Source organism: Bacillus sp. JZ39 (genome assembly GCF_053903145.1).
The window spans coordinates 2,225,587-2,281,458 of sequence record NZ_CP096389.1 but is presented as its reverse complement, the minus strand read 5'-3'; the positions used below and the strand labels follow the sequence as shown (position 1 = coordinate 2,281,458).

General features: G+C 43.4%; 68 protein-coding genes, 1 pseudogene and 2 riboswitches (2 of these 71 cut by a window edge). Of the genes and pseudogenes, 59 read left to right on the top strand and 10 right to left on the bottom strand.

From position 1 onward, the window contains the following. The 3 genes in view from M1D65_RS11615 to M1D65_RS11605 are tightly spaced (at most 12 nt apart) and all read left to right on the top strand, a layout consistent with a single transcriptional unit that may run on beyond the window. On the top strand, positions 1–451 hold the final stretch of the coding sequence (locus M1D65_RS11615; protein ID WP_032726079.1) for a GNAT family N-acetyltransferase. It extends 581 nt beyond the left edge of the window; only the last 451 of its 1,032 coding nucleotides appear in the window; its start codon lies off the left edge, out of view; its stop codon occupies positions 449–451. Continuing rightward, positions 448–771: an iron-sulfur cluster biosynthesis family protein gene (locus M1D65_RS11610; RefSeq protein WP_003226552.1), complete on the top strand. Its 324-nt coding sequence runs from the start codon at positions 448–450 to the stop codon at positions 769–771. The genes M1D65_RS11615 and M1D65_RS11610 overlap by 4 nt, the downstream gene beginning before the upstream one ends. Before the next feature lie 12 nt (positions 772–783). Beyond that, positions 784–1,023 carry a YqkC family protein gene (locus M1D65_RS11605; RefSeq protein WP_003230411.1) on the top strand — a complete coding sequence of 80 codons (240 nt, stop codon included), beginning with the start codon at positions 784–786 and terminating at the stop codon, positions 1,021–1,023. A gap of 39 nt (positions 1,024–1,062) precedes the next feature. Here M1D65_RS11605 and M1D65_RS11600 read toward each other — a convergent pair whose 3' ends face one another. After that, on the bottom strand, positions 1,063–1,980 hold the full coding sequence (locus tag M1D65_RS11600; protein ID WP_064671142.1) for an alpha/beta hydrolase: 918 nt from the start codon (positions 1,978–1,980) through the stop codon (positions 1,063–1,065). Between the two features lie 160 nt (positions 1,981–2,140). Between M1D65_RS11600 and M1D65_RS11595 the strand changes: the two genes are divergently transcribed. Further along, on the top strand, positions 2,141–2,365 hold the full coding sequence (locus M1D65_RS11595) for a YqkE family protein (RefSeq protein ID WP_003230416.1): 225 nt from the start codon (positions 2,141–2,143) through the stop codon (positions 2,363–2,365). Positions 2,366–2,396: 31 nt separating this feature from the next. Here M1D65_RS11595 and M1D65_RS11590 read toward each other — a convergent pair whose 3' ends face one another. After that, positions 2,397–3,317 carry an aldo/keto reductase gene (locus M1D65_RS11590; protein ID WP_021479963.1) on the bottom strand — a complete coding sequence of 307 codons (921 nt, stop codon included), beginning with the start codon at positions 3,315–3,317 and terminating at the stop codon, positions 2,397–2,399. Between the two features lie 62 nt (positions 3,318–3,379). Beyond that, the gene (gene mciZ, locus M1D65_RS11585; protein WP_003230420.1) at positions 3,380–3,502 is read right to left on the bottom strand and encodes a Z-ring formation inhibitor MciZ; all 123 of its coding nucleotides are present in this window, start codon (positions 3,500–3,502) and stop codon (positions 3,380–3,382) included. A gap of 74 nt (positions 3,503–3,576) precedes the next feature. On the opposite strand from mciZ, the gene nudF reads away from it, so the two are divergent. Next, entirely contained in the window at positions 3,577–4,134 is a 558-nt protein-coding gene (gene nudF, locus M1D65_RS11580; protein ID WP_004398600.1) for an ADP-ribose pyrophosphatase, read from the top strand. Then, positions 4,131–5,294 carry a TIGR00375 family protein gene (locus tag M1D65_RS11575; RefSeq protein WP_032726075.1) on the top strand — a complete coding sequence of 388 codons (1,164 nt, stop codon included), beginning with the start codon at positions 4,131–4,133 and terminating at the stop codon, positions 5,292–5,294. The genes nudF and M1D65_RS11575 overlap by 4 nt, the downstream gene beginning before the upstream one ends. Before the next feature lie 8 nt (positions 5,295–5,302). Here M1D65_RS11575 and ansR read toward each other — a convergent pair whose 3' ends face one another. Then, entirely contained in the window at positions 5,303–5,653 is a 351-nt protein-coding gene (ansR, locus tag M1D65_RS11570) for an HTH-type transcriptional regulator AnsR (RefSeq protein ID WP_004399024.1), read from the bottom strand. 181 nt (positions 5,654–5,834) lie between these two features. On the opposite strand from ansR, the gene ansA reads away from it, so the two are divergent. The 23 genes from ansA (at position 5,835) to lysA (ending at position 25,695) form a co-directional block, all read left to right on the top strand. Beyond that, complete coding sequence (gene ansA, locus M1D65_RS11565; protein ID WP_004399032.1) at positions 5,835–6,824, top strand: asparaginase; 990 nt, start codon at positions 5,835–5,837, stop codon at positions 6,822–6,824. Between the two features lie 44 nt (positions 6,825–6,868). After that, positions 6,869–8,296, top strand: coding sequence for an aspartate ammonia-lyase (gene aspA, locus M1D65_RS11560; protein ID WP_014477246.1), 1,428 nt, complete (start codon positions 6,869–6,871; stop codon positions 8,294–8,296). Positions 8,297–8,436: 140 nt separating this feature from the next. Next, positions 8,437–9,843: a malate-H+/Na+-lactate antiporter MleN gene (gene mleN, locus M1D65_RS11555; protein ID WP_014480178.1), complete on the top strand. Its 1,407-nt coding sequence runs from the start codon at positions 8,437–8,439 to the stop codon at positions 9,841–9,843. A 17-nt stretch (positions 9,844–9,860) separates the two neighbouring features. Beyond that, positions 9,861–11,180 carry an NAD-dependent malic enzyme gene (locus tag M1D65_RS11550; protein WP_276352844.1) on the top strand — a complete coding sequence of 440 codons (1,320 nt, stop codon included), beginning with the start codon at positions 9,861–9,863 and terminating at the stop codon, positions 11,178–11,180. A 96-nt stretch (positions 11,181–11,276) separates the two neighbouring features. Next, positions 11,277–11,492, top strand: coding sequence for a hypothetical protein (locus tag M1D65_RS11545; protein WP_064671054.1), 216 nt, complete (start codon positions 11,277–11,279; stop codon positions 11,490–11,492). 100 nt (positions 11,493–11,592) lie between these two features. Continuing rightward, positions 11,593–12,237 carry a stage II sporulation protein M gene (spoIIM, locus tag M1D65_RS11540; protein ID WP_004398593.1) on the top strand — a complete coding sequence of 215 codons (645 nt, stop codon included), beginning with the start codon at positions 11,593–11,595 and terminating at the stop codon, positions 12,235–12,237. A gap of 112 nt (positions 12,238–12,349) precedes the next feature. Next, positions 12,350–12,799 carry a ferric iron uptake transcriptional regulator gene (gene fur, locus M1D65_RS11535; RefSeq protein ID WP_003223972.1) on the top strand — a complete coding sequence of 150 codons (450 nt, stop codon included), beginning with the start codon at positions 12,350–12,352 and terminating at the stop codon, positions 12,797–12,799. 124 nt (positions 12,800–12,923) lie between these two features. After that, positions 12,924–13,151: a YqzK family protein gene (locus tag M1D65_RS11530; protein WP_003230440.1), complete on the top strand. Its 228-nt coding sequence runs from the start codon at positions 12,924–12,926 to the stop codon at positions 13,149–13,151. A gap of 7 nt (positions 13,152–13,158) precedes the next feature. Further along, positions 13,159–14,049 carry a site-specific tyrosine recombinase XerD gene (gene xerD, locus M1D65_RS11525; RefSeq protein WP_456270580.1) on the top strand — a complete coding sequence of 297 codons (891 nt, stop codon included), beginning with the start codon at positions 13,159–13,161 and terminating at the stop codon, positions 14,047–14,049. Between the two features lie 160 nt (positions 14,050–14,209). Further along, complete coding sequence (deoB, locus tag M1D65_RS11520; protein ID WP_015251776.1) at positions 14,210–15,394, top strand: phosphopentomutase; 1,185 nt, start codon at positions 14,210–14,212, stop codon at positions 15,392–15,394. Between the two features lie 12 nt (positions 15,395–15,406). Continuing rightward, complete coding sequence (locus M1D65_RS11515; RefSeq protein WP_003230447.1) at positions 15,407–16,222, top strand: purine nucleoside phosphorylase I, inosine and guanosine-specific; 816 nt, start codon at positions 15,407–15,409, stop codon at positions 16,220–16,222. A gap of 154 nt (positions 16,223–16,376) precedes the next feature. Then, entirely contained in the window at positions 16,377–17,546 is a 1,170-nt protein-coding gene (gene dacF / locus M1D65_RS11510; protein ID WP_031315198.1) for a D-alanyl-D-alanine carboxypeptidase DacF, read from the top strand. Between the two features lie 95 nt (positions 17,547–17,641). Continuing rightward, on the top strand, positions 17,642–17,995 hold the full coding sequence (gene spoIIAA / locus M1D65_RS11505; protein WP_003223957.1) for an anti-sigma F factor antagonist: 354 nt from the start codon (positions 17,642–17,644) through the stop codon (positions 17,993–17,995). Continuing rightward, the gene (gene spoIIAB, locus M1D65_RS11500; protein ID WP_456270579.1) at positions 17,992–18,432 is read left to right on the top strand and encodes an anti-sigma F factor; all 441 of its coding nucleotides are present in this window, start codon (positions 17,992–17,994) and stop codon (positions 18,430–18,432) included. The genes spoIIAA and spoIIAB overlap by 4 nt, the downstream gene beginning before the upstream one ends. Positions 18,433–18,443: 11 nt before the next feature. After that, a complete protein-coding gene (gene sigF / locus M1D65_RS11495; protein ID WP_003230458.1) occupies positions 18,444–19,211 on the top strand; it encodes an RNA polymerase sporulation sigma factor SigF in 768 nt (255 codons plus the stop codon). A 126-nt stretch (positions 19,212–19,337) separates the two neighbouring features. After that, complete coding sequence (gene spoVAA / locus M1D65_RS11490; protein ID WP_015714205.1) at positions 19,338–19,958, top strand: stage V sporulation protein SpoVAA; 621 nt, start codon at positions 19,338–19,340, stop codon at positions 19,956–19,958. Beyond that, positions 19,948–20,373 (top strand): stage V sporulation protein SpoVAB, encoded by a 426-nt coding sequence (gene spoVAB / locus M1D65_RS11485; protein ID WP_003230463.1) that lies wholly within the window; start codon positions 19,948–19,950, stop codon positions 20,371–20,373. Before spoVAA ends, spoVAB begins: the two co-directional genes overlap by 11 nt. A gap of 12 nt (positions 20,374–20,385) precedes the next feature. Further along, entirely contained in the window at positions 20,386–20,838 is a 453-nt protein-coding gene (gene spoVAC / locus M1D65_RS11480) for a stage V sporulation protein AC (RefSeq protein ID WP_003223947.1), read from the top strand. 12 nt (positions 20,839–20,850) lie between these two features. After that, the gene (gene spoVAD, locus M1D65_RS11475; RefSeq protein ID WP_003230465.1) at positions 20,851–21,867 is read left to right on the top strand and encodes a stage V sporulation protein AD; all 1,017 of its coding nucleotides are present in this window, start codon (positions 20,851–20,853) and stop codon (positions 21,865–21,867) included. Position 21,868: 1 nt separating this feature from the next. Beyond that, positions 21,869–22,219, top strand: coding sequence for a stage V sporulation protein AE (spoVAE, locus tag M1D65_RS11470; protein WP_003230467.1), 351 nt, complete (start codon positions 21,869–21,871; stop codon positions 22,217–22,219). 7 nt (positions 22,220–22,226) lie between these two features. After that, a complete protein-coding gene (gene spoVAEA / locus M1D65_RS11465) occupies positions 22,227–22,838 on the top strand; it encodes a stage V sporulation protein SpoVABEA (protein WP_003230469.1) in 612 nt (203 codons plus the stop codon). Beyond that, complete coding sequence (gene spoVAF / locus M1D65_RS11460; RefSeq protein WP_003230471.1) at positions 22,789–24,270, top strand: spore germination protein SpoVAF; 1,482 nt, start codon at positions 22,789–22,791, stop codon at positions 24,268–24,270. Before spoVAEA ends, spoVAF begins: the two co-directional genes overlap by 50 nt. A 105-nt stretch (positions 24,271–24,375) precedes the next feature. Continuing rightward, positions 24,376–25,695, top strand: a complete 1,320-nt coding sequence (gene lysA, locus M1D65_RS11455) for a diaminopimelate decarboxylase (RefSeq protein WP_128740930.1) — start codon at positions 24,376–24,378, stop codon at positions 25,693–25,695. 29 nt (positions 25,696–25,724) lie between these two features. Here the strand turns inward: lysA and M1D65_RS11450 are convergent, their stop codons facing one another. Further along, positions 25,725–26,597 (bottom strand): DUF1002 domain-containing protein, encoded by an 873-nt coding sequence (locus tag M1D65_RS11450; protein WP_456270578.1) that lies wholly within the window; start codon positions 26,595–26,597, stop codon positions 25,725–25,727. Between the two features lie 256 nt (positions 26,598–26,853). Between M1D65_RS11450 and M1D65_RS11445 the strand changes: the two genes are divergently transcribed. Next, positions 26,854–27,285: a peptidylprolyl isomerase gene (locus M1D65_RS11445; RefSeq protein WP_003223931.1), complete on the top strand. Its 432-nt coding sequence runs from the start codon at positions 26,854–26,856 to the stop codon at positions 27,283–27,285. 135 nt (positions 27,286–27,420) lie between these two features. Here M1D65_RS11445 and M1D65_RS11440 read toward each other — a convergent pair whose 3' ends face one another. After that, entirely contained in the window at positions 27,421–27,633 is a 213-nt protein-coding gene (locus M1D65_RS11440) for a spore germination protein (RefSeq protein ID WP_003230479.1), read from the bottom strand. Positions 27,634–27,802: 169 nt separating this feature from the next. Between M1D65_RS11440 and M1D65_RS11435 the strand changes: the two genes are divergently transcribed. Then, a complete protein-coding gene (locus M1D65_RS11435) occupies positions 27,803–28,009 on the top strand; it encodes a zinc ribbon domain-containing protein (protein WP_032726068.1) in 207 nt (68 codons plus the stop codon). Here M1D65_RS11435 and M1D65_RS11430 read toward each other — a convergent pair. Then, positions 27,952–28,186: pseudogene (locus M1D65_RS11430) on the bottom strand (hypothetical protein). The gene M1D65_RS11435 and the pseudogene M1D65_RS11430 overlap by 58 nt on opposite strands. A gap of 266 nt (positions 28,187–28,452) precedes the next feature. Here M1D65_RS11430 and sipS point away from each other — a divergent pair. From sipS to ribT, 7 genes are all read left to right on the top strand, one after another. Beyond that, on the top strand, positions 28,453–29,004 hold the full coding sequence (sipS, locus tag M1D65_RS11425) for a signal peptidase I sipS (RefSeq protein ID WP_032726067.1): 552 nt from the start codon (positions 28,453–28,455) through the stop codon (positions 29,002–29,004). Positions 29,005–29,238: 234 nt separating this feature from the next. Then, on the top strand, positions 29,239–29,583 hold the full coding sequence (locus tag M1D65_RS11420; protein ID WP_003230488.1) for a hypothetical protein: 345 nt from the start codon (positions 29,239–29,241) through the stop codon (positions 29,581–29,583). 120 nt (positions 29,584–29,703) lie between these two features. Then, a riboswitch (FMN riboswitch) is annotated at positions 29,704–29,848 on the top strand. Between the two features lie 129 nt (positions 29,849–29,977). Then, entirely contained in the window at positions 29,978–31,063 is a 1,086-nt protein-coding gene (ribD, locus tag M1D65_RS11415; RefSeq protein WP_032726066.1) for a bifunctional diaminohydroxyphosphoribosylaminopyrimidine deaminase/5-amino-6-(5-phosphoribosylamino)uracil reductase RibD, read from the top strand. A gap of 10 nt (positions 31,064–31,073) precedes the next feature. Continuing rightward, positions 31,074–31,721, top strand: coding sequence for a riboflavin synthase subunit alpha (gene ribE, locus M1D65_RS11410; protein WP_014480161.1), 648 nt, complete (start codon positions 31,074–31,076; stop codon positions 31,719–31,721). A gap of 14 nt (positions 31,722–31,735) precedes the next feature. After that, entirely contained in the window at positions 31,736–32,932 is a 1,197-nt protein-coding gene (locus M1D65_RS11405; RefSeq protein ID WP_032726065.1) for a bifunctional 3,4-dihydroxy-2-butanone-4-phosphate synthase/GTP cyclohydrolase II, read from the top strand. A 32-nt stretch (positions 32,933–32,964) separates the two neighbouring features. Then, complete coding sequence (gene ribH / locus M1D65_RS11400; RefSeq protein ID WP_064671058.1) at positions 32,965–33,429, top strand: 6,7-dimethyl-8-ribityllumazine synthase; 465 nt, start codon at positions 32,965–32,967, stop codon at positions 33,427–33,429. Between the two features lie 112 nt (positions 33,430–33,541). After that, a complete protein-coding gene (gene ribT, locus M1D65_RS11395; RefSeq protein WP_003223910.1) occupies positions 33,542–33,916 on the top strand; it encodes a GNAT family N-acetyltransferase RibT in 375 nt (124 codons plus the stop codon). Positions 33,917–33,929: 13 nt separating this feature from the next. Here the strand turns inward: ribT and M1D65_RS11390 are convergent, their stop codons facing one another. After that, positions 33,930–34,454, bottom strand: a complete 525-nt coding sequence (locus tag M1D65_RS11390; protein WP_032726064.1) for a DUF309 domain-containing protein — start codon at positions 34,452–34,454, stop codon at positions 33,930–33,932. Between the two features lie 280 nt (positions 34,455–34,734). On the opposite strand from M1D65_RS11390, the gene scpA reads away from it, so the two are divergent. The 15 genes from scpA (at position 34,735) to aroD (ending at position 48,613) form a co-directional block, all read left to right on the top strand. Continuing rightward, positions 34,735–35,490: a segregation/condensation protein A gene (scpA, locus tag M1D65_RS11385; RefSeq protein ID WP_064671143.1), complete on the top strand. Its 756-nt coding sequence runs from the start codon at positions 34,735–34,737 to the stop codon at positions 35,488–35,490. Then, positions 35,480–36,073 carry an SMC-Scp complex subunit ScpB gene (gene scpB / locus M1D65_RS11380; RefSeq protein ID WP_003223904.1) on the top strand — a complete coding sequence of 198 codons (594 nt, stop codon included), beginning with the start codon at positions 35,480–35,482 and terminating at the stop codon, positions 36,071–36,073. Before scpA ends, scpB begins: the two co-directional genes overlap by 11 nt. A 54-nt stretch (positions 36,074–36,127) precedes the next feature. Next, a complete protein-coding gene (locus M1D65_RS11375; RefSeq protein ID WP_014477219.1) occupies positions 36,128–36,667 on the top strand; it encodes a YpuI family protein in 540 nt (179 codons plus the stop codon). A 122-nt stretch (positions 36,668–36,789) separates the two neighbouring features. Next, positions 36,790–37,938: a D-alanyl-D-alanine carboxypeptidase DacB gene (gene dacB, locus M1D65_RS11370; protein ID WP_014477218.1), complete on the top strand. Its 1,149-nt coding sequence runs from the start codon at positions 36,790–36,792 to the stop codon at positions 37,936–37,938. Continuing rightward, entirely contained in the window at positions 37,926–38,516 is a 591-nt protein-coding gene (gene spmA / locus M1D65_RS11365) for a spore maturation protein SpmA (protein WP_004398980.1), read from the top strand. Before dacB ends, spmA begins: the two co-directional genes overlap by 13 nt. Positions 38,517–38,520: 4 nt before the next feature. Continuing rightward, a complete protein-coding gene (gene spmB / locus M1D65_RS11360) occupies positions 38,521–39,057 on the top strand; it encodes a spore maturation protein SpmB (protein ID WP_003230509.1) in 537 nt (178 codons plus the stop codon). 91 nt (positions 39,058–39,148) lie between these two features. Further along, entirely contained in the window at positions 39,149–39,883 is a 735-nt protein-coding gene (gene rluB / locus M1D65_RS11355) for a 23S rRNA pseudouridine(2605) synthase RluB (protein WP_004398815.1), read from the top strand. 94 nt (positions 39,884–39,977) lie between these two features. After that, entirely contained in the window at positions 39,978–40,517 is a 540-nt protein-coding gene (gene resA, locus M1D65_RS11350; protein WP_003230513.1) for a thiol-disulfide oxidoreductase ResA, read from the top strand. Then, positions 40,514–42,142 carry a cytochrome c biogenesis protein ResB gene (resB, locus tag M1D65_RS11345; protein WP_032726063.1) on the top strand — a complete coding sequence of 543 codons (1,629 nt, stop codon included), beginning with the start codon at positions 40,514–40,516 and terminating at the stop codon, positions 42,140–42,142. Before resA ends, resB begins: the two co-directional genes overlap by 4 nt. A 19-nt stretch (positions 42,143–42,161) precedes the next feature. Then, the gene (resC, locus tag M1D65_RS11340; RefSeq protein WP_032726062.1) at positions 42,162–43,337 is read left to right on the top strand and encodes a cytochrome c biogenesis protein ResC; all 1,176 of its coding nucleotides are present in this window, start codon (positions 42,162–42,164) and stop codon (positions 43,335–43,337) included. 80 nt (positions 43,338–43,417) lie between these two features. Next, a complete protein-coding gene (resD, locus tag M1D65_RS11335; protein ID WP_032726061.1) occupies positions 43,418–44,140 on the top strand; it encodes a DNA-binding response regulator ResD in 723 nt (240 codons plus the stop codon). Beyond that, the gene (resE, locus tag M1D65_RS11330; protein WP_014477214.1) at positions 44,137–45,906 is read left to right on the top strand and encodes a sensor histidine kinase ResE; all 1,770 of its coding nucleotides are present in this window, start codon (positions 44,137–44,139) and stop codon (positions 45,904–45,906) included. The genes resD and resE overlap by 4 nt, the downstream gene beginning before the upstream one ends. Before the next feature lie 203 nt (positions 45,907–46,109). Further along, positions 46,110–46,694: an RNA polymerase sigma factor SigX gene (gene sigX, locus M1D65_RS11325; protein WP_003230521.1), complete on the top strand. Its 585-nt coding sequence runs from the start codon at positions 46,110–46,112 to the stop codon at positions 46,692–46,694. Further along, positions 46,630–47,733, top strand: a complete 1,104-nt coding sequence (rsiX, locus tag M1D65_RS11320) for an anti-sigma-X factor RsiX (RefSeq protein WP_124072983.1) — start codon at positions 46,630–46,632, stop codon at positions 47,731–47,733. The genes sigX and rsiX overlap by 65 nt, the downstream gene beginning before the upstream one ends. 112 nt (positions 47,734–47,845) lie before the next feature. Next, positions 47,846–48,613 (top strand): type I 3-dehydroquinate dehydratase, encoded by a 768-nt coding sequence (aroD, locus tag M1D65_RS11315; protein WP_064671060.1) that lies wholly within the window; start codon positions 47,846–47,848, stop codon positions 48,611–48,613. A 41-nt stretch (positions 48,614–48,654) separates the two neighbouring features. Here aroD and serA read toward each other — a convergent pair whose 3' ends face one another. After that, positions 48,655–50,232 (bottom strand): phosphoglycerate dehydrogenase, encoded by a 1,578-nt coding sequence (gene serA, locus M1D65_RS11310; RefSeq protein ID WP_004398713.1) that lies wholly within the window; start codon positions 50,230–50,232, stop codon positions 48,655–48,657. 208 nt (positions 50,233–50,440) lie between these two features. Next, positions 50,441–50,575: riboswitch (FMN riboswitch) on the top strand. A 153-nt stretch (positions 50,576–50,728) separates the two neighbouring features. Here serA and fmnP point away from each other — a divergent pair. Next, the gene (gene fmnP / locus M1D65_RS11305) at positions 50,729–51,301 is read left to right on the top strand and encodes a riboflavin transporter FmnP (RefSeq protein WP_004399159.1); all 573 of its coding nucleotides are present in this window, start codon (positions 50,729–50,731) and stop codon (positions 51,299–51,301) included. 39 nt (positions 51,302–51,340) lie between these two features. On the opposite strand, the gene M1D65_RS11300 is transcribed toward fmnP, so the two are convergent. Beyond that, entirely contained in the window at positions 51,341–51,589 is a 249-nt protein-coding gene (locus M1D65_RS11300) for a ferredoxin (RefSeq protein ID WP_003225461.1), read from the bottom strand. A 265-nt stretch (positions 51,590–51,854) separates the two neighbouring features. Between M1D65_RS11300 and M1D65_RS11295 the strand changes: the two genes are divergently transcribed. From M1D65_RS11295 to M1D65_RS11275, 5 genes are all read left to right on the top strand, one after another. After that, positions 51,855–52,913, top strand: a complete 1,059-nt coding sequence (locus M1D65_RS11295; protein WP_124073061.1) for a helix-turn-helix domain-containing protein — start codon at positions 51,855–51,857, stop codon at positions 52,911–52,913. Then, positions 52,906–54,396 (top strand): RecQ family ATP-dependent DNA helicase, encoded by a 1,491-nt coding sequence (locus M1D65_RS11290; protein WP_446014881.1) that lies wholly within the window; start codon positions 52,906–52,908, stop codon positions 54,394–54,396. Before M1D65_RS11295 ends, M1D65_RS11290 begins: the two co-directional genes overlap by 8 nt. Before the next feature lie 26 nt (positions 54,397–54,422). After that, positions 54,423–55,025, top strand: coding sequence for a CPBP family intramembrane glutamic endopeptidase (locus M1D65_RS11285; RefSeq protein WP_167553949.1), 603 nt, complete (start codon positions 54,423–54,425; stop codon positions 55,023–55,025). Further along, entirely contained in the window at positions 54,976–55,722 is a 747-nt protein-coding gene (locus tag M1D65_RS11280; RefSeq protein WP_124072986.1) for a LysM peptidoglycan-binding domain-containing protein, read from the top strand. Before M1D65_RS11285 ends, M1D65_RS11280 begins: the two co-directional genes overlap by 50 nt. Before the next feature lie 62 nt (positions 55,723–55,784). Then, positions 55,785–55,872 carry the start of a YpbF family protein gene (locus M1D65_RS11275; RefSeq protein ID WP_003230531.1) on the top strand. The gene runs 356 nt beyond the window's last position, so 88 of the gene's 444 nt are visible here — the first part of the coding sequence; the start codon lies at positions 55,785–55,787; its stop codon lies beyond the right edge, outside the window.

The following is a 55,872-nucleotide window of genomic DNA, read 5'->3' as shown; positions in this document are numbered from 1 at the left end:
GAACATGGCAGCGAAGCCAATCATTGATATGTTAATTGAAGTCAGAAGCATTGAAGCCGTGAGCCAATTTGATGAACAAATGAAGGCTAACGGCTATATACCAAAAGGTGAGAACGGCATAGCGGGCAGGCGTTATTTCCAAAAGGGCGGAAATAAACGCACTCATCATGTCCATATGTACGAACAGGGAAACCCTGCTATTGAAAGGCATCTGTTATTCAGAGATTATCTCAGAGCTCATCCAAACATAGCGAAGGAATACGCCGTTCTCAAAAAACGGCTGGCGGCCCAGCATCCTGACAGCATCAATCAGTACATACAAGGGAAAGATGAGTGGATCAAGACTGCAGAAGAAAATGCGAAGCGGTGGAAAAAAGGCAGAAACAATGCGAATGGCAGTGTTGTATGCTACAATAGCGAAAATGATGAAAACGGGGGTTTCACCTTATGAACATACATGTGACAGATGCAGCAAAACAGGCACTGCAGCAGGCGTTTGACGCCAACCCGGGGAAAAAAGCCCAGCTTCGTTACGATGCAGAAGGATGCGGCTGCGCGGTAAGCGGTGTCCCGACAATCTGGCTGGCAGAAGAATTAACGGGACAGTGCGAGCAGCTGGAAACGAACGGCATTCCGCTGTATATCCAATCGTCACAAAAAGTGTTTTTTGACGATCAAATGACGATCGATTACAATGAAAAAGCCAAAACATTGGCGCTGAAAAGCCCGGCTGAAATGCTCAGCCCCAGAATGAGCATATTAGTAAAGTAGGAGACGCGAAACGTGGAACAAAAGCTGAAGGCAATGAAGAACACAGCACAAAATAAAACGTGGGTATCCTTCCTGAATCAAAACCATCCCTATACCTTGCTTCACTGGTCAATTGGAGGAGCAGAGTCCATCAAGAAAGATGTCTGGCTATTGCAGGATGAAATGACCTTCGAGACGCAGGAGTTTACAACGATAGATCTTGCGATTGAATGGATCAGAGAAAATATGGATGGCATTACCGACGTTCTGTAACATAAAAAAGCGAAAGAGCCGAAGAGGCCTTTCGCTTTTTTATTCTGTTGAATCATTCATGTTGTCTAAAAACTCCTGCACTGTTTTTCGGTACGTATCCCGATTTTTGGTATATGACATGGCGTGTTCACCGTTCTCGGCAATGTACAGCGCTTTCGGCCCGCGTTTCTTTTCATAAAGCCGCTCGGTTGAAGAAACAGGAATGTAGTCATCATCCTTACTGTGAATAAAGAGGACCGGCTTTTCGATTTTATCAATGACAGCAAGCGGAGATACTTCACGTGCGCGATAGCCGCCTCTCAGCTTCAAAAAGAAGTCGGCGATAGGAAGCAGGGGCCAAGACGGGAGCCTGTATTCCGCTCTCAGCCGGTAGGCAAGCTGTTCATCAAAACATGCGAACGGACAATCGGCAATATAAAAATCAGCGCCATCGCTGCAGTGTGCACCAGCATAAAGCAGGGCGGTCGCAGCTCCCATCGACTCACCGTGAATTCCGATCAATCCGCGATGATTTGTTTTGTTTTTGAGCCAGCTGACAACCTTATTGAGATCATCCTTTTCGTAAAACCCGTAGCTGGTCGTCTTTCCGCCGCTTTGGCCATGCCGGCGATGGTCATAAATGAGCACATTCCAGCCGAGACCAAGAAATAAATGCATATACTTAAGAGAATTCAGCACATTCATGGTTACCCCGTGGCAGATGATGATGGTATTTGGTGTGTCATGCGGTGCGACATGGTATCCTTTTATGTCGTACCCGTAAGCGGATGGTAACACAAAAGCGGTTTTCTCCATTTGTTCAAATGATTCAAACACATCATGTCCGTCGTCTGTCTCTCTTTTGATAATGTCTTCATCCGTTTTTTTCTTGATGTATAGAATCATATTCGAAAAAACAATTCCGATTGCGATGACAGCTGTTACGAGAGCACCAATGGCCAAAAAGATTTTCTTCAACAAGTCACAGCACCTTTCAACTAAATATAGGTAATTCGTGTTTAAAATCATTATACCTAAACACTGCTTCGCTGAGAAAGTAATCAGAAGAGAGTCTGCTTGTTCAGTGTATATGCTCCGTGATAAACTGTCTTCAAAACAAAACATGGGGGAAGTCTGAATGAAAAAACAAAAATCCGCTGACAAACACCAGCTAAAAGACGGCCTTCAATCCGATATCAAAGCAAAGCTTATGGAGATGAAGAGCCAATTGAAGGAAGAGGATGAAAAGAGGCAGGAAAGAGAAAAAGCAGAACAGATCAGAAAGAAAAAAGAGATCGAAAAAAATAAGAGCTTTGAAGAACTCCTAAATGAAAGCCAAATGGATTGGCATCAATATAAATAAACCAGCACCCGTACGGGTGCTGGTTTTTCTGCTATGAGCGATGAGCTTTGTAAATGTCTTGTTTCGCATGAGATTGGAGCGCTTTGATTTCCTCTTCGGTTAAACGCCGTGCATTTGCTGCCTGAATATTTTCCCGTAACTGCTCAATCTTACTGGCGCCTGTAATCACTGAAGCGACAGCCGGCTGTGCTAGCAGATACTGCAGCGACTTTTCTGTCATGGAAAGATCGGGAGCCACTTCCTCCATTGCCTTGCGGGCGTTTGTCAGTTCCTCGAATGAATAGGACAAGTACCCGTTTTGTTTCATGCTGTCTGAAGCTTGATCAAGCGGTTTTTCAGTTAAGAGCCCTTTGGCAACAGGACCTCTGGCGACTACGCTGATTTGATGTTCCTCTAAAAGCGGGAGCCATTCCTCAGGGCGTCTGTCAAACAGGCTGAATTGCATCATAATGCTGACGATGTTTGATTTTTTTACATATTCTTTAATCACATTCGGGCGGATGGAAGAAATGCCGTAGTAGCGGATGACACCTTCTTGTTTTAATTCCTCAAACGCTTCGATCGTTTCATCAATGTTGTCCTCTATCGTGCCGCCGTGAAGCTGATAAAGGTCGATATAATCTGTTTTCAGACGTGTAAGGCTCTTTTTTACCGCCTCTTTTATGTAAGCTTTTGAAGGGTCCCAATACCAGCCCTCGCTTCCGTCATCCCAACGGTTTCCCGCTTTTGTTGCCAGTATAATATCCTGGCGTCTGTTTTGGATCGCATCACCGACAATTTCTTCATTGCGGCCTCGGTCATACAAATCTGCTGTGTCCAAATAGTTGATGCCAAGCTCGATCGCTTCATCCAGAATGGACAATGCTTTGTTTTTTTCAGTTCCAAGAGACATACAGCCGAGTCCGACTTCACTAATGTCTAAATCAGATGTACCCAATTTGCGCTTTTTCATGTGCACACTCCTTTTTTAGGCTTTGTATTGACCGTAATATAAAGGAGCTAAAGTTTCAACTTTTATGGCTTTGAGATCCAATCTTTCACATATTGAAATGTGCGTCCATACTCTTTTAACTTCGCCCGAATTTCCCATGCTTTTCCGACTAAGACAACACCTTTTGGCATGCGGTGCACTTTCACGAAGAAGCCCCCTTTTGCTCTAGTATGATAAAATGTATGGGGCATCATATAGAGACAGAACGGGAGATGAAGAAATGAAATCATTAGAAGAAAAAACAATTGCCAAAGAACAGATCTTTTCGGGTAAAGTCATTGATCTTTATGTCGAGGATGTAGAGCTGCCAAACGGCAAAGCCAGTAAACGTGAAATTGTGAAACACCCTGGAGCTGTAGCGGTACTAGCCGTCACAGATGAAGGGAAAATCATCATGGTCAAACAATTCCGTAAGCCGCTTGAGCGGACGATTGTTGAAATTCCGGCCGGTAAGCTTGAAAAAGGTGAGGAGCCGGAGTATACGGCACTTCGGGAACTTGAAGAGGAAACCGGTTATACAGCAAAAAAACTGACAAAAATAACTGCGTTTTATACATCACCCGGATTTGCAGATGAAATTGTTCACGTTTTTCTTGCTGAGGAGCTTTCTGTGCTTGAAGAAAAACGGGAGCTTGATGAGGACGAGTTTGTTGAAGTGATGGAGGTGACGCTTGAAGATGCGCTAAAGCTGGTTGAATCGCGTGAAGTATATGATGCTAAAACAGCCTACGCGATTCAGTATCTTCAACTGAAAGAAGCGCTCCAAGCACAAAAATGAAAAAGATTTACGCGGATTTGCACATTCATATCGGCCGGACCTTTACAGGAAGGGCTGTCAAAATAACAGGCGCCAAAACATTAACGCTGGACAGAATTTTGGTTGAAGCCAGTGAACATAAAGGAATTGAACTCCTCGGCATTATCGACTGTCATTCTCCGGAAGTCATTCTAGAGCTTGAGGAAGGCATTTCATATGGAAAATATCGCGAGCTTGACGGGGGAGGAATCCGTTATCGCAGCACGACTCTTTTATTGGGGAGCGAGCTGGAGATTTATGATGAAGCTTGTAGCGGACCGATCCATGTGCTCGTATTTATGCCGACGCTGTCTGATATGAAACAGTTTTCAAACTGGCTGTCAGCCCGGCTGAAAAATATTCATTTAAGCTCGCAGCGGATTTATGAAACGGGCTTAAACCTGCAAAAAAAAGTGCAGGATATGGGCGGCTTGTTTATCCCCGCCCATATCTTTACGCCGCATAAAAGCTTATATGGAAAAGGGGTTAAATCAAGCTTAACTGAGGTTTTTGATCCATCTATGATAGACGCGGTGGAGCTTGGATTAAGCTGTGATACAGACATGGCATCACAGGTATCTGAATTGAATCCGTATCCTTTTTTAACAAATTCTGATGCGCATTCGTTGGGGAAAATCGGCAGAGAATATAATGAACTATATGTGCAGTCAGCTGATTTTACTGAATTTGCTCTTGCATTAAAGGGACAAGATGACAGGAAAATTATCGCAAATTATGGCTTGGACCCGTTATTGGGGAAATATTATCAGACGGCTTGCGAAGCGTGCGGAGAGCCTGCTGTAAGCGGGGAAACAGCGTGCGCGAATTGCGGAAATGCCAGATTTACCAAGGGAGTCAGCGAAAGATTGCGTGAATTGAGTGATCAGCTTGAAGTTCGCGTCCCGCGTCCGCGATATGTACATCAGATCCCGCTGCAATTTGTTCCGGGTGTAGGCCCGAAAACGCTGGACAAACTAAAAAAAGCCTTCGGAACAGAAATGGCTGTTCTTCATGAGGCTGCAGAAGAAGATTTGGCTCGCGTTGTCCCGCCGAAAACCGCGGCGCTTATCGTAAAAGCGAGATCCGGAAAACTGGAATTGAAAGCCGGAGGAGGAGGAACCTACGGTAAAATTAAACCGTGAGCTAAAGATTAACTCAGTTCCTCCTGTACTTTTCTTTTTGTGCGTATAAAGGTAATCAGCTGGATGATTTCATCTTCACTCAGCGGCTGGCCATCAACAGAAATGGTAAAGTCAAGGCTGCTCCACGTGGCCAATTCTATGGCCTGAGGAGCAGTCTGCTTTTGTTTCTCGCGGCCTAAAAGTTCATCGCAGGTTGTGTCAAAGAGGTCAGCCAGCATGGCAAGCGCTTCAAGTGAAGGCCGTCGGTAGCCTGACTCGTAGCCGGCATATGTGCTTTTTGCGATACCGAGAAGGTCAGCTGTATATTGAAGCGACCAATTTTTCTTTTTTCTCAATTCAGTTAAACGATCTAGATTCATGAACTTCCGCTCCTTTTTCACCTTGAGCTGATTATATCATATAGGTATTAGGAAGTGTACGCGAATTGAATAATAATGTCTTGCGTATTTTATTTTCCGTGTCTATAATTGCATTAAAAGTATGCGAAAAGCGAATACCTTCTCGCAACCCATCTTTAGATACAGTGAAGAGGTGCATGGTATGAAAAAATTATTGATGTTGACAACTGGGGGAACGATTGCTTCAGTTGAAGGGGAAAATGGGCTGGCTCCCGGAGTCAAGGCTGATGAATTATTAAGTTACGTATCAAAACTTGATAACGATTACACAATGGAAACTCAGTCGCTTATGAATATAGACAGCACCAATATGCAGCCTGAATACTGGGTGGAAATAGCGGAAGCCGTTAAGGAAAATTATGATGCCTATGACGGGTTTGTTATTACTCACGGTACAGATACAATGGCCTATACATCTGCAGCACTTTCGTATATGCTGCAGCATGCCAAAAAGCCGATTGTCATCACCGGCTCGCAGATTCCGATCACGTTCCAAAAAACCGATGCCAAAAAAAATATTACTGATGCCATTCGATTTGCCTGTGAAGGCGTGGGCGGCGTTTATGTTGTATTTGACGGCAGAGTCATTCAGGGAACGCGTGCGATCAAATTAAGAACGAAAAGCTACGACGCATTTGAAAGCATCAATTACCCATATATCGCTTTTATCAATGAAGACGGGATAGAATACAACAAACAAGTAACGGAACCTGAGAACGACACCTTCACAGTTGACACTTCACTATGCACAGATGTATGTCTGCTGAAGCTGCATCCAGGCTTAAAGCCTGAAATGTTTGATGCCCTGAAAAGCATGTACAAAGGAATTGTCATTGAGAGTTATGGCAGCGGAGGGGTGCCGTTTGAAGGCAGGGACATTTTGTCAAAAGTGAATGAGCTGATCGAAAGCGGCATTGTCGTCGTCATTACGACTCAATGTCTTGAAGAAGGCGAAGACATGAGCATTTACGAGGTTGGCCGCAGAGTCAACCAAGACTTAATTATCCGATCAAGAAATATGAACACAGAAGCAATTGTGCCAAAATTGATGTGGGCGCTAGGTCAGTCTTCGGATCTTCCTGTCGTCAAGAGAATTATGGAAACGCCGATAGCTGATGACGTTGTCCTGTAAAATGTAAAAACGATAACCAGCAAAGAGAAAGAAGGTTAAAGATTATGTTAAACGGCCAAAAAGAATATCGCGTGGAAAAAGACTTCCTTGGGGAAAAACAAATTGAGGCAGATGTTTATTACGGAATTCAGACGCTCCGTGCTTCTGAAAATTTCCCGATCACAGGATACAAAATCCATGAGGAAATGATTAACGCACTGGCGATTGTGAAAAAAGCTGCGGCTCTTGCCAACATGGACGTGAAACGGCTGTATGAAGGAATTGGCCAAGCTATCGTACAAGCCGCTGACGAGATTCTGGAAGGCAAGTGGCACGATCAGTTTATCGTCGATCCGATTCAGGGCGGTGCCGGAACTTCTATGAACATGAACGCGAATGAGGTTATCGGAAACCGGGCGCTTGAAATCATGGGACATAAAAAGGGAGATTATATCCATTTAAGTCCAAACACACATGTGAACATGTCACAGTCTACGAACGATGTGTTCCCGACTGCTATTCATATTTCCACATTGAAGCTTTTAGAAAAACTGCTGAAAACAATGGAAGATATGCATAGTGTGTTTAAGCAAAAAGCACAGGAGTTTGACTCTGTTATTAAAATGGGCCGGACACACCTTCAAGATGCGGTTCCGATCCGTCTTGGCCAGGAATTCGAAGCTTACAGCCGTGTTCTCGAGCGTGATATCAAACGAATCAAGCAATCGCGCCAGCACCTATATGAAGTCAACATGGGCGCAACTGCTGTTGGTACAGGGTTGAACGCTGATCCTGAATATATCAAACAGGTAGTAAAGCACCTTGCTGATATTAGCGGGCTTCCTCTTGTCGGCGCTGACCATCTTGTTGATGCAACACAAAATACAGATGCCTATACAGAGGTATCAGCTTCATTAAAAGTCTGCATGATGAACATGTCGAAGATCGCAAACGACCTGCGCTTAATGGCGTCGGGCCCGCGCGCCGGACTTGCGGAAATTTCTCTGCCTGCACGTCAGCCGGGTTCATCTATTATGCCGGGGAAAGTCAATCCGGTTATGGCGGAGCTGATCAACCAAATTGCGTTCCAGGTGATCGGAAACGACAATACAATCTGCCTTGCTTCAGAAGCCGGCCAGCTTGAGTTGAACGTCATGGAGCCCGTGCTTGTCTTTAATTTGCTTCAATCCATCAGCATCATGAACAACGGCTTCCGTTCGTTCACTGACAACTGCTTAAAGGGCATTGAAGCCAACGAAAAGCGGTTGAAGCAATACGTAGAAAAAAGCGCAGGCGTGATCACAGCTGTCAATCCGCATCTTGGATATGAAGCGGCTGCCAGAATTGCCCGGGAAGCGATTATGACAGGCCAATCAGTCCGTGACCTTTGCCTGCAGCATGATGTGCTGACTGAAGAAGAATTGGATATTATTTTAAACCCATATGAGATGACCAAACCAGGTATCGCAGGGAAAGAACTATTAGAAAAATAAAATTTGTATAAAATACAGCTTATTCATCTCTGAATAGTCGGATGAATAAGCTGTTTACAACATAGGGATGAGGAAGTATAGTATACGTGTTGCACTATATATTGAAAGCGTTTTAGCTTTTACATGAAGGGGGACTTCTTTTGAAGGATGTAAGATTGCCAACACTATTTGAAATTATTATTGTACTAGGAGTATTTTTAGCACTTGTTCTATCGTTTACAGTCTTTCTCGACTTGCCGATACAGCTGGCGCTTTTTGTTTCATGGTTTATTGCAATGCTTTTAGGTATAAGACTCGGTTATTCTTATAAAGATTTACAAAATGCGATTGTACATGGGATATCAAATGGCCTTGAAGCCGTACTGATTCTCGTTTCAGTTGGGGCGCTCATCGGAACATGGATTGCCGGAGGCGTTGTGCCGACTTTGATTTATTACGGACTGGAATTTATTCACCCAAGTATCTTTTTACTGGCAACGTTAATTATTTGTTCCATTATGTCTGTGGCAACAGGAACGTCATGGGGAACAGTCGGAACTGCCGGCATTGCCATGATCGCAATTGGAGAGGGTTTAGGCATTCCGCTTCCTCTAGTAGCGGGAGCTATTCTTTCAGGTGCTTATTTCGGGGACAAGCTGTCTCCGCTGTCTGACAGTACAGTTCTAGCTTCTTCACTATCAAAAGTCGATGTATTGGCTCACGTGAGAGCAATGCTTTATTTATCAATACCTGCTTATGTCATTACAGCTATACTCTTTACAGTTGTTGGATTTATGTACGGCGGGAAAAATATTGATCTTGATAAAGTTGAATTCTTAAAATCATCTTTGCAAAACACGTTTGACATTCATATTTGGATGCTGATCCCGGCAGTTGTCGTCATAGTCTTATTGGCGATGAAAAAGCCATCTATGCCGGTTATCGTAATTGGTGCTTTACTCGGTGCAATCTGGGCTGTCGTTTTCCAAGGGATGGATATTGCCCATGCGATTGCAACTGCGTACAACGGCTTCTCTATTAAAACTGATGTTGAATTTTTGAACGGCTTGTTAAACCGCGGTGGAATTGTCGGTATGCTTGATTCTCTCGTCGTCATCATCTTTGGCCTTGGTTTTGGCGGTCTGCTTGAGAAACTCGGCGTGTTAAAAGTCATTGTTTCAACGTTTGAAAAGAAATTAACTTCAGCCGGCAATGTCACATTGTCTACACTGATCGTAGCGTTTTTAGCAAACATCTTCGGCTGTGCGATGTATGTATCTCTTATTTTGACTCCGAAAATTATGGAAGACAGCTATGATCGCTTACATCTGGACAGAAGAGTGTTATCACGTAACTCAGAGGTCGGGGGAACATTGACTTCGGGGATGGTTCCTTGGTCTGATAATGGGATTTACATGGCTGGTATTTTAGGTGTTTCTACCTTCTCTTATCTGCCGTTTATGTGGCTCAGTTTTGTAGCAATAGGTCTTGCAATTATCTATGGTTATACAGGAAAATTTATATGGTATACGAAAAACAATACAGTTAAAGCCGAAAAACTAGGCTAATAGGGGAGGATCACTGAATGATAGCGAAACACATGATTCGGACACTGATGATCGAAACGCCTTCGGTTCCCGGAAATCTTGGAAGGGTGGCTACGGCCATCGGCCTTCTGGGCGGGGATATTGGTGAAGTGGAGACGGTAAAAGTCGGACCCAATTACACAATGCGGAATATTACCGTTCAAGTGGAGAATGAAGAACAGCTTCAGGAAGTGATCGCGGCTGTACAGGCCCTCGGAGAAGGGATCAGGCTTCACACCGTATCTGATGAAGTCCTGTCCGCACATGAAGGCGGAAAAATCCAAATGAAAAGCAAAATGCCGATCCGTTCACTGGCAGAGCTGGGACGTGTCTACACACCAGGTGTTGCGGACGTGTGCCGACTGATCGAAAAAGAACCTGAAAAAGCTTCTATTTATACAACGATCAGCAATTCTGTTGCAATTGTAACGGATGGAACCGCAATTTTAGGCCTTGGGAATATCGGCTCTGTGGCTGGCATGCCTGTCATGGAAGGAAAGGCTGCTTTGTTTGATCAGCTGGCGGGTATTAGCGGCATTCCGATACTGCTTGATACGAGTGATCCTGAAGAAATCATCAAAACAGTAAAACATATTTCTCTGGGCTTTAGCGGCATCCTTCTTGAGGATATCGGTTCGCCGCATTGTTTTGAAATCGAGGATCGCCTAAAAGAGGAGCTGAACATCCCTGTTATGCACGATGACCAGCATGGTACAGCTGTAGTGACGCTGGCAGCTGCCATTTCGGCATGCAGGAGTGCGGGGGTTGACCTGAAGGAAGCGAAAGTGGGGCAAATCGGCCTTGGTGCAGCAGGCGTGGCCATCTGCCGGATGTTCATGGCTTATGGTGTGAATGCTGTGTACGGAACAGATAAATCAGAGTCAGCAATGAACCGTCTCGAACAATACGGCGGACAGGCAGTTTCCAGTATTGAGGAGCTTATGGAAACATGTGATATTGTCATTGCAACAACGGGCGTTCCGGGTTTAATAAAACCGACATTTGTACGTTCTGGTCAAGTGATTTTGGCTTTATCGAATCCGAAGCCGGAAATTGAGCCGGAGGCCGCACTGCAGGCTGGCGCCGCATATGCAGCTGACGGGCGTTCTGTTAATAATGTACTCGGTTTTCCGGGGATTTTTAGAGGAGCGCTTAACGCAAAAAGCACGGAGATTAATCATGATATGCTTGTCGCAGCAGCAGAGGCCATCGCAGCTTGCACTAAACAAGGTGATGTTGTCCCTCAGCCGCTTGATTCAAAAGTCCATCATGCTGTAGCGGCAGCTGTCGAGCATGCAGCTCTTACAGCAGTGAAATAAATGTAGCTAAACAGCACCTGTCATAGCAGGTGCTGTTTTTTTCTTATCATTGTTCAATTTTGTTATCATTACTATGAAAAAAAAGGGAGTGATCACATGGCAAAAAGCCAAGCGAAAAAGAAGCGGGAGCATCGATTGAGAAACGGCGGACGTGACGTCTTATTATCAAGAGGCAGCACACCATCTTTCAGCACACATGAAAGAATGACAAAAAGCAAAAAAGAGTTTTTGAATAAACGGAAGCATAAGAATCCTTATGATCATACAGCAGTTGATGATAAGGATTTTTTTGTGCCCCAAAAAGCCGCCTAGCATTCGTCTCTATCGTTTCTTTTTGAAAAAGGGCATGTTTTTCCGTTTCTTTCATACAATCTATTAAATCAAATCACTAGAACGGGCGGGAGGAAACGGTATGCGAAAAATCTCTTATAAGGACATGTTTCTCAGGCATGTCAAAGATCATCTCTCTCTTTATATATTTGTGTCAGTGCTGTTTTTCATGGGTGTCATCTTTGGCGCGATTATTGTCAACAGTATGACCATCAGCCAGAAAGAAGATTTATACTACTACTTAAGTCAATTTTTTGGACAGCTTTCGGATGGAAAACAGGCAAGTTCAGCTGATATGTTTGGGCAAAGTATCTTTCATAATGCAAAGTATTTAGGCCTGATGTGGATACTGGGAATTTCCGTCATTGGAATGCCGATTATTTTCATCATGATCTTTCTGAAAGGGATCGTCGTCGGCTTTACTGTCGGGTTCCTAGTCAATCAGATGGGAGTAAGCGGGTTTTTCCTATCTTTTGTCTCCGTTTTGCCGCAAAATGTGCTGCTGATTCCGGCTTATCTCATTATGGGCACATGTGCAATTGCGTTTTCTTTAAAGTTAATCAGACAGCTGTTCGTGAAACGAAGCCTGCATGACGCGCCGATTCAATGGTTCGGGCGGTATGCCTTTGTGCTGCTGGTCATTCTGTTTTTAGCGCTGATCTCATCTCTCTTTGAAGCATACTTATCTCCTGTTTTAATGGAAAAGCTTACATCTAGACTTTTTTAAAATTATTATTAAAAGAAAACCGTTTTATTTATCAGTTTATAATAATTATAGTTGGAACTCTGCGCGTATTTTGTTATAATGAGTCATGGAATGCGGCGTAGGAGGGAAAGACATGGAAAACCGTATTGATCGAATTAAGAAACAACTGCACTCATCCAGCTATAAACTTACGCCACAGCGTGAAGCGACAGTAAGAGTGCTGCTTGAAAACGAAGAAGACCATTTAAGCGCAGAAGATGTATACCTCCTCGTAAAAGAGAAATCTCCTGAGATCGGTCTCGCTACAGTATACCGTACGCTTGAATTATTAACTGAATTAAAAGTCGTAGATAAAATTAACTTTGGAGACGGTGTGTCCCGTTACGACCTTCGGAAAGAGGGCGCAGCTCACTTTCATCACCACTTGGTGTGCATGGAGTGCGGAGCCGTTGATGAAATTGAAGAAGATTTGCTTGAAGACGTGGAAGAAATCATTGAACGTGATTGGAAATTTAAGATTAAAGATCATAGATTGACGTTTCACGGCATTTGCCACCGCTGTAACGGAAAAGAAACTGAATAGACGGTGCCGAGCGCGAACCTTTTCTCATGGGGAAAGGGTTTTTTGCTGTTTCTATGTATAAAACCTTTCTGATTTGGCATATGGTTTATATAACTGGAACCATAGGGAAAGGATCGATTAGGACATGGGAAGATTCCTGAAAACAGCTGTCGATGCATTGAAAGTTTTCATCCTGTTTACCGGTTTTACCGCTTTGTTCTATTATGCTATGATATGGGTGAATCAAGAGTATGAAAACTATCATCGGTATGATAAACCGGAAGGCTCCGCTGTAAAAGTTGTTGAAATGGATCAGGATGAAAAAGGCGGATGGTTCGACCGGTTGATCTTTTTTTACCAAAACGGGGAGTAGATCAAGAGTGAAAGATCAAATAAAGGATTTCATCCACTACGTCATGGTAGAGAGAGGGCTCTCTCAAAATACGATCGTATCCTATGAACGTGACTTGAAAAGCTATTCTCTCTACTTAACAGAAACCCTTCATGTTACAGATTGGAATCACGTTACCCGCATACATATTATCCAATACTTAAAGCATTTGAAGGACTCGGGGAAATCCGGCAAGACATCGGCGCGGCATTTAGCATCCATTCGCTCTTTTCATCAATTTCTGCTCAGGGAAAAAGTAACGGATAAGGACCCTTCCGTTCATATCGAAACACAAAAGACGGAACGGGCGCTTCCGAAGGTGCTCGCACTCAATGAAGTCGAGCGATTATTGGACACGCCTAAGCTGACGAGCCCTTTCGGATATCGGGATAAAGCAATGCTGGAGCTGCTTTATGCGACAGGCATACGAGTCAGTGAAATGACTGAGTTGAAAACGACAGATGTTCATTTATCTATGGGGTTTGTCCGATGCTTCGGCAAAGGAAGAAAAGAACGGATTGTGCCAATTGGTGAAGCCGCCGCTTCCGCCATTGAGGAATATATGACAAAAGCCAGGGGAAAACTGTTAAAAAATAATGTATCTGACGCCCTCTTTTTAAATCATCACGGCAAACAGATCAGCCGCCAGGGATTTTGGAAGAACCTGAAAAAAATCGCGTTGGAAGCCGGCATTAAGAAAGAGCTGACTCCGCATACGCTCAGGCATTCCTTTGCGACGCATCTGCTTGAGAACGGGGCAGATTTAAGAGCGGTGCAGGAAATGCTCGGTCATGCGGATATATCCACGACGCAAATTTATACGCATGTGACGAATACAAGGCTGAAGGATGTGTACAAGCAGTTTCATCCGCGAGCATAGCCGCAGGTGGCTGCGGCTTTTTTGTTTAGAGCGACAGAAAATATTGAAGTTTCTCATTATTTCCAAATGCATTGTCAACGGGAATGAAAACGGTTTATACTTGAGTTGTCAGACCTCTTAGCGATACAATAGACGTATAGAAAAAAAGGAGGCTTTCAAGATGCCTGCATACAAATATAATCGTGTGTTTTTAATTGTGATGGACTCAGTCGGAATCGGCGAAGCGCCGGATGCCGCTGACTTTAATGATGAAGGCGCTCATACGCTCGGTCATATTGCCGAGCATATGAACGGATTACATATGCCGAATATGGCAAAGCTCGGCCTTGGTCTTATCGAAGATATCAAAGGTGTAGAAAAAACAGAACATCCGCTTGCCTACTATGGAAAAATGCAAGAAGCGTCAAACGGAAAAGATACGATGACCGGCCATTGGGAGATTATGGGTTTATACATTGATAAACCATTTAAAGTGTTCCCGGAAGGCTTTCCTGATGAATTGCTTCAAGAGCTGGAAAAGAGATCTGGCCGCAAAATTATTGGAAACAAGCCGGCTTCCGGCACAGCGATTTTGGATGAGCTTGGTCAGGAGCACATGGAGACAGGGGCTTTAATTGTTTACACGTCTGCTGACTCTGTTCTGCAAATTGCCGCTCACGAAGAGGTTGTGCCGCTTGAGGAGCTGTATCGCATTTGCGAAACGGCGAGAGAGCTGACGCTTGATCCGAAATATATGGTTGGCCGCATTATTGCACGGCCGTTCGTCGGAGAGCCGGGTCAATTCAAACGGACGCCAAACCGCCATGACTATGCCCTTAAACCGTTTGATCGCACTGTCATGAATGAATTGAAAGACAGCGGCTTAGATGTGATTTCAATCGGTAAAATCTCTGATATTTACGACGGAGAAGGCATTACTTCTTCACGCAGAACGGTTTCTAATATGGACGGAATGGACAAGGTGATCGATACGCTGGGAGAAGACTTTACGGGTCTGAGCTTTGCGAACCTTGTTGATTTTGACGCGTTATTCGGACACCGCCGTGACCCTGAAGGCTACGGACGCGCGCTTGAAGAATTTGATGCGCGGCTTCCGGAAGTGTTTGAAAAAATGAGAGAAGACGATCTGTTAATTATTACAGCCGACCACGGCAATGATCCGATTCATCATGGGACTGACCATACACGCGAGTATGTGCCGATTCTCGCTTACAGCAAAAAACATAAGAAAGCGCAAATGCTGCCGCTTGCAGATACATTTGCCGATATTGGCGCAACGATCGCTGATAATTTCCAAACAAATAAACCGAAATACGGGAAAAGCTTTTTATCTTTATTACAATAGGGGGACTGTTTCTTGAAGGACAGAATTGAACGCGCAGCCGCTTTTATTAAACAAAACCTGCCGGAATCTCCGAAGATCGGCCTTATTTTAGGCTCAGGTCTTGGCATTTTGGCGGACGAAATCGAAAATCCGGTCAAGCTGAAATATGAAGATATACCTGAATTCCCGGTATCTACTGTTGAAGGGCATGCCGGACAGCTTGTGCTTGGCACTCTTGAAGGAGTTTCCGTCATTGCAATGCAGGGCCGCTTTCATTTTTATGAAGGCTACTCAATGGAGAAAGTCACATTCCCTGTACGCGTGATGAAAGCGCTCGGTGTGGAAGCGTTGATCGTGACAAATGCCGCAGGCGGTGTCAACACTGAATTCCGTGCGGGAGACTTAATGATTATTACCGATCATATCAACTTTATGGGAACAAACCCGTTAATCGGGCCAAACGAAGCAGATTTCGGCGCCAGATTTCCAGATATGTCTTCAGCCTATGACAAAGATCTGTCCAGCCTGGCTGAAAAGATTGCGAAAGACCTTAATATCCCAATTCAAAAAGGCGTGTACACTGCTGTGACAGGACCTTCTTACGAAACACCGGCAGAAGTCCGTTTCTTAAGAACGATGGGCTCTGATGCAGTCGGCATGTCTACTGTTCCGGAAGTCATTGTGGCGAATCATGCGGGAATGCGGGTTCTTGGCATTTCCTGCATCTCTAACGCGGCAGCCGGAATTCTGGATCAGCCTTTAAGTCACGATGAAGTTATGGAAGTGACCGAAAAAGTAAAAGCTGGATTCTTAAAGCTTGTTAAAGCGATCGTCGCTCAGTACGAATAAATATGAATCAATGCAGGACCAAAAGACAGCTGTGTCTGATATCACACAGCTGTCTTTTTTTATGCCCAAAATTCGAAACATTTTCCATCAGTGGCGTATAAAACCATCCCGGTTGGAAAAAATAAAAAGGATTATGAAATGGAGGGCTTTTGAGATGAAACGTCTTTTATCCACTTTGTTGATTGGTATAATGCTGCTTACATTTGCACCGTCTGCATTTGCAAAACAAGACGGAAAACGTACATCGGAGCTTGCTCATGAAGCGAAGTCTGCGGTGCTGATAGAACGTGACACGGGAAAAGTGCTTTACAACAAGAACAGCAATGAGAGACTGGCGCCTGCAAGCATGACGAAAATTATGACGATGCTTTTGATTATGGAAGCTTTAGATAAAGGCAAAATCAAAATGAGTGATAAGGTCCGTACAAGCGAACATGCGGCGTCAATGGGCGGCTCACAGATATTCCTTGAGCCCGGCGAAGAAATGACTGTCAAAGAAATGCTGAAAGGCATCGCAATCGCTTCGGGGAATGACGCTTCCGTTGCCATGGCTGAATTTATTTCCGGCTCTGAAGAAGAATTTGTGAAGAAAATGAATAAAAAAGCAAAAGAGCTGGGATTGAAAAATACATCCTTTAAAAACCCAACAGGACTGACCGAGGAAGGACACTACAGCTCTGCTTATGACATGGCAATCATGGCTAAGGAATTATTGAAATACGAATCAATTACGAAGTTTACCGGCACGTATGAAGATTATCTGCGTGAAAATACAGATAAAAAGTTTTGGCTTGTAAATACAAATCGCCTTATCAAATTTTATCCTGGTGTAGACGGCGTAAAAACAGGCTATACAGGCGAAGCGAAATATTGTCTGACTGCTTCGGCTAAAAAAGGAAACATGCGGGCCATAGCGGTTGTATTCGGAGCGAGCACGCCTAAAGAAAGAAACGCGCAAGTGACAAAAATGCTTGACTTCGCCTTTAGCCAGTATGAAACGCATCCTTTATATAAACGAAATGAAACAGTAGCAAAAGTAAAGGTCAAAAAAGGGAAACAAAAATTTATCGAACTCACTACATCTGAGCCGATTTCAATATTGACGAAAAAAGGCGAGGATATGAACGATGTGAAAAAAGAAATCAAGATGAAGGACAATATTAGTGCTCCGATTCAAAAAGGCCAAGAGCTTGGCACTCTTGTTCTGAAAAAGGATGGAGAAGTACTCGCTGAAAGTCCTGTTGCTGCAAAAGAAGATATGAAGAAAGCCGGGTTTATCACATTCTTGAAGCGGACGATGGGAGACTGGACAAAATTTAAGTAATTATGCCGAATGACCACTAGTTTTGTCACGGTGAAGGAATTCATTCCGTCGAAATCGAAACACTCATTATCCGATCATATCAAGGAGGAATGAGCATGAGCCTTGGAATTGACATGCATGTCAAAGAATCTGTGCTTTGTATTCGATTAACAGGCGAACTCGATCACCATACGGCTGAAACCCTGAAGCAAAAAGTGACTCAATCATTGGAGAAGGATGATATTCGCCATATCGTGCTGAACTTGGAGGACCTCTCCTTTATGGACAGCTCGGGGCTTGGCGTTATTTTAGGAAGATACAAGCAAATTAAGCAAATTGGCGGGGAAATGGTCGTATGCGCTATCTCTCCTGCGGTGAAGCGATTGTTTGATATGTCGGGTCTGTTTAAAATTATCCGATTTGAACAATCTGAACAGCAGGCGCTCCTGACACTGGGGGTGGCATCATGAAAAATGAAATGCACATTGAGTTTTCTGCCCTCAGTCAGAATGAATCGTTCGCCCGTGTGACAGTTGCTTCATTTATAGCTCAGCTGGACCCGACAATGGATGAACTGACTGAAATCAAAACAGTCGTGTCAGAGGCTGTCACAAATGCAATTATCCATGGATATGAAAAGAACTGTGAAGGGAAAGTTTACATTTCAGTAACGCTGGAAGATCATGTCGTATATATGACCATTCGTGATGAAGGCTTAGGCATTACAGATCTTGAAGAAGCCCGTCAGCCTCTATTTACGACTAAGCCTGAGCTTGAGCGCTCTGGAATGGGCTTTACCATTATGGAAAATTTCATGGATGATGTCAGTGTCGATTCATCGCCTGAAATGGGAACAACGATTCGCTTAACAAAGCACTTATCAAAAAGCAAAGCGCTTTGTAATTAAGGAGATTTGTTATGGATGTGGAGGTTAAGAAAAACGGCAAAAACGCTCAGCTGAAGGATCATGAAGTAAAGGAATTAATCAAACAAAGCCAAAATGGCGACCAGCAGGCAAGAGACCTCCTCATAGAAAAAAACATGCGTCTTGTTTGGTCTGTCGTACAGCGGTTTTTAAACAGAGGATATGAGCCTGACGATCTCTTCCAGATCGGCTGCATCGGGCTGTTAAAATCTGTTGACAAATTTGATTTAACCTATGATGTGCGTTTTTCAACGTATGCAGTGCCGATGATTATCGGAGAAATCCAACGATTTATCCGTGATGACGGAACCGTAAAGGTATCACGGTCATTAAAAGAGCTTGGAAACAAAATCCGGCGCGCAAAGGATGAGCTTTCGAAAACACTGGGCAGAGTGCCGACGGTGCAGGAGATCGCTGACCATTTGGAGATTGAAGCTGAGGATGTTGTACTGGCCCAAGAGGCGGTAAGGGCTCCATCTTCGATTCACGAAACCGTTTATGAAAATGACGGAGATCCGATTACCCTGCTTGATCAAATCGCTGACAACTCAGAAGAAAAATGGTTTGACAAAATTGCGCTGAAAGAAGCAATCAGCGATTTGGAGGAAAGGGAAAAACTAATCGTCTATCTCAGATATTATAAAGACCAGACACAGTCCGAGGTGGCTGAGCGGCTCGGGATCTCTCAGGTGCAGGTTTCCAGGCTTGAAAAGAAAATATTAAAACAGATCAAGGTTCAAATGGATCATACGGATGGCTAGTCTGCAGTGCAGGCTAGCTTTTTTGTGTGCAAAAGCGTGGTAATTTATGGTCTTTTCGAGCGGATGAATGAGAACAAAATCGAACCACATACTACATATATAACCACCGAAAGATGGTGATCAATGATGGAACGACGAATATTTATCCGGCTTCGCCACCGGGTGCTGGCACATCCAGGGGATATTATTACCGTTGGAGATGCCGCGCAAATAGAAGGGCAGCTTCAGCTGAAAAAGAAACTTTCGGCTATGCCGCTTTATCAGGTGAGCGAAAAAGATAAAAATATCGTAATTCTGGATATCATACAAGTCCTCAGAGCCATTCATTTACAAGATCCGACACTTGATGTTCAAACCGTAGGCGGAGCAGAAACCATTGTTGAAATTCAGTATCGAAAGCGAAATTTATCAACGGTTCTATTTATCGGTGTCTGGCTGCTTCTGTTTATTGGATCGTGTCTTGCCATCATGAACTTTCATGAGGATGTAAGCATGAGAGATGTTCATATCGCACTATATGAAATCATAACCGGAGAGAGGAATGACTATCCATATTTGCTTCAAATCCCATACAGCATCGGTTTGGGACTGGGGATGATCGTGTTTTTTAACCACATATTTAAAAAGCGCCTAAATGAAGAGCCCAGCCCGCTGGAGGTTGAGATGTTTAACTATCAGCTTGATCTCGATCAATATGTGGCCATGCATGAGAATCAAGAAACCATAAAGGATCTGCATGATCGTTAGTGTATTGTTCATTATTTTTGTAGGGCTCGGCGGAGGCATAACGGTGGGGGCGGGTTTCGTTGCTTTTTTAACCGTAATGGGAATCATTCCGCGGCTGATGCAGCTCACCAAAACAATGAGATTTGTTCAGGCTTATGAAGCGGCTGTCATTCTTGGCGCGGTTTGCGGGGGATGGGAGACGCTTCATATGAATCATCTTTATCTAACAAAATGGATAGCTGTGCCGGTCGGGCTTCTGGCAGGTTTGTTCGTCGGGATGCTAGCGGCTGCTCTTACAGAAGTTTTAAATGTCCTGCCGATTTTGGCGAAACGAATCGGGCTCAGAAGTAAAATCATTATTTTATTAATGGCCATCGTGATTGGGAAAATCGCGGGATCTTTATTTCACTGGCTGTACTTTATTGACCATTCATAAGGAGGTTTCAAGATGACAAACATAAAAGAAAATTACAAATCAAAAGTGAAAACATATCAGCCTAAGCCGCCTTACGTCTGGAACTGTGTAAAAGCCTTTTTAGTGGGCGGACTGATTTGTGCAATCGGGCAAGGTCTGCAAAATTTTTATATCCATTTTTTTGATTTCAATGAAAAAACTGCGGGGAATCCAACAGCTGCAACGCTGATATTAATTTCTGCCCTGCTTACAGGGTTTGGCATCTATGACAGAATCGGACAATTCGCAGGCGCAGGTTCAGCCGTACCTGTCACAGGTTTTGCCAACAGTATGGCAAGCGCGGCTCTTGAATATAAAAGCGAAGGATTAGTGCTTGGAGTAGCGACAAATATGTTTAAACTGGCAGGAAATGTTATTGTTTTCGGAGTTGTAGCTGCATACATCGTTGGAATGATTCGGTTTGCTTTTGAGAAACTGATGTCATAGGAGGAGAAGAAAATGAAATTAACAGGAAAGCAAACCTGGGTATTTGAACATCCCATATTTGTCAACTCAGCGGGAACGGCAGCAGGACCAAAGGAAAAAGACGGACCGCTCGGCTCTTTATTTGATAAAACCTATGACGAAATGCATTGTAATCAAAAAAGCTGGGAAATGGCGGAACGGCAGCTGATGGAAGACGCTGTTAATGTTGCACTTCAAAAAAACAATCTGACAAAAGATGATATTGACCTATTGCTGGCAGGCGACTTGCTGAACCAAAACGTGACGGCTAACTATGTGGCAAGACACTTGAAAATCCCATTTCTTTGTATGTTTGGCGCCTGTTCAACATCAATGGAAACAGTGGCTGTCGCATCAGCCTTAGTTGATGGCGGGTTTGCCAAAAGGGCACTCGCTGCCACTAGCAGTCACAATGCAACTGCGGAAAGACAGTTTCGCTATCCGACAGAATACGGAGGCCAAAAACCGGACACTGCTACCTCCACTGTAACCGGAAGCGGTGCAGTTGTCATCAGTCAGACACCGGGTGATATCCAAATCACAAGTGCGACTGTCGGAAAGGTTTCTGATTTAGGAATTACAGACCCTTTTGATATGGGATCGGCTATGGCTCCGGCTGCAGCTGATACGATTAAGCAGCACTTTAAAGATCTCAACCGGACAGCGGATGATTATGATCTAATCCTGACAGGTGACCTGTCAGGCGTCGGTTCTCCAATCGTAAAAGACATCTTAAAAGAAGATGGATATCCAGTCGGCACAAAGCATGATGATTGCGGGCTTCTGATTTACACTCCGGATCAGCAGGTCTTTGCCGGGGGGAGCGGCTGTGCTTGTTCAGCGGTTGTCACCTACTCTCATATTTTTAAGCAGCTGAGAGAAGGAAAATTAAACCGTGTATTTGTCGTAGCGACCGGGGCACTATTAAGCCCGACGATGATCCAGCAAAAAGAAACCATCCCGACTATCGCCCACGGGGTTGTATTTGAGCGTGCAGGAGGTGCATCTTAACATGGACTACCTTTTGGCTTTTGTCTGCGGCGGGGCCATTTGTATCGTCGGCCAGCTGCTCTTGGATATTTTTAAATTGACGCCAGCTCATGTCATGACATCATTTGTTGTAATCGGTGCAATATTAGATGGTTTCGGCATTTACGATAAATTTATTGAATTTGCCGGAGGAGGCGCCACCGTTCCGATCGTCAGCTTTGGTCACAGTCTTCTGCACGGCGCCATGCATCAGGCGCATATACACGGATTTATCGGAATCGGCATGGGGATTTTTGAGCTGACCTCGGCCGGTATCTCAGCCGCTATTCTTTTCGCCTTTATCGTAGCTGTTATTTTCAAACCGAAAGGATAATGCCGACATGACGACAAAACGCAAGGTCATACTGGTAACAGACGGGGATGTTTATGCCGCTAAAACAATTGAATACGCCGCAAGCAAAGTGGGAGGTCGATGCATTTCACAATCAAAAGGGAATCCTTCCACCCGCAGCGGCGCCGAGCTTGTCAAGCTGATCGCCTCAGCACCGTATGATCCTGTATTTGTCATGTTTGACGACTCCGGCCTTCAAGGAGAGGGTCCGGGAGAAGCCGCTCTAACCTATGTCGCAACCCATCCGTCTATTGAAGTGCTCGGTGTGATTGCGGTCGCGTCAAAAACACATCAGGCTGAATGGACCAGGGTCGATGTAAGCATTGACCGCAATGGAGAAATAACTGAATACGGCGTCGATAAAGTCGGGGAAAGAGAATTTGATGACCACAGAATGAGTGGAGATACAGTCTATTGCCTTGATAAACTTGATCTCCCGCTTATTGTCGGTATCGGGGATATCGGCAAAATGGGCAGAAAAGACGATATCTCAAAAGGGTCGCCAATCACCATGAAAGCGGTCGAGTTTATTTTAGAAAGGAGCGGGTATCATGCCGGACCACAAGGAAGAGAAAATTCGGGTTTATCGGAATCCAGCTAAAAATGAAGAGTATTTCAAAAACCGTGTTGGGATGGGGACGAGCTATGATGTAGGTGTTCGCAAGCTCACGATTTTAGATAAAGAGATCCAGCTTTACTATCTAAATGGATTATGCGATACAGCCTATATTATTCATTTAATGAGAGAGCTTGTTGCCATTAACAATCGGAAAGAAGACCCTGATGAGCTGGTCGACATCGTCGAAAACAGGCTGCTTAACGCCCAGGTCGAAAAAGTAAAAACCTTGGATGAAACCACCGACCAAGTGCTGTCTGGGCTCGTCGCTGTCATTGTTGAAGGTGCAGGCTTCGCATTTATAATTGACGTCAGAAGCTATCCGGGCAGAAACCCGGAAGAACCTGATACGGAAAAGGTGGTCAGGGGAGCCAGAGACGGATTTGTTGAAAATATCGTCGTCAATACGGCCCTTCTCAGAAGGCGGATCAGAGACGAGCGCCTTCGAGTCAAGATGACTAAAGTTGGTGAGCGGTCAAAGACGGATTTAAGCATTTGTTATATAGAAGATATAGCTGATCCGGATCTGGTTGAGATCGTAGAAAAAGAAATTGCATCCATTGATGTCGATGGATTAACAATGGCAGACAAAACTGTCGAGGAATTCATTGTTAATCAAAGCTATAATCCTTTTCCGCTCGTGCGCTATACAGAAAGACCGGATGTGGCCGCAAATCATGTTCTAGAAGGCCATGTTATCATTATAGTGGACACATCGCCGAGTGTGATCATTACCCCGACGACTTTATTTCACCATGTGCAGCATGCTGAAGAATATAGGCAGGCGCCTTCAGTCGGGACCTTTTTAAGATGGGTAAGATTTTTCGGTATTCTTGCTTCTACTTTATTTCTTCCGATCTGGTTTCTCTTTGTGCTTCAGCCTGATCTGCTCCCGGACAACATGAAATTTATCGGTTTAAATAAAGATACGCATATCCCGATCATCCTGCAGATATTTTTAGCTGACTTAGGAATCGAGTTTCTCAGAATGGCTGCCATTCACACCCCGACGGCTTTATCGACAGCAATGGGTTTAATTGCCGCTGTTCTGATCGGGCAGATTGCGATTGAGGTCGGCCTTTTTTCTCCTGAGGTAATTCTGTACGTCTCACTTGCGGCGATTGGAACCTTTACGACGCCTAGTTATGAATTAAGCTTGGCAAACAAAATGAGCCGTCTTGTCCTCATGATACTCGTTGCCTTATTTCATATAAAAGGGCTCGTCATCGGATTTACAGTGCTAATTATTGCCATGGCAAGCATCAAATCCCTTCAGACACCGTACTTATGGCCGCTGATTCCCTTTAACGGAAAGGCGCTGTGGCAGGTTCTTGTCCGTACAGCGAAACCTGGCGCAAAAGTAAGACCCAGTATCGTTCACCCCAAAAATCGTTTAAGACAGCCTACCAATTCATAATCGCATTGAAACTGACTGAAGAGTATGATAATGTATGTCTTAATTATGAAGGGACAGTCCATAAAACTGTCCTTTCATCCATAAGCGGAGAAAGAGGGAATGACATTGTTCTTACACGGCACAAGCAGACAAAATCAACATGGTCATTTAGAAATCGGAGGTGTGGATGCTCTCTATTTAGCTGAGAAATATGGTACACCTCTTTACGTATATGATGTGGCTTTAATACGTGAGCGTGCTAAAAGCTTTAAGCAGGCGTTTATTTCTGCAGGGCTGAAAGCACAGGTGGCATATGCGAGCAAAGCATTCTCATCAGTCGCAATGATTCAGCTCGCTGAGGAAGAGGGACTTTCTTTAGATGTCGTATCCGGAGGAGAGCTATATACGGCTGTTGCGGCAGGATTTCCGGCAGAACGCATCCACTTTCATGGAAACAATAAGAGCAGGGAAGAACTGCGGATGGCGCTTGAGCACCGCATCGGCTGCATTGTGGTGGATAATTTCTATGAAATCGCGCTTCTTGAAGACCTATCTAAAGAAACGGGTCACTCCATCGATGTTCTTCTTCGGATCACGCCCGGAGTAGAAGCGCATACGCATGACTACATTACAACGGGCCAGGAAGATTCAAAGTTTGGTTTCGATCTTCATAACGGACAAACTGAACGGGCCATTGAACAAGTATTACAATCGGAACACATTCAGCTGCTGGGTGTACATTGCCATATCGGCTCGCAAATCTTTGATACGGCCGGTTTTGTGTTAGCAGCGGAAAAAATCTTCAAAAAACTAGACGAGTGGAGAGATTCATATTCATTTGTATCCAAGGTGCTGAATCTTGGAGGAGGTTTCGGCATTCGTTATACGGAAGATGATGAACCGCTTCATGCCACTGAATACGTTGAAAAAATTATTGAAGCTGTGAAAGAAAATGCCTCCCGTTACGGTTTTGATATTCCGGAAATTTGGATCGAACCGGGCCGTTCTCTCGTGGGAGACGCAGGCACAACCCTTTATACGGTTGGCTCTCAAAAAGAAGTGCCGGGTGTCCGCAAATATGTGGCAGTAGACGGAGGCATGAACGACAATATTCGTCCTGCGCTTTACCAAGCTAAATATGAAGCTGCGGCAGCCAACAGGATCGGAGAAGCGCATGACAAAACGGTATCGATTGCCGGAAAGTGCTGTGAAAGCGGAGATATGCTGATTTGGGATATTGACCTGCCGGAAGTAAAAGAAGGCGATCTTCTTGCCGTTTTTTGTACAGGCGCTTATGGATACAGCATGGCCAACAATTATAACCGTATTCCGAGACCCGCCGTTGTATTTGTCGAAAACGGTGAGGCTCATTTAGTCGTGAAGCGAGAAACATACGAAGATATTGTAAAACTTGATCTGCCATTTAAAACGGGTGTAAAGCAATAAAAGAAAGCGCCGATTTTTCGGCGCTTTTCTTATTTGAATATAGACACAATCGCGTTCCAGATAGATACGAAGAAATCAATGACTTTCTGGATGAAGTTTTTGCCTTCATCTGATTCTATGAATTTCGTAATCTTATCTTTCGCTTTATCAAGCTGGTCACTGACCTGTCCCCAGTCAATGTCAGCATTTTTCATCTTATTGAATAGGGAGACAAGCTGATTCTTTTGGCTGTCTGTAAGCGTGACATTTAAATCAGAAGCTGCGTCATCCACTTGTTTTTCGATGTCAGCTTTATTATCAGGCACCCCGTTTTTAGCAAACTCTTCTTTGATTTTTGCAATCAGGGCTGATGCATTTTCGTTACCGATTTTGTCTCCAAGCTCTGATGTCGTGACAAGCTCTTGGTTGGCGACCTGCTTAACATCCTCCGAGATCGCTTCGTCAGAAGAAACTTCATACGCCTTAATCAATCCAGTTAAAGCCGCAGTCCCAGATACTTCAAACGGTGCTGTAACATACACCTTCGCATCTTTAACACCGGCTGTCATCAGTGCATTCAGGTACATTTCATCCGTGATGCCGCTGATATTATGGGTCTCAACATTCAATCCGGAGCCTTTTTTGGCAATGGTGATTGAGGATGAAGAAATCGCTCTCGATCCGATTTGCGCGTTTGATATATATTTTCCTAAATATTCATGTTCTTCTTTATTGGTCACGGTTACCGTTGTGGCATTATCAGGGACATTGATTTCATCAAGCACTTTTTGTTTGTCGGATTCTGACAAATCAGCACCCAGTGTTACAATGACATCTCCAACTGCGGCATCCGCGAGACTGACCTTCGGAACCGTCAGCAGCAAAACGGCCGCTGCCAGCATTCCAATCCAAATTTTCTTCAAAGCAGTTTGACCTCCTTCAATTTCACAAGCAGCTGGATAGTGCTGCTTTGTGAGGACCTGAATCATGAAAAATACAGTTCCGTTAGGTTAGACGGAGATAAAGAGATTCAGGTTTCATTTTTATTTTTTAGTAAAGCTCGGGAGATTCGTTTTCCCCCGAAAGGTGTGGTATAATAGCCGCGACAAGGAGAGACAGGCTATAACCTATCATACATAATCTCCTTTGAAAATTAAAATAAAGAAAGTAGGCATACAATTGAAAACAGGTTACTTTTTATTAGAAGACGGGAACAAAATTGAATTTGAACTTTATCCTGAAGCTGCACCTGGAACTGTTGCAAACTTTGAAAAGCTTGCAAACGAAGGCTTTTATGACGGGCTTACATTCCATCGAGTGATCCCTGGCTTCGTCAGCCAAGGCGGATGCCCGCACGGAACTGGTACTGGCGGCCCAGGATACACAATCAAATGTGAAACAGAAGGAAACCCGCATACACATGAGGCGGGCGCACTTTCTATGGCACATGCCGGAAAAGACACTGGCGGCAGCCAATTTTTCATCGTTCATGAGCCACAGCCTCATTTGAACGGTGTTCACACTGTATTTGGTAAAGTAACAAGCGGATTAGAATTCGCGAAAAACATGTCTAATGGCGACGTCATGAAAGAAGTTCGTGTAGAAGGCTAATCGGCAGGCAAAAGGCTTCCTCTTAGAGAGGAAGCTTTTTTTATTGGCCAAAAATGTTCAATAAAAAACCGCCGAATGCTGATGGCGGTTGGCAAAACCAGGTGTTTAATTAGTGACCCCCGTGTATTGAATACATTAAAAAGTTTTGGTGACGTTCTGATCAGTAAATTGATGATTAATCATTTTAGCCTTGCTTACAAAGTTATTTTCAAAGACAATTCCTGTGTTTAAACCTCCGGAGCCAAACACAGATTTGGACAAAGTTAAAGGCCTGATCATAAAAGCGCCGCCTACGTTAATTACACTGTTCCCGGAAACGTTGTTTATATTAATAGGATAATCAATCATACTATCAAGTCTCCTTTCATATCATTCTATTTTTTATATGTATTAGTGCTAAAGTTGATTAGCGTAAACTTAATGGCAAAAATATTTAGGAGATGCCTGTTCATTGGGATTGGTATTTTATAGTAAAATAAATCAAATAAACGTGATGTAATGAAAAGGAGATCGCGATATGGACAACAAAGGCTGTATAAAATGCGGCAGTACTGAAGCAGGACAAAAAGAAATAGCCACAACCGGCACGGGATTATCAAAGCTGTTTGACGTGCAGCATAACCGATTTCTAGTGGTTTACTGTAAGAACTGCGGATATTCAGAGTTTTATAATAAAGAGTCTTCAACTGCCGGGAATATATTGGATTTACTTTTTAGAGGCTGATCCATGTTTTCGAGCTTGAATGATTTTAAACATATTATGAAAGCAAAAACGGATGCGGTTACACCTGTGAAATAGGTTGCCGCCAACATTCCAGTAACCTTTATGACGTGAATTGTTTTTTGTCAAGTGCCATGGGTATCATGGACTGAGAGATCATGGAATGCAGTAAATGAACAAACTGTTCGTAACCTCATGCCTTATATACGATCTAAAGATTTAGCATATAAGAACTCTCTTTCTTCTGAGTCCATCGCTTCTGAATTATGCGATTCATTTCTTACAATATTTGCAGGCTTAGTTATGATCGATAAGAAAAAATAGGCATGATGTGGGTAGAAGATGAAGATTAACAGTTTGTAAAATCACTTCAATGGTCCTAATGGGATTTTTTTTCGATTCGTGATAACATAAATTGAAGACCGTTGTTTATTGGAGGAAATCAGTTGAAATCAGAAAATGTTTCGAAGAAAAAATCAATATTAGAATGGGCAAAAGCAATTGTGATTGCTGTCGTTCTTGCTTTGCTCATCCGCAACTTTATTTTTGCGCCGTATGTCGTTGATGGTGACTCTATGTATCCTACACTTCACAACCGTGAAAGGGTCTTTGTCAATATGACAGTCAAATACATCGGCGAGTTTGATAGAGGAGACATCGTCGTGTTAAACGGAGATGATGTTCACTATGTCAAACGTATTATTGGCCTTCCCGGCGATACGGTTGAGATGAAAAATGACCAGCTCTATATCAACGGGAAAAAGGTGGACGAACCTTATTTGGCAGCTAATAAAAAGAGAGCGAAACAGGACGGTAAACCTTTGACCGATGATTTCGGCCCGGTTAAAGTGCCTGATAACAAGTATTTTGTGATGGGTGACAATCGTCGGAATTCCATGGACAGCCGTAACGGACTTGGCCTCTTCACGAAAAAACAAATTGCGGGTACGTCAAAGTTTGTTTTCTACCCGTTTAACGAAATGCGCAAAACAAATTAGGATCAAGCAGTTTCCCATTGGGGCTGCTTTTTTTATATCTTTTTTACGGTCATCCCCTAAAAACAGAACATAAATTCGTATATCTATAGAAAAGAAATTTTTGCAGAAATGTGAAACATATTCCCGTTATGCATCGTTATATTAATAATTTACGAGAATTTACGGTTTTTTATTCATGAAAAAAAGGAATAACTCATATGAATGAATAGATTCATATTGGCTGGAGGTTTAGAAATGGGAAGAATAAAAACCAAGATTACCATTCTGTTAGTGCTTTTGCTTTTACTTGCAGGCGGTTATATGTACATAAATGATGTTGAGCTGAAGGATGTTCCGACAGCAATTGGACAAACCTTGTCCTCGGAAGAAGAGGAATACACCATCCAGGAATATAAAGTGACGAAAATTGACGGCTCAGAGTATCATGGAGTAGCAGAAAACGGAACGAAAATCATCTTCAACGGAAAAAAATTAAATCAGGATTTATCTGATATAAAAGAAGGTGACAAGATTAAGGCATACTTCAGCAAATCAAAGCGGATCGACGGATTAATCAAGGTTGCAAAAGTGAATGATTAACAAAACATCACCTTTCGGATCGAAGGGTGATGTTTTGTTTTTCTCAAATTGTAAGTTTATTTCATTGCGTACTTTAAAAAGGATCGCTATAATAGCCAATAAGGACAAATGAATAAAGATTGTATCCTTCGGGGCAGGGTGGAAATCCCGACCGGCGGTAGTAAAGCACATTTGCTTTAGAGCCCGTGACCCGTGTGCATAAGCACGCGGTGGATTCAGTTTAAGCTGAAGCCGACAGTGAAAGTCTGGATGGGAGAAGGATGATGAACCGCTATGCAAATGGTTCAAAAATGCATAGTGTTATTTCCTATTGCGTAAAATACCTAAAGCCCCGAATTTTTTATAAATTCGGGGCTTTTTTGACGGTAAATAACAAAAGAGGGGAGGGAAACAAATGGAAGAGTATTATATGAAGCTGGCGTTAGATCTTGCGAAGCAGGGCGAAGGACAGACCGAATCCAATCCGCTCGTCGGCGCTGTTGTCGTAAAGGACGGACAAATTGTCGGAATGGGCGCCCATTTAAAATATGGGGAAGCTCATGCAGAAGTTCATGCCATCCATATGGCTGGAGCACATGCAGAGGGTGCCGACATTTACGTTACACTCGAACCGTGCAGCCATTACGGAAAAACACCGCCATGTGCAGAATTGATTATCAACTCTGGCATCAAAAGAGTGTTCGTGGCGATGAGAGATCCTAATCCGCTTGTGGCTGGAAGAGGGATCAGCATGATGAAAGAAGCCGGCATTGAGGTAAGGGAAGGCATCCTGGCAGACCAGGCGGAGAGGCTGAATGAAAAATTTCTGCACTTTATGAGGACAGGCCTTCCGTACGTCACGCTAAAAGCGGCTGCCAGCCTTGACGGCAAGATAGCTACCAGCAAGGGTGACAGCAAATGGATCACGTCAGAGGCTGCAAGACAGGATGCTCAGCAATACAGGAAAACACACCAAAGCATTTTAGTCGGAGTTGGCACAGTGAAAGCCGACAATCCGAGCTTAACCTGCAGACTGCCGAATGTAACAAAACAGCCGGTTCGGGTCATACTTGATACCGTACTCTCGATTCCTGAGGACGCTAAAGTGATTTGCGATCAAATAGCGCCGACATGGATTTTTACGACGGCACGCGCAGACGAGGAAAAGAAAAAACGGCTTTCAGCTTTCGGAGTGAACATATTTACACTTGAAACCGAGCGCATTCAAATTCCCGATGTTTTGAAGATCCTAGCGGAAGAAGGCATCATGTCGGTGTATGTGGAAGGCGGTTCAGCTGTTCACGGAAGCTTTGTCAAAGAAGGCTGTTTTCAAGAAATCATCTTCTATTTTGCCCCTAAACTAATCGGAGGAACGCATGCTCCCAGCTTAATCTCCGGTGAAGGTTTTCAATCAATGAAAGATGTCCCCTTATTACAATTCACTGATATAACCCAAATCGGCCGTGATATCAAACTGACGGCAAAACCGACAAAGGAATAGGATGGTGACCATGTTTACAGGAATTATCGAAGAAACAGGCACAATCGAATCCATGAAAAAAGCAGGGCATTCAATGGCCTTAACAATTAAATGCTCAAAGATTTTAGAGGATGTTCATCTTGGCGACAGCATTGCAGTGAACGGCATTTGTCTGACTGTCACTGATTTTACAAAAAATCAATTCACAGTGGATGTTATGCCTGAAACAGTCAAAGCTACGTCACTGAATGATTTAACAAAAGGAAGCAAAGTAAATCTGGAAAGAGCAATGGCGGCAAACGGCCGTTTCGGAGGCCATTTCGTCTCAGGCCATGTCGACGGAACTGCGGAAATCACACGAATTGAAGAGAAAAGCAACGCAGTTTACTATGATTTAAAAATGGACCCGTCATTAACAAAAACATTGGTTTTAAAGGGATCAATTACTGTGGATGGCGTGAGCTTAACCATATTCGGCCTGACAGAAGACACAGTGACGATCTCCTTAATACCGCATACAATCAGCGAAACGATCTTTTCAGAAAAAACGATCGGCTCTAAAGTGAATATCGAATGCGATATGATCGGAAAATATATGTATCGATTTTTGCATAAAGCCAATGAAAATAAGACCCAACAAACCATTACAAAAGCCTTCTTAAGCGAAAACGGCTTTTAGAGAGGAAGATTTGCATGTTTCATCCGATAGAAGAAGCACTGGACGCTTTAAAAAAAGGCGAAGTCATCATCGTTGTAGATGATGAAGACAGAGAAAATGAAGGAGACTTTGTGGCTCTTGCCGAGCATGCAACGCCGGAAGTCATTAACTTTATGGCGACACATGGGAGAGGACTGATCTGCACGCCGCTCAGTGAGGAAATCGCAGACAGGCTTGATCTTCACCCTATGGTGGAGCATAATACAGATTCTCACCATACTGCATTTACCGTAAGCATAGACCATCGTGAAACGAAAACAGGTATCAGCGCTCAAGAAAGATCTTTTACCGTTCAAGCATTGCTGGACAGCACATCCGTGCCATCTGATTTTCAGCGTCCGGGGCACATTTTTCCGCTGATTGCGAAAAAAGGAGGTGTCCTGAAAAGAGCGGGCCATACAGAAGCTGCTGTTGATCTTGCTGAAGCCTGCGGATCTCCAGGAGCCGGCGTCATTTGTGAAATTATGAATGAAGACGGAACGATGGCGAGAGTGCCTGAGCTCATTGAAATTGCGAAAAAGCATCAATTAAAAATGATCACCATTAAGGATTTGATTCAATACCGTTACAATCTGACAACACTCGTCGAGCGTGAAGTTGACATTACGCTGCCTACTGATTTTGGGACATTTAAGGTTTATGGATACACAAATGAGGTAGATGGAAAAGAGCATGTCGCATTTGTGATGGGAGATGTGCCGTTCGGAGAAGAACCGGTATTGGTCCGGGTGCATTCAGAATGTCTCACAGGTGACGTGTTTGGCTCTCATCGCTGTGATTGTGGACCGCAGCTGCACGCCGCGCTGAACCAAATTGCCGCAGAAGGCCGTGGAGTGCTTCTGTACTTGCGCCAAGAAGGACGAGGCATCGGTTTAATCAATAAATTAAAAGCTTATAAGCTTCAGGAACAAGGTTATGACACCGTAGAAGCCAATGAGGCGCTTGGATTCTTGCCGGATCTTCGCAACTATGGCATCGGAGCACAAATTTTACGCGACCTCGGTGTCCGGAATATGAAGCTTTTGACGAATAATCCGCGAAAAATCGCAGGCCTTGAAGGCTACGGACTCAGTATTTCAGAAAGAGTGCCGCTTCAAATGGAGGCGAAAGAACACAATAAAAAATATTTGCAAACCAAAATGAACAAGCTAGGTCATTTACTTCATTTCTAATCACAAATATCACAAAAAAGGATGGGAATCATATGAATATCATACAAGGAAATTTAGTTGGTACAGGTCTTAAAATCGGAATCGTAGTAGGAAGATTTAATGATTTTATTACGAGCAAGCTGCTGAGCGGAGCAGAAGATGCGCTGCTCAGACATGGCGTAGACACAAATGACATTGATGTGGCTTGGGTTCCAGGCGCATTTGAAATACCGTTTGTTGCGAAAAAAATGGCGGAAACAAAAAAATATGATGCTATTATCACATTGGGCACTGTCATCAGAGGCGCTACGACACATTACGATTATGTCTGCAATGAAGCTGCAAAAGGCATCGCGCAAGCAGCAAACACTACTGGTGTACCTGTCATCTTTGGAATTGTAACAACTGAAAACATCGAACAGGCCATCGAGCGTGCGGGAACAAAAGCGGGCAACAAAGGTGTAGATTGTGCTGTTTCTGCCATTGAAATGGCAAATTTAAACCGCTCATTTGAATAATTTGCTGAAAACAGTTTAAAAATATGGCGAAAATGATATAATGTGAGAAAACGGATCACCTATTCGTATCCGTTAATAGCAGACTGGACATTTTGGATATAGAGGGGTTTTTATGTTAATTCGTTATAAAAAATCGTTTGAAAAGATTGCGATGGGGCTTCTTTCGTTTATGCCGAATGAAAAAGACCTTAAGCAGCTTCAGCAGACAATTAAGGACTACGAAACGGATACAGACCGCCAGCTCTTTCTTTGGAAAGAGGACGAGGATATCGTCGGAGCAATCGGAGTCGAAAAAAAGGATTCTGAGGTTGAGATCCGGCATATCAGTGTGAATCCTTCTCATCGCCATCAAGGAATCGGAAAACAGATGATGGATGCTTTAAAGCATTTATTCAAAACGCAAGTACTGGTTCCAAATGAATTAACGCAGAGCTTTTTCGAACGTTGTCAAGGTCAGCAGGATCAAGACATTTCATACAATAATTAAGCAGAGGCTGTCATCAGCCTCTGCTTTTTTTTCTGCGTTCTATTTCTTTTTCACGTTCACGGATGACGTCAGTCCGATCCCGCAAACGGTGTTTGTCGATAAGAAATATGTTCCTGAGTGCACTGGGCTGCCCCCATGTATACTTTTTTTTCCTGCATTCGATCCTGCATGCTTCCTCCAGTTTCTCATCTTTGATTGGCAGCATAATGCTTTTATAGGCAGAGCCCGTCTCGATTTGTTCGTAAACCGATTGCATAAGTTCGAGCAAACGGCCATGATCAAGCCCTAAGTCTTCGACTGCCCGGTGTTCTGCTTGAAGAATCCGGATGCTGTTCGCCATCAGTCTTTTTGCCCCGGCTGTATTCTGCCTTCTGTGATGATATAAAGCCACTGCAAGCTGAATAAAGCCCACCCAATAGCGTTTTCGTTTCTTTGGCGGATCTTCCTTCCAATATTCTTCTAATATTTCATGGCATTCAAAATAATCCCGTGTCGCGTGAAACTCAACGAGATAATCTATATAAGCTTTCGGATACAAGGTGTTTCCTCCTTTAATGTGCTTTTAGTGTACCATAGAAGGGATAAAAGGAAAAAAGAACGCTCGGCCTCTATTGCTTCTTAGAAAGGAAAACCAGAAGCTAAGGCTTTTTCTCCTGCTTCTGCGCTCCGAGCAAACACCTCTCGTGTTTTGAATATTCTGTACAAACTTGTTCAAAACAGGAAATGAAATAGTATTGGACGAGAGCTTTTTGGTGGCTTATACTATAGGGTAGCCAGTTTTTCCGGCAATGAGAGTGATACTTGAAAATGGTGAGATGATGGAAGAATATCAAGTGAAAATTGATACGTTTGAGGGCCCATTGGACCTGCTGCTTCATTTAATCAATCGTCTTGAAATTGACATATATGATATACCTGTGGCGAAGATCACTGAACAATATTTATTATATGTACATACGATGCGTGTGCTTGAGCTCGATATGGCCAGCGAGTATTTGGTTATGGCTGCCACGCTGCTCAGCATTAAAAGCAGAATGCTGCTCCCGAAGCAAGAGGAGGAGCTTTTTGAAGATGAATTACTTGAAGAAGAAGATCCGCGGGAGGAACTGATTGAAAAGCTGATTGAGTATCGAAAATATAAAGATGCGGCGAAGGATTTAAAAGAACGGGAAGAAGAAAGACATAAATCGTTCACGAAACCGCCGAGTGATTTGAGTGAATATGCAAAAGATGTAAAACAGTCTGAGCAAAAGCTCTCTGTCACGGTCTATGATATGATCGGAGCTTTTCAAAAAGTGCTGAAACGCAAAAAAATAAACAGGCCGATGGAAACAACAATTACAAGACAGGACATACCAATCGAAGCCAGAATGAACGAAATCGTGCACAGCTTGAAATCTAGAGGAACGAGAATCAACTTTATGGATCTGTTTCCATATGAGCAAAAAGAACATTTAGTAGTGACCTTTCTAGCTGTTCTCGAGCTGATGAAAAATCAGCTGGTCCTCATTGAACAGGAGCACAATTTTTCAGATATTTACATTACGGGGAGTGAATCCATTCATGGGGCTTGATATCGTGAATTGGAAAGCTATTGTAGAAGCCCTTCTTTATGCTGCAGGCGATGAAGGGCTTACAAAAAAGCAGCTGTTAACAGTGCTTGAAATCGAAGAGCCTGAACTGAACACGATCATGGCGGATGTGGCGGACGAATACCGCGGAGATACACGAGGGATTGAACTTATTGAGTATGCAGATACGTACATGCTCTCTACCAAAAAAGACTTTGCGCCTTACTTGAAAAAACTGATTGAAGTGCCGTCAAAGGGCCTTTCTCAGGCATCTTTAGAAGTACTGGCCATTGTTTCATACAAACAGCCAATTACGAGAGCAGAAATTGAAGAAATCAGAGGAGTAAAATCAGAGCGGATTTTACACAGTCTTGTCGCGAAGGCGCTATTGTGTGAAGTAGGGCGTGCCGATGGTCCGGGGCGGGCCATTTTATACGGTACTACGCCGACTTTTCTTGAACAATTCGGTCTGAAAACGCTGGACGAGCTTCCGCCGCTGCCTGAAAATGCGGAAGAAGACGTTCTTCAAGAAGAAGCAGATTTATTTTTTGAAAACTTTAACCAAACCTTCGAAGATATAAAATAGAAGTTTAATGAATCGCGCTTTTTCATCATCATAAGATATAAGGAAGAAGCTATCATGAAAGAAGCAAAATGTGAGAGACAAAGACATGAGGGGAAGATACCAAACGAAATGGGACATTCGATTGTGCGAGCGCAGACTCAAAAAACAGGCGAATTCTTATCAATGGTTGTCAATACCGTGAACGATTACCTAAATCAAACGACGCTTGAGTCCTTACAGGCTGAATTGCCTATTGAAAAAGGATACTGCTGTGATGTGCTGAGCACTCTGAGAAGAATGGCAGTATTTTGTGAAGGAGGCGCAGAAGCGTGCCGCCGTCTCCTGATGCAGGAGCCTTTTCAGGAAGCCAGAGCGGAAAAAACACTTTATAATGTGTATCACCAATGCATTGAAGAGTTCTTTATGCCGAAAAAAGACACGTGGTGTGAAAATAGCCGGGCGTCTTATACCGGGGTCAGCGCAATTGAGTTTTATCATGCTGTTCCTGCGTCGCTTGAGCAATTATTATTGCCGTTGAGCGCGGCCTTTCTGAAGATGAGGGAAGAGCTGGCTCATTACGAAGCGTCCGGATCAAGCATGGCGCCAATCAGATAACGTTTACTCTCCCTTTTTCAGGGAGAGTTTTTTTATGTTTGCTTCCAGAAATATAATTGTTATTCATAACTGATGGACATGCGCATAAACTTGTACAAACCACCACAAGGACGTGAGCAAACATGCGCATTTTCAAAAAAGCAGTATTCGTGATCATGATTTCTTTTCTAATTGCAACCGTAAATGTGAATACAGCACATGCTGCTATAGATGTCAGTGCAAAAAGCGCGATCATTATTGACGGTGCGTCAGGCAGAGTGTTATATGCCAAGGATGAGCATCAAAAAAGGCGGATCGCGAGCATCACAAAAATTATGACCGCCGTCCTCGCCATCGAATCCGGCAAAATGGATCAAACGGTGACGGTTTCGGCAAATGCTGTCAGAACAGAAGGCTCCGCCATTTATTTAACAGAAGGTCAAAAAGTGAAGCTAAAAGATCTTGTGTATGGCCTGATGCTAAGATCAGGAAACGACGCCGCTGTCGCGATTGCTGAGCATGTCGGTGGGAGCCTCGATGGGTTTGTTTATATGATGAATCAAAAAGCCGAGCAGCTTGGTATGAAAAACACCCGTTTTCAAAACCCGCACGGATTGGACGACCATGAAAATCATTATTCAACAGCCTATGACATGGCCATTTTAACTAAGTATGCTATGAAGCTGAAAGACTATCAAAAGATTTCAGGCACAAAAATATACAAAGCGGAAACGATGGAAAGCGTATGGAAAAACAAAAATAAACTGCTGACCATGCTATATCCGTACAGCACAGGAGGAAAAACAGGCTATACAAAACTTGCAAAACGGACACTGGTCTCTACGGCTTCAAAGGACAGCATTGACCTGATAGCCGTCACCATTAATGACCCTAATGATTGGGATGACCATATGAAGATGTTTAACTATGTGTTTGAGCATTATCAAACCTATTTAATTGCAAAAAAAGGGGATATTCCAAAGCTGAAAGGCACATTTTATGAATCGAAGGCTTTTATCAAACGTGATATCACCTATTTGCTGACTGAAGAGGAAAAAGAAGATGTGAAAATTAATACCACACTGCTCAAGCCGAAAAAAGCATGGGAAAAAGATGCCTCGAAAATCCCTGACATCGTAGGGCACATGGAGATCATGTTCAACGATGCAACCATCGCAAAAGTGCCGATCTATTATGAAAATGAGCGGCATCAAAAACCGAAGAAACAATTTTTTGAAACGTTTAAATCAATCTTTCTGAATGCGGCAGGCGGAGCAAAATGGTCAATATAATTTGGGTCAGTTTAACCGTGATCGGACTCGTTTTTGCGATGTGCAACGGAACTCTGCAAGATGTAAATGAAGCCGTGTTTAAGGGTGCGAAAGAAGCGATTACGATTTCATTTGGATTGATGAGCGTGCTTGTTTTCTGGCTTGGCTTAATGAAAATCGCCGAGCAGTCAGGTCTTTTGGATATTTTCAGCCGGATGTGCAGGCCTTTTATATCTAAACTGTTCCCTGATATACCGCCAGATCACCCGGCGATGGGCTATATTTTATCTAATCTTATGGCGAATTTCTTCGGCCTCGGAAATGCAGCAACTCCGCTTGGCATTAAAGCAATGGAACAAATGAAAAAGCTGAATGGAAACCGATCGGAAGCAAGCCGGTCAATGATTACTTTTTTAGCTGTTAATACGTCCTGCATCACACTCATCCCGACAACGGTGATCGCTGTCCGAATGGCTTATTCCTCCAAAACGCCGACAGATATCGTCGGGCCAAGCATTTTGGCAACGCTTATTTCCGGAATCGGTGCCATTATCATTGATCGGTATTTTTATTACCGCCGCAAAAAGAAGGGAAGGTGAGCGGATGGAAATCATCAACTGGCTGTCTTTAGCCATGATTCCAATCATTATTGCCGGAATTCTTCTTTATGGAACGATCAAAAAGGTTCCGACATATGAATCGTTTGTCGAAGGCGGGAAAGAGGGGATAGAAATTGCCTTTTCCATTATCCCCTATTTAGTCGGAATGCTTGTCGCTATAACTGTTTTCAGATCATCAGGCGCGCTTGATTTTATAATGGATCTTTTAAAACCGGCTTTCTCCGCTATCGGCATTCCTGCTGAAGTAGTGCCGCTTGCTCTGATCCGCCCGATCTCCGGTACGGCCGCTCTCGGAATGACGACCGATTTAATTGCAGTATACGGGCCCGATTCCTTTATCGGCAGGCTGGCTTCCGTCATGCAGGGATCTACAGATACAACGCTTTACGTACTGACTGTGTATTTCGGAGCAGTCGGCATTAAAAAAATGGGTGATGCATTAAAGGTGGGACTTCTTGCAGATTTAATCGGCGTAGTTGCATCTATCATCATCGTTACGTTATTATTTGGGAGCGCCTGAAAACGGCGTTTTTTTTAGATTTGGCATAGGAATTTGAAAAAGCTTGTTTGTTAAGGTTGAAAAAAGTAAGATAATACTTGAGGTGAAAGACATGGAAAGACTGCAAAAAGTGATTGCTCATGCCGGAGTTGCGTCGCGCAGAAAGGCAGAAGAGCTGATTAAAGAAGGAAAAGTAAAGGTGAATGGCAAAGTAGTAACAGAGCTAGGTGTTAAGGTCACCGGTTCTGATCAGATTGAGGTAAACGGGTTAAAGGTTGAACGCGAAGAGCCGGTTTACTTTCTCTTATATAAACCAAGAGGCGTTATTTCCGCAGCGCAAGATGATAAAGGACGCAAAGTGGTGACGGACTTTTTTAAAAATATTCCGCAGCGCATTTATCCGATTGGGCGTCTGGACTATGATACGAGCGGTCTTTTGCTTTTAACCAATGACGGCGAATTCGCCAATAAGCTGATGCACCCTAAGTATGAAATAGACAAAACATACGTGGCGAAGGTGAAAGGAATCCCGCCTAAAGAGCTGCTCAGAAAGCTGGAGCGCGGAATTAGGCTGGAAGAAGGCAAAACAGCGCCTGCTAAAGCGAAGCTGCTGTCCTTGGATAAGAAAAAGCAGACAAGCATTATTCAGCTGACGATCCATGAGGGACGCAACAGACAGGTGCGCCGCATGTTTGAAGCGATCGGACATGAGGTAATCAAGCTGAAGCGTGAGGAATACGCGTTTTTAAACCTGCGAGGCCTGCACACGGGCGATGCCAGAGAGCTTACGCCTCACGAAGTAAAAAGGCTCAGAGCACTGGCGGATCACGGTAAAAACGCTTTCTAAATTTCACATAACCTTCAAAAAGTAAGAAATGTGAAATGAACGTGCAATGATATAATTGAATGGATCTGCAATAGGGGGAAGGGGGCAGTGGACAATGAAGAAAAAAAGGCGTTTATTCATTCGGACCGGCATCCTTCTCGTTTTAATCTGCGCACTCGGCTATACCATTTACAATGCTGTATTTGCCGGCAAAGAGAGTATATCCGAAGGGTCCGACGCACCGAATTTTGTCCTTGAGGATACGAATGGGAAACGTATCGAGCTCAGTGACTTAAAAGGGAAAGGTGTTTTTTTGAATTTCTGGGGTACATGGTGTGAACCGTGCAAAAAAGAGTTTCCTTATATGGCAAACCAATATAAGCATTTTAAAAGCCAAGGTGTTGAAATTGTCGCTGTAAATGTTGGGGAGTCAAAGATAGCAGTACATAATTTTATGAAATCCTACGGAGTCAATTTCCCGGTTGTTCTGGATACAGATCGCCAAGTGCTTGATGCCTATGACGTATCTCCGCTTCCGACAACCTTTTTGATCAATCCGGAAGGAAAAGTTGTCAAGGTGGTGACCGGCACTATGACAGAAAGCATGATACACGATTATATGAATCTCATAAAACCCGGAGAGACTTCGGGATGAAGCAAGTCAAATGTGAATGCGGACATATAAACCCGGTCGGAACCGTTTTATGCGAATCGTGCGGAAGAGCTCTTCAGGAAACTCAACCTCCGCTCGCTGATATGAGATATGACGGAAGCGCAAGACGTTCGCAAACCTATAACAAAACGATCATCGATAAAATTTGGAATTTCTTTTCCTCGGTTAAGGTGGGAATATGGCTTATCGTCATAACCCTTGCCGCATCAGCGTTCGGCACCATTTTTCCCCAGGAAGCCTATCTGCCTCCGGGCGCACAGGCTGATACTTATTACAAGGAGCAGTACGGCACGTTCGGCCAGCTTTATTATTTGCTAGGGTTTCATCATTTATATGGTTCTTGGTGGTATTTGCTGCTCATTGCCTCGATCGGCATTTCACTTGTGATTTGCAGCCTTGATCGGGTCATTCCGTTGTACAGAGCGTTAAAAAACCAAGGCGTCAGAAGGAGTCCGGCTTTTTTAAGAAGGCAGCGCTTGTTCAGTGAAACAGTTACTGTACTGAACGGGGAATCGAAAGAAAAGATAGTTGCTCTATTAAAGAAAAAACATTATAGAATCAGAGAAAAAGAGGGCAGCATTCTTGCTGAAAAAGGACGCTTTTCCCGATGGGGCCCGTATGTCAACCACATTGGATTAATCATCTTTCTGGTTGGTGCGATGCTGAGATTTGTGCCTGGCATGTATGTCGATGAGACGCTTTGGGTCAGAGAAGGCGAAACCGCCGCAATTCCGGGTACAGACGGAAAATATTATTTGAAAAACAATCAATTCAGCGTAGAGACCTATAACAGCAAAACAGAAAAAAAGGTATTTGCAGATGCCATTGACAGAGTCGGGGACGGTAGAGTGGCAAAGAACTTTCAAACCGATGCCGTACTCTACAAGAGAGAAGGAAAAATTGTTTATGGCGAGAAGCCGAAGCTGAAAAAAGTAACAGAAGAAGACATCCGTGTCAATCAGCCGCTGCGTTTTGATTCTTTTTCCGTTTACCAGGTGGATTACAAAGAGAATCAGCTTGACCAAATGGTGTTCCAGCTGATTGATAAAAAAACAAAAAAATCCTTTGGGAGCCTGAAGATCAACCTTCTGGATCCAGATTCGGTCTATGATCTTGGCAACGGTTACAAGGTGGAAATCGCCAGCTACCTGCCTGACTTCTATTTTAATCAGGACGGAGAGCCGAGCACAAAAACAAAGATCCCTAACAATCCGGCTTTTGTCTTTAATATTATAACGCCAGACAAACCGAAAGGCGAAAAGAGCTTTGTCGCCATCCAAGAAACCATCGAAGGATCAGGCAATAATAAATACAAGCTGAAATTTGACCATGTCGAAACGAAAAACATTACTGGACTTACAGTCAGAAAGGATCTGACACTCTGGGTGCTTGCTGTCGGCGGAGCCATTTTTATGATCGGTGTTATTCAAGGTATGTACTGGCAGCATCGAAGAATTTGGCTGCACTCACAGGACGGTGCAGTTATGGTAGCGGGGCATACCAATAAAAACTGGTTTGGCCTGAAGAAGGATTTAGCATTTATATTGGCTGATTCCGGACTGACTGAACCGGTGGACCAAAAAGAATTAATCAAAACACAGAAATAGGCGAAAAGGGAGTGATGTCATGGCAGAGCTGAGCGGAAATTTTCTTTATGCGGCCTTTCTTGTGTATTTAATCGCTGTCCCGATCTTCGGCGGGGCCATACGCGGGAATAAAGATAAAAAGGGCAAGCCAAACCGATGGGCCAACATTGGAATCACCCTTTCTATTGTCGGTTTTTTCTGCCACCTTGGATATTTCATCACAAGGTGGGCTGCCAGCGGCCATGCGCCGGTCAGCAATATGTTTGAATTCACCACCGCTTTTGGCATGATGCTTGTTTTGGCGTTTATCATTCTTTATTTTCTCTATAGATTGCCTTCATTAGGCCTGTTTACGCTGTCAATTGCTTTATTGCTGATTGCCTACGCCAGCATGTTTCCGACAGATATCTCGCCTTTAATTCCTTCGCTCCAAAGCAACTGGCTGTATATTCATGTAACAACGGCCGCGCTTGGGCAAGCTATACTTGCCATCAGCTTTGTCGCTGGTGTCATCTTTCTTTTGAAGCATGTAGACCAGACAAAGCCAAGCAAAAAGACCTTCTGGCTTGAAGCGATTATGTTTATCCTGGTCACAACCGTCGCCTTTATTGCAATCACATCAGCATTTCGTCTTGCAGGCTATGAAGCGGAGTTTAACTGGGTGGACAAAAGTAAAGAAAAAAGCGTGATGGTGTACGAAATGCCCGCGCTTGTCGGTCCGCATCAGGGAGAGCTTTTGACCGAAGGAAGAATGGAACCGCTTGTTGATCTTCCCGCGCTTTTCTCAGGCAGAAAAGTGAACACTGTCATTTGGTCATTTGGAGCAGGTCTTGTGTTGTATGGGGCTCTCCGTCTGATCATCAGAAAAAGAATCAGCGCTCTATTACATCCGCTGGTGAAAAACGTCAATCTTGATCTGGTGGATGAGGTTGGGTACAGGGCCGTATCAATCGGATTTCCGATCTTTACACTCGGCGCGCTGATCTTTGCAATGATTTGGGCTCAGCTCGCGTGGACTAGATTTTGGGGCTGGGACCCTAAGGAAGTATGGGCGCTGATCACATTTTTGTTCTATGCCGCTTACTTGCATTTAAGACTGTCAAGAGGCTGGCACGGTGAGAAGTCAGCATGGCTGGCCGTAATCGGTTTTGCTATTATTATGTTTAATTTAATATTCGTAAATCTTGTGCTTGCCGGACTTCATTCTTATGCATAGTCCTTTGAAAGCGACACAGTTCTCAAACTTTCTCACGATTTGATAAAATGAAAGTAACAGAAGGAAAGCAGGGGGAAAACATGGACCAAACGAACGAAACAAAAATATTAGTAGTTGATGACGAAGCCAGAATTCGCCGCCTTTTAAGAATGTATCTTGAACGTGAAAATTATGCTATAGATGAAGCTGAAAATGGTGATGAAGCCATTACTAAAGGGCTTGAAGCCAATTATGACTTAATTTTGCTTGATCTGATGATGCCGGGGACTGATGGAATTGAAGTGTGCCGGCAAATTCGTGAAAAAAAAGCGACACCCATTATCATGCTGACCGCAAAAGGAGAAGAAGCAAACCGGGTGCAGGGGTTTGAAGCGGGAACAGATGATTATATTGTTAAGCCGTTCAGCCCGAGAGAAGTCGTGCTGCGTGTAAAGGCCCTTTTGAGAAGAGCATCCCAAACCTCTTATTTCAATGCCAATACACCGACGAAAAATGTGCTCGTGTTTTCACATCTGTCAATAGACCATGATGCTCACCGCGTAACAGCTGATGGAACAGAAGTGAGCCTGACGCCAAAAGAGTATGAGCTTCTATATTTCTTAGCGAAAACGCCTGACAAGGTGTATGATCGGGAAAAGCTTCTGAAAGAAGTGTGGCAATATGAGTTTTTTGGTGATTTACGCACAGTGGACACTCACGTCAAACGCTTGAGAGAGAAGCTGAACAAGGTATCTCCGGAAGCTGCGAAAAAAATTGTCACCGTATGGGGTGTAGGTTATAAATTTGAGGTCGGCGCTGAATGAAATTTTGGAAAAGCGTAGTAGGCAAGCTGTGGTTTACGATCCTTTCACTCGTCTTGATCGTATTGTTCATTTTAACGGTTCTTTTGCTGGAGTTTATTGAAAACTACCATGTGGAAGAAGCCGAGAATGATTTAACACAGCTTGCGAATAAAGTTGCTGTCATCCTAGAAAATCACGAGGACCAGGCACTGGCAAGGTCAATCACTTGGGAGCTCGCTGATAACTTAACAAGCATTGCCATCATCCAGGATGAGAAGAACCACTGGTATTCTCCGAATGATAAAAATCGCCTGTCGTCTATAACGGTTGAGCAAATACAGCATGACAAAGACTTAAATAAAGCTCTCCAAGACCATAAAAAAGTAAGCAAACGGACGGGACTGAGCGATACAGACACGGATAATGAACGCCTGATTGTAGGTGTCCCGTATGAAAAAGACGGAAAGAAAGGCATGGTCTTTTTATCCCAGTCTTTGCTTGCCGTTAAAGATACAACAAAACATACGACCCGCTATATTTTTCTTGCCGCTGGAATTGCGATTGTGCTGACCACATTTTTCGCATTCTTTTTATCAAGCAGGGTCACCTACCCTCTCCGAAAAATGAGAGAAGGCGCGCAGGATTTGGCGAAGGGCAAGTTCGATACAAAAATCCCGATTTTAACTCAGGATGAAATCGGTGAACTGGCGACCGCTTTTAATCAAATGGGCCGGCAGCTTAACTTTCATATCAATGCGCTCAATCAAGAAAAAGAGCAGCTTTCTAACATTTTGAGCAGTATGGCTGACGGGGTTATTACCATTAATATTGACGGTACGATTCTTGTGACCAACCCGCCGGCTGAACGTTTTCTTCAGGCTTGGTATTATGAACAGAACATGAATATCAAAGAAGGCGACAACCTTCCGCCTGAAGCAAAAGAGCTGTTTCAAAACGCTGTCAGCACTGAAAAAGAACAAATGATTGAGATGACGCTGCAAGGCAGATCATGGGTGCTTTTGATGTCGCCGCTTTATGCGGAATCGCACGTCAGAGGAGCGGTTGCCGTACTGCGTGACATGACAGAAGAACGCCGCCTTGATAAGCTGCGGGAGGACTTTATCGCAAATGTCAGTCATGAGCTGAGAACACCAATCTCCATGCTTCAGGGATACAGTGAAGCAATTGTCGATGACATTGCAAGCTCTGAAGAAGACCGGAAAGAAATTGCCCAAATCATTTATGACGAATCGCTCCGAATGGGCCGTTTAGTTAATGATTTGCTTGATTTAGCCCGAATGGAATCAGGCCATACAGGCTTACATTATGAAAAAATCAATGTGAATGAGTTTTTAGAAAAGATCATTCGGAAGTTTTCCGGTGTTGCGAAAGAAAAAAATATTGCTTTACATCATGACATTTCTCTCACAGAAGAGGAATTTATGTTTGATGAAGACAAGATGGAGCAGGTATTTACCAATTTGATCGATAACGCGTTGCGGCATACTTCATCCGGTGGCAGTGTCTCCATTTCAGTCCATTCTGTGAAGGATGGATTGAAAATTGATATCAAAGACTCCGGGTCCGGCATACCGGAAGAAGATCTGCCATTTATCTTTGAGCGGTTTTATAAGGCAGATAAAGCGCGAACAAGGGGCAGAGCAGGAACCGGGTTAGGGCTGGCTATCGTTAAAAATATCGTGGAAGCCCACAACGGATCAATTACTGTGCACAGCCGAATAGATAAAGGAACAACATTTACTTTTTATATTCCGACAAAACGGTAAAATCGAGTCTGAATTTGCCGAAGAATCTTGTTCCATAAGAAACACCCGCTGACTGAGCGGGTGTTTTTTTAATAGCCAACATTAATAAAATTTAAGGATATGTTAATATAAATTCCCTTCCAAATTCCAGTTACTCGTAATATAGTTGTAATGTAACTTTTCAAGCTATTCATACGACAAAAAAGTGAACGGAGGGGTTTCAAATGGAAGAAACCTTTCAATTATTATATGATACATATCATCAAGATTTGTACCAATTTTTATTTTATATGGTAAAGGATAAAAACCAGACAGAAGACCTTCTTCAAGAGGTTTATATCCGGGTATTAAATTCTTATCATACGTTTGAAGGAAGAAGCAGTGAAAAAACATGGCTTTTGTCTATCGCACGCCATGTTGCGATAGACTGGTTCCGTAAACAGCAAACAATCAGACAGCGTATACTCGGTACATTTGACTGGGATACACAGGATGTCAGGGATCAGCAATTGCTGCCGGACGAACTTGCGGTTCAACATGAAAATGTCCGGGAAATTTATGCTGCGCTTGATCAATGTACAATCGATCAAAGAGCTGTGATTATCTTGCGGTTTATTCAGGGATATTCAATACAGGAAACAGCCAAGGCTCTGCGCTTCTCGGAAAGCAAAGTAAAAACGACCCAACACAGAGGGCTCAAAGTACTTCGGAAACATATGGAGCTTTTGAGGGAGGAGCTAATGGATGATGAAGTCAGAATGGAACGAAGAACAGATAAAGGAGTTGTTAAGTCAACTTCCGGCAGTTAAAGACCATCGTTCGCCTCAGGATATTTACAAGCGGCTGACGATGGCAAAGCGTAAAAATAAGCCCGCTGTCAGGTGGATTGGCCCCGCGTGCGCCGCTGCAATTGCGGTTTATATCGCCTTCATTATTTCTCCTCATTTCTTTGATCAGGCACAGCCTCAACAAAAAGAAGCGTCCCAAGAGAACGCAGTAACGAAAACTGAGCCAGAAGACAGCCCAAAAGCTGCATCATCCCTGGATCAGACATCGTTTGTCGTTCCTGAAAAGGAACAGAACAATTACATAACTGTAGCGGTTGCTGATGCCGATACATCCGCAATCATACCCGTCAGCATCCAAAAAACAAATGCAGACCAAACGATCCAGGATATGCTGTTTGAAAGTAGTGAATTGGGCATCCTTGATCATGCCATTACAATTCCATCCTTCATAGATGAAGTAGAAATAAAAGAAAAACCAAAGCAGAAGGAATTAAGTATACGAGTCCATCAGCCAGCTACGGCATTTTCTGTAAAAGATGATACACTGTTAAAAAAATTGCTTAAAGAATCCTTAAAATGGAGTCCTTATGAAAAAGTCAAATTTTTATCGGATCAAAATGAGACTGGGGTTCGGATTGGCTCATATGGCACTTTTACGGAAATTTCGATTCCAAAACAGTCAAAAAGAGCTTACTACTTGTACAAAAATAAACAAGGGAACTTTCTCATTCCGTCAGAAAAAACATTTGATACGGTAAAAGAAGCGATTAATGAAATGGAATCGAGCAGTCAAAAAGATACAACACCGCTTATTCAAGCGGGTACTGTCCAATCTGTAACGAAGAAACAGAAGCACTTATATATCCGTTTCTCAAAGGACTCAGAAGTTGAGGATTCTATTGCCAGTATTTTAATGATTGAGGGACTTCTTTTAACCGCAAAAGAGTTTGGCTTCACAGAAGTGACCTTTACCGAAACCAGAACAAACAAAATCGGCAAATATGACGTATCAGATGCAATTCCGGTACCGGCCGCTCCAAATCCGATTTTCTTAAACTAAATTGGGCCCTTTGAGGCTCTTTTTTTAGTTGCTATTCATATAATAGAAATTTTCAAAAAAAAGTTGTGCGTGTATAATAAAACAAGGTAACGATTGAAAGGATTTGAGATGAGTGAACGTGTTAACAATTAAAGGAGTTTCTATCGGGGAAGGAATGCCGAAAATCATCGTTCCGCTGATGGGAAAGACGGAAAAACAAATTCTGAATGAAGCAGAGGCAGTAAAATTACTGAATCCGGACATTGTTGAATGGAGAGTCGACGTATTTGAAAAAGCTAATGACAGAGAAGCGGTCACAAAGCTCATGTCTAAGCTTCGTAAATCTTTAGAAGACAAGCTATTTCTATTTACATTCAGAACCCACAAAGAGGGCGGGAGCATGGAGATGGACGAAAGCTCCTATCTTGCTTTGCTGGAATCGGCAATCCAAACAAAAGACATCGATCTGATAGACATCGAATTATTTTCAGGAGATGCAAATGTAAAAGCGTTAGTATCGATGGCGGAAGAAAACAACGTCTATGTGGTGATGTCAAATCACGACTTTGAAAAAACGCCTTCGAAAGATGAGATTCTTTCAAGACTTCGGAAAATGCAGGATTTAGGGGCACATATTCCCAAAATGGCTGTTATGCCGAATGATACTGGAGATCTCCTAACGCTGCTTGATGCGACGTATACAATGAAAACAAAATATGCAGACCGCCCCATTATTACAATGTCAATGGCTGCAACAGGGCTCATCAGCAGGCTGAGCGGTGAGGTTTTTGGATCGGCTTGTACTTTTGGAGCTGGAGAAGAGGCGTCCGCACCAGGTCAAATACCTGTTTCTGAGTTAAGGAGTGTCTTAGCTATTTTGCATAAAAACACACGAGGATAGAACAATAAAAAAACTCAAGCTATATAGCTTGAGTTTTTTTATTATGGCAGATCAATGAGCTTCACAGACACAATATCAGGGACATTTGTTAGTTCTTTCACAATTTTATCTTCCAGATGTCTGTCAAAGGAAAGCATCATGATGGCTTCTCCGCCTTTTTCCTTACGGCCAACCTGCATAGTTGCAATGTTAATATCATTATCTCCGAGAATACGTCCTACTCGGCCGATGACACCTGTTGTATCTTGATGCTGGATATACACCAAGTGACCTGTCGGATAAAAATCAATATTAAATCCATTGATCTCGACAATTCGTTCTCCGAAATGAGGAATATACGTAGCCGTTACAGTAAAGGTGCTGCGGTCTCCTGTCACTTTTACGCTGATGCAGTTATCGTATCCAGATTCAGAAGAGGAAATTTTTTCACTGAAGCTGATGCCGCGTTCTTTTGCGACACCCCCGGCATTGACCTCGTTAACAGTAGAGTCAACGCGCGGTTTTAAAAAGCCTGACAGAAGGGCTTTTGTAATGAACGATGTTTCAAGTTTAGCAATTGTGCCTTCATATTGAATGGCAACATCCTGTACTGGTTCTTTCATGCACTGTGATACAAGGCTGCCAATTTTTCCTGCAATTTGATGGTAGGGCTTAATTTTAGCAAATTCATCTTTTGTCATGGCAGGCAGGTTGATAGCTGACATGACAGGCAGGCCTTTTGCGAACTGCAGAACTTCTTCTGACACTTGGGCGGCGACATTGAGCTGTGCTTCTTTCGTTGATGCTCCTAAGTGAGGAGTGGCAATGACTAATGGATGATCAACAAGTTTGTTGTCAACTGGCGGTTCAACTTCGAAAACGTCAAGAGCCGCTCCCGCAACATGCCCGTTTTCCAAAGCTTCGAGAAGTGCTGCTTCATCGATAATTCCGCCTCGCGCACAGTTAATTAAGCGAACGCCTTTTTTCGTTTTTGCAATCGTTTCTTTATTCAATAAGCCTTTTGTTTCTTTTGTTAAAGGCGTGTGAACGGTAATGATATCCGCACTTTCAAGCACTTCTTCAAATGTACGGCTGTTTACGCCGATTTTTTTCGCTCTTTCTTCCGTTAAGAAAGGATCAAAAACGTGCACTGTCATACCGAACGCTCTCGCACGCTGTGCAATTTCACTTCCGATTCGGCCTAATCCTACAATACCAAGCGTTTTTCCATAGAGCTCTGAACCCACATAAGCTGTGCGGTTCCACTCTCTGGATTTCACTGAGATATTAGCCTGCGGAATGTGTCTCATTAAAGAAGAGATCATTGCAAATGTATGCTCAGCTGTCGAAATGGTGTTGCCGTTCGGAGCATTGATCACGATTACCCCGTGTTTCGTAGCCTCATCAATATCGATATTATCGACACCGACACCGGCTCTTCCGACAATTTTTAAAGAAGTCATTTTGTTGAAAAGGTCTTCTGTTACTTTTGTCGCACTTCGCACCAAAAGAGCATCAAAAGTATGTAATTCATCTTCTGCATCTGCTACGTTTTTTTGAACGATTTCAATAAAGTCTGATTCAATAAGTGGCTGTAAACCGTCGTTGCTCATTTTGTCTGAGACCAATACTCGAAACATCGTTAGATTTCCTCCTAAATTGACAAACTAAATATCTGATAATTTAACATATTCTCAAAAGAGTGTCAACGTGTATTGACGCAGTAAAGGATAAAAGTAAAGCCTAATAAATCAATGATTTGACAGCTTGCAGGTAATATATATAATTTGAAGCAATTCTCTATACAGCCAACCAGTTATCGTTTATAATGTAATTAAATTTCATATGATCAATCTTCGGGGCAGGGTGAAATTCCCTACCGGCGGTGATGAGCCAATGGCTCTAAGCCCGCGAGCTGTCTTTACAGCAGGATTCGGTGAGATTCCGGAGCCGACAGTACAGTCTGGATGGGAGAAGATGGAGGTTCATAAGCGTTTTGAAATTGAATTTTTCAAACGTTTCTTTGCCTAGCCTAATTTTCGAAACCCCGCTTTTATATATGAAGCGGTTTTTTTATTGGCTGGAAAAGAACCTTTCCGTTTTCGAGTAAGATGTGATCGAAAAGGAGAGAATGAAGTGAAAGTAAAAAAATTAGTTGTGGTCAGCATGCTGAGCAGCATTGCATTTGTTTTGATGCTGTTAAATTTCCCGTTTCCGGGTCTTCCGGATTATTTAAAAATCGATTTTAGCGACGTTCCCGCTATTATTGCCATTCTGATTTACGGACCTTTGGCGGGTATTGCCGTAGAAGCGATAAAAAATGTTCTTCAGTATATCATTCAGGGAAGCATGGCCGGAGTTCCTGTAGGGCAAGTTGCGAATTTTATTGCAGGAACACTCTTTATATTACCGACTGCTTTCTTATTTAAAAAACTCAACTCAGCAAAGGGCTTGGCTGTCAGCCTGCTTTTGGGAACTGCAGCGATGACCATTTTAATGAGTATTTTAAATTATGTTCTGATTCTTCCGGCATACACGTGGTTTTTACATTCACCGGCATTATCCGACAGCGCGCTAAAAACAGCTGTCGTCGCAGGTATCCTGCCGTTTAACATGATAAAAGGTATTGTAATTACGGTTGTATTCTCACTAATTTTTATCAAGCTTAAGCCATGGATTGAGCAGCAGCGAAGTGCACATATCCATTAAATAAAAAAGCTCCCGTTCGGGAGCTTTTTTTAGTTACTTCTATTCAAATTTAAGCGGGTCGCCTTCAAATGGCTCATCCGCCACTTTGATGGAATCAGTAGGGCATCCTTCAAATGCGTCAATCATATCTTCTTCCAGTACCTCAGGAACTTCGACAACACCTTTGTTTTCATCAAGCGTTACGAACGCGATGCCTTCATCATCGTAATCGTAAATGTCTGGTGCAGCAGCTCCGCAAGCGCCGCATGCAATACATGTATCTTTGTCTACGATTGTGTACTTTGCCATGAATAAAACCTCCCAGATTGTTCTTGGTGGAACAAATGGATCAATCTTTATATTTAATCAATTTAACACCTATTCCTCTTACTTATTGTAATGATGTTGCTGCTACATTTCAACAGAAAAATGATTGAGAATGCTTATCACATAAGGGGTTATCTACATAACATCCCCCTTAATGATGACTTTAAACGTCGATTTCTGTTTGAAATCTGTTAAAATAAAAAGAGCAAATCAACGATTTTTGTCAGGAAGAATGTAGGTGGATAGGTTGTCATTAAATTACTTCGATATTATGGTTCTCGATTGTCTTTGCAAAATAAACGGGGAACGGTCGGGAAGCGCTGTTTTTCACCTATTCAAAGGCAAGAGATCGTCACAAACCATTCAAGATGCCGGCTTATTTCAGACTGCAAAATACTTTGGAATGGCGGCAAAATGTTCGAGAAGCGATATTTCTGCGTCGCTTGACAAGCTTGAAAAGCATTCATATCTCGCGCCAATGTCTGAAACAGATACATACAAAGTGACAGCCAGCGGCGCAGCAGTTTTGAGACATTCCATTAGCGAGCGGCCGTGGCCCGTTTATTGTCACGGTGCTCATTATCAGCAGGCTGCCGGCGTGCTTTGGAAAAGGCTTTCGCTGCTTGTGCAGGTCTTATCCCATAAACAGCAAGGGAGCAGGCAGTATATCCCTGTCACAAAGGATCATAAGACACTTCACTGGGTAAAGAAATACCTGTCCCGGCATACGGATCATATAGAGATGGCAAAAAGCCTTTTTGCCATGCTTGAGGCACATTTGAAAAAGATTGAAAACAAAGCAGCGCAAATTTTTGTCTACTCCTTAACCTCGCACCATCGGATCGGTTATACGAGCAGGCAGCTTGCTGATACGCTGAAAGAAGACGAATGGTATGTCTATATCATGTTTTGGGCTTCGGTACATTATTTTATTCATTCTCTTCCGGAGTGTGAAGATGCTTTGTTAAAGGATCTCCTTTCTGATGTGCACTTAGATAATGCCCTGACAGAGTCGACGAGGAAAACATGGCAGATGGTCAAACAAGGGTTTCCGATACATCGAATTGCTGAAATCAGAAAGCTGAAAACAGCGACGATTGAAGACCACATTGTCGAGATTTCTCTCCATGAGCCTACGTTTATGATTAATGACTATGTATCAGCAGAAGACCAGCTCCAAATCGCAGAGTTTGCCAAACGGATGCGGACGAATAAAATCAAACAAATTCGCGACGGGCTGGAACAGCGGTTCAGCTACTTTCAAATCAGACTGGCATTGACAAAGCAGGTGCAGCAATATGACTAAATTACAGCAAACGTTATATCAGTTTTTTGGTTTTACTTCCTTTAAAAAAGGGCAGCAGGACATTATTGAAAGCATACTCAGCGGGAAGGATACCATTGCAATGCTCCCGACTGGGGGAGGGAAATCGCTTTGCTACCAGCTGCCTGGTTATATGCTTGACGGCATGGTATTAATCGTTTCTCCACTGCTTTCTTTAATGGAGGATCAGGTGCAGCAGCTCAAAGCCCGGGGGGAAAAGCGTGCTGCAGCTTTGAACAGCATGCTTAACAGGCAGGAAAGACAATTTGTTTTAGAACATATTCATCGATATAAATTTTTGTACTTGTCTCCTGAAGCTTTACAGTCTCCATATGTATTGGAAAAATTGAAAAGCGTCCCGATCAGCCTATTTGTTATTGACGAAGCGCATTGTATTTCTGAATGGGGACACGACTTCAGGCCTGATTATTCAAAGCTCGGACAGCTGAGAAAAAAACTTGGACACCCGCCCGTTCTGGCATTGACCGCCACGGCTACAAAGGAAACGCTGCAAGATGTCATGAACCTGCTCGAGCTGCAGCATGCTGTACGGCATCTCAACTCAGTCAACCGCCCAAACATCGCACTGAGGGTTGAAAATGCGGCGGATACTGCCGAAAAAATAGATAGGGTCATTCAGCTGGTTGAAAACCTGCAAGGCCCGGGAATTGTTTATTGTCCGACACGGAAATGGGCTGAGGAATTAGCGGGTGAAATTAAAAGCAAAACGAGCAGCAGAGCCGACTTTTACCATGGCGGTTTGGAGTCAGGGGACAGGATTTTAATTCAGCAGCAGTTTATTCATAACCAGCTTGATGTGATATGTTGTACGAATGCGTTTGGAATGGGTGTCGATAAACCTGATATCAGATATGTAATTCATTTTCACCTCCCGCAGACGGCAGAAGCTTTTATGCAGGAAATCGGAAGAGCGGGCCGCGACGGAAAGCCGAGTGTCAGCATTTTGCTGCGGGCGCCAGGGGATTTTGAATTGCAGGAACAGATTATCCAGATGGAGAGTGTCACAGCTGAAGAAATCGCCGACGTGATCCGTGTGCTAGAGAAGACGGAGGAGCGGGATGAGAGAAGGCTTCGTGACGTATTACTTCAGTATGGCGTCGGAGAGACACAGGCCCGTATGATGATTCATCTCTTTATGCAGGGAAAAACATCAGTTGAACTGATGAAGAAAGAAATTTCATATCGCATGGAGCTGAAGCTGGAAAAAATGCACCGTGTATCATTTTTGCTTCAGCGTGACGGCTGTTTAAGGCAGGCACTGTTAACCTACTTTGATGAATCATACGAGCCTGATGACGGAAACCTCCCGTGCTGTTCATATTGCGGTTTTGATTTATCCTTGTATGAACAAAAAGGGGAACGGAGAAAAATGGCGCCATTAGACAGCTGGAGTTCGGAATTGCACCGGATATTCAACTTGCAGACTGTAGGTGAGCTGAACTGAAACAGCAAAAAGATTATATTCAGCATATGTCTGACCGTGATATGCTGAAGCAGTTATATTTGACGCAGCTACTCATCATCTTTGCCGCTGCTGCAGCAGGACTGTTCTTTTTTGAGGATGTACGGGACGTATTAAAGCTCTGGGACATTCGCGATATGCGAATCATCTGGTATGGTGTTTCTATAGCTGTTATTGTTATTTTAGCCGATGTGGCAGTAATGAAATGGTTTCCGTCTCATTTATATGATGACGGCGGAATCAATAAAAAAATATTCAGTAAGAGGTCAATCCCTCATATTATATTTTTAACGCTTCTGATTGCTTTCGCGGAAGAAATGTTATTCAGAGGAGTGCTGCAGACTCATATCGGTTTATGGGCGGCCAGTCTTATATTTGCCGCTCTGCACTTTCGGTATTTGTCAAAATGGCTGTTATTTATTATGGTGACAGCAATCAGCTTTTTGCTCGGTCTGATGTATGAATGGACCGGCAACTTATTTGTTCCGATGACGGCGCATTTTATCATTGATGCCGTGTTTGCCTGTCAGATTCGTTTTGAACATGTGAGGAGGGATAAACATGACGAACATGTCAAGAGTAGAGAGAAGAAAAGCCCAGAATCTTTATGAAGATCAAAACGCCGCATTGGCGGACGATTATGTCGATGATGGAGAAAACCTTCCGACAAGACAATCTGTAAAAAATCAAAGAGAACAGAAAAAAAAGCAAGGCAAAACAAAAACGCCATTATTCACAGTACTCGCAGTAATATTTGTATTTGTGCCGGTTATCGTTTTAGTCACCTTATTTTATCTAAAGAGCCACCCGGATAATCATGACGATTATGAAGATGTTTTTATTGACAGCAGCCAAAGCAAATATGAGGTTGTCCCGAAATCAGAGGATAAAAACGATACCGCAGACACTAAAGAGACCGCACTGCAGAAGGAGTCAAAAAAAGAGCCTGAAGATTCCAAGCCAAAAGAGCCGGCAAAAACCGCTGATGATAAGAAACAGACTGCTGTAGCGGAAAAAGAAGACTCGGCAAATAAGGAGGAAGCAACCGCCGCGGCTGCTTCCTCTTCCCAATCAACAGTACAACAGCAAGAACAGCAACAGCAGCAACAGCAGCCGGCTGAGCCAGTTCAAAATGTGCCGAATCGCGTTGTCAAGCACACCGTCCAAAAGAAAGAAACGCTATACCGTATTTCCATGAAGTATTATAAAAGCCGGACAGGAGAAGAAAAAATTCGAGCGTATAATCATCTGAATGGAAATGATGTTTACACCGGACAAGTTTTGGACATCCCCTTAATGGATGAATAGGGTATTATTTTTATTTTACGTTCATATATTATAGCAATGAAAATGGACAAGGTGTGAAGCGTATGGAATCCTTATGGAATCAGCTGGATCAGTTTACAGACGCGCCGACCAAACAGATGCTCCAAGCGCTGGTAAAACGAAAACAAAAAT

Excerpts from the sequence above, each read along its gene's own strand:
- spmB (WP_003230509.1), top strand. The coding sequence starts at position 38,521 with ATGGAAATCATCAACTGGCTGTCTTTAGCCATGATTCCAATCATTATT.
- spoVAB (WP_003230463.1), top strand. The coding sequence starts at position 19,948 with ATGATCGTTAGTGTATTGTTCATTATTTTTGTAGGGCTCGGCGGAGGC.
- spoVAE (WP_003230467.1), top strand. The coding sequence starts at position 21,869 with ATGGACTACCTTTTGGCTTTTGTCTGCGGCGGGGCCATTTGTATCGTC.
- rluB (WP_004398815.1), top strand. The coding sequence starts at position 39,149 with ATGGAAAGACTGCAAAAAGTGATTGCTCATGCCGGAGTTGCGTCGCGC.
- M1D65_RS11440 (WP_003230479.1), bottom strand. The coding sequence starts at position 27,633 with ATGATTGATTATCCTATTAATATAAACAACGTTTCCGGGAACAGTGTA.
- scpA (WP_064671143.1), top strand. The coding sequence starts at position 34,735 with ATGGAAGAATATCAAGTGAAAATTGATACGTTTGAGGGCCCATTGGAC.
- spoIIM (WP_004398593.1), top strand. The coding sequence starts at position 11,593 with ATGCGAAAAATCTCTTATAAGGACATGTTTCTCAGGCATGTCAAAGAT.
- M1D65_RS11545 (WP_064671054.1), top strand. The coding sequence starts at position 11,277 with ATGGCAAAAAGCCAAGCGAAAAAGAAGCGGGAGCATCGATTGAGAAAC.
- M1D65_RS11420 (WP_003230488.1), top strand. The coding sequence starts at position 29,239 with ATGGGAAGAATAAAAACCAAGATTACCATTCTGTTAGTGCTTTTGCTT.
- M1D65_RS11595 (WP_003230416.1), top strand. The coding sequence starts at position 2,141 with ATGAAAAAACAAAAATCCGCTGACAAACACCAGCTAAAAGACGGCCTT.
- dacB (WP_014477218.1), top strand. The coding sequence starts at position 36,790 with ATGCGCATTTTCAAAAAAGCAGTATTCGTGATCATGATTTCTTTTCTA.
- spoIIAA (WP_003223957.1), top strand. The coding sequence starts at position 17,642 with ATGAGCCTTGGAATTGACATGCATGTCAAAGAATCTGTGCTTTGTATT.
- sigF (WP_003230458.1), top strand. The coding sequence starts at position 18,444 with ATGGATGTGGAGGTTAAGAAAAACGGCAAAAACGCTCAGCTGAAGGAT.
- sigX (WP_003230521.1), top strand. The coding sequence starts at position 46,110 with ATGGAAGAAACCTTTCAATTATTATATGATACATATCATCAAGATTTG.
- spoVAC (WP_003223947.1), top strand. The coding sequence starts at position 20,386 with ATGACAAACATAAAAGAAAATTACAAATCAAAAGTGAAAACATATCAG.
- ribT (WP_003223910.1), top strand. The coding sequence starts at position 33,542 with ATGTTAATTCGTTATAAAAAATCGTTTGAAAAGATTGCGATGGGGCTT.
- resE (WP_014477214.1), top strand. The coding sequence starts at position 44,137 with ATGAAATTTTGGAAAAGCGTAGTAGGCAAGCTGTGGTTTACGATCCTT.
- M1D65_RS11375 (WP_014477219.1), top strand. The coding sequence starts at position 36,128 with ATGAAAGAAGCAAAATGTGAGAGACAAAGACATGAGGGGAAGATACCA.
- M1D65_RS11285 (WP_167553949.1), top strand. The coding sequence starts at position 54,423 with ATGTCTGACCGTGATATGCTGAAGCAGTTATATTTGACGCAGCTACTC.
- rsiX (WP_124072983.1), top strand. The coding sequence starts at position 46,630 with ATGATGAAGTCAGAATGGAACGAAGAACAGATAAAGGAGTTGTTAAGT.
- spoVAEA (WP_003230469.1), top strand. The coding sequence starts at position 22,227 with ATGACGACAAAACGCAAGGTCATACTGGTAACAGACGGGGATGTTTAT.
- spmA (WP_004398980.1), top strand. The coding sequence starts at position 37,926 with ATGGTCAATATAATTTGGGTCAGTTTAACCGTGATCGGACTCGTTTTT.
- resD (WP_032726061.1), top strand. The coding sequence starts at position 43,418 with ATGGACCAAACGAACGAAACAAAAATATTAGTAGTTGATGACGAAGCC.
- deoB (WP_015251776.1), top strand. The coding sequence starts at position 14,210 with ATGCCTGCATACAAATATAATCGTGTGTTTTTAATTGTGATGGACTCA.
- ansR (WP_004399024.1), bottom strand. The coding sequence starts at position 5,653 with ATGAATCTAGATCGTTTAACTGAATTGAGAAAAAAGAAAAATTGGTCG.
- M1D65_RS11550 (WP_276352844.1), top strand. The coding sequence starts at position 9,861 with ATGATAGCGAAACACATGATTCGGACACTGATGATCGAAACGCCTTCG.
- M1D65_RS11435 (WP_032726068.1), top strand. The coding sequence starts at position 27,803 with ATGGACAACAAAGGCTGTATAAAATGCGGCAGTACTGAAGCAGGACAA.
- ribE (WP_014480161.1), top strand. The coding sequence starts at position 31,074 with ATGTTTACAGGAATTATCGAAGAAACAGGCACAATCGAATCCATGAAA.
- spoVAD (WP_003230465.1), top strand. The coding sequence starts at position 20,851 with ATGAAATTAACAGGAAAGCAAACCTGGGTATTTGAACATCCCATATTT.
- ribD (WP_032726066.1), top strand. The coding sequence starts at position 29,978 with ATGGAAGAGTATTATATGAAGCTGGCGTTAGATCTTGCGAAGCAGGGC.
- scpB (WP_003223904.1), top strand. The coding sequence starts at position 35,480 with ATGGGGCTTGATATCGTGAATTGGAAAGCTATTGTAGAAGCCCTTCTT.
- spoVAA (WP_015714205.1), top strand. The coding sequence starts at position 19,338 with ATGGAACGACGAATATTTATCCGGCTTCGCCACCGGGTGCTGGCACAT.
- nudF (WP_004398600.1), top strand. The coding sequence starts at position 3,577 with ATGAAATCATTAGAAGAAAAAACAATTGCCAAAGAACAGATCTTTTCG.
- fur (WP_003223972.1), top strand. The coding sequence starts at position 12,350 with ATGGAAAACCGTATTGATCGAATTAAGAAACAACTGCACTCATCCAGC.
- dacF (WP_031315198.1), top strand. The coding sequence starts at position 16,377 with ATGAAACGTCTTTTATCCACTTTGTTGATTGGTATAATGCTGCTTACA.
- M1D65_RS11290 (WP_446014881.1), top strand. The coding sequence starts at position 52,906 with ATGACTAAATTACAGCAAACGTTATATCAGTTTTTTGGTTTTACTTCC.
- spoIIAB (WP_456270579.1), top strand. The coding sequence starts at position 17,992 with ATGAAAAATGAAATGCACATTGAGTTTTCTGCCCTCAGTCAGAATGAA.
- resC (WP_032726062.1), top strand. The coding sequence starts at position 42,162 with ATGGCAGAGCTGAGCGGAAATTTTCTTTATGCGGCCTTTCTTGTGTAT.
- M1D65_RS11575 (WP_032726075.1), top strand. The coding sequence starts at position 4,131 with ATGAAAAAGATTTACGCGGATTTGCACATTCATATCGGCCGGACCTTT.
- M1D65_RS11590 (WP_021479963.1), bottom strand. The coding sequence starts at position 3,317 with ATGAAAAAGCGCAAATTGGGTACATCTGATTTAGACATTAGTGAAGTC.
- M1D65_RS11610 (WP_003226552.1), top strand. The coding sequence starts at position 448 with ATGAACATACATGTGACAGATGCAGCAAAACAGGCACTGCAGCAGGCG.
- spoVAF (WP_003230471.1), top strand. The coding sequence starts at position 22,789 with ATGCCGGACCACAAGGAAGAGAAAATTCGGGTTTATCGGAATCCAGCT.
- aspA (WP_014477246.1), top strand. The coding sequence starts at position 6,869 with ATGTTAAACGGCCAAAAAGAATATCGCGTGGAAAAAGACTTCCTTGGG.
- M1D65_RS11300 (WP_003225461.1), bottom strand. The coding sequence starts at position 51,589 with ATGGCAAAGTACACAATCGTAGACAAAGATACATGTATTGCATGCGGC.
- resB (WP_032726063.1), top strand. The coding sequence starts at position 40,514 with ATGAAGCAAGTCAAATGTGAATGCGGACATATAAACCCGGTCGGAACC.
- ansA (WP_004399032.1), top strand. The coding sequence starts at position 5,835 with ATGAAAAAATTATTGATGTTGACAACTGGGGGAACGATTGCTTCAGTT.
- serA (WP_004398713.1), bottom strand. The coding sequence starts at position 50,232 with ATGTTTCGAGTATTGGTCTCAGACAAAATGAGCAACGACGGTTTACAG.
- ribH (WP_064671058.1), top strand. The coding sequence starts at position 32,965 with ATGAATATCATACAAGGAAATTTAGTTGGTACAGGTCTTAAAATCGGA.
- M1D65_RS11405 (WP_032726065.1), top strand. The coding sequence starts at position 31,736 with ATGTTTCATCCGATAGAAGAAGCACTGGACGCTTTAAAAAAAGGCGAA.
- M1D65_RS11530 (WP_003230440.1), top strand. The coding sequence starts at position 12,924 with ATGGGAAGATTCCTGAAAACAGCTGTCGATGCATTGAAAGTTTTCATC.
- resA (WP_003230513.1), top strand. The coding sequence starts at position 39,978 with ATGAAGAAAAAAAGGCGTTTATTCATTCGGACCGGCATCCTTCTCGTT.
- M1D65_RS11280 (WP_124072986.1), top strand. The coding sequence starts at position 54,976 with ATGACGAACATGTCAAGAGTAGAGAGAAGAAAAGCCCAGAATCTTTAT.